This window comes from Granulicella aggregans (assembly GCF_014203275.1).
In the GTDB taxonomy this organism is placed as follows: Bacteria; Acidobacteriota; Terriglobia; order Terriglobales; family Acidobacteriaceae; genus Edaphobacter.
In genome coordinates this window covers 1-42,465 of sequence record NZ_JACHIP010000022.1, presented here as the reverse complement: position 1 = coordinate 42,465, position 42,465 = coordinate 1, and the positions used below count along the sequence as shown (strand labels likewise).

The following is a 42,465-nucleotide window of genomic DNA, read 5'->3' as shown; positions in this document are numbered from 1 at the left end:
TACGCGCTGATGGCCACGAGACAACGGTTTCCCACGAAGTCGGTGTTTGCGCCAATGTCGACCTTGATCGCCCGAGCGGCCGAACCTTCCGCAAACCCCGTTTTTGCGGGAGCGACTACGCCCGAACATATGGTTCCTCATTCAGCCGCACGGACTGCCTGCCAGAACCGGACACACGGAATGTCGCTGCTATTTTCAGGTTGAAATCCAGGGCTGTTCTCTATTGAGCAACCATGTGCCCAGGAATTTGAGAAGTCGCATTCACCTCCGAGATTGTCTTGTATGAACTTGCAGTTCACCAGTTCGCAATCGATGAATCTGCTGTCTGGAAAACTAGTACCCGCGAACGTACAGTCAACGAAGCTGCAGTTTATGAAATTGCAACCGGAAAACAGACTCCAATACCAGTCAACTTTTTTGAACGAACATGTGTGGAAGTCAGAGCCCACCAGCCCGTGTTCCGAAAATTCCTCGAAGTCGCAAAACTTGAAGTAGCTTTCGTCCCACTCAATCTCCTCGTGGTTGTGCGAGGTGATCGTTTCTGATCTCACGGACATTCCCTCGCCTACAACCTGACGCTCATTCAGTAACTTTTGGCAGAGATAGCCCACAACGTAAGGCTGGGCGGTGCTTTCGACCAAATTGTTGTTCGATACCAAATCCCTTATCGCCGACTCCACAGCTGCCCAGAGGCGCGTTTTCTCAACTTCAGTGTAAGGATGAGCCATGGCCACAGGTTAGTGCAATGCCAAACTCCTGCAAAGTCGTTGTTTGCGGCAACATCGCCACGAGACTTCCGCAAATGCCGTTTTCGAGGCTCATCGAACGCAGAGTTCGATCAGTCTGGCCGCGTCGGGATTGCCGGGAGCAAATCCGGCAAGTGGTTTAGAAGGGCGCAGCAAGAGAAGGTACCTTGTCCACCATGATCGACCGGATAACTGAACCGTGATCTGCCCCAACGAGTTGACTGTGGCCTTATCGACCTCAGCCCAACCCACGAAGACCGGCTTGCCAAAGCGCAGGTATTCCAAGCCTCCTACTGTAATCCTCGCGAACACCACGCGAGATAGACCAAACAGAGCGGCGGCCAGAGGTATGTAGACGAGCCATGACCAAAGCGATTCAGCGGCTTGCGGATGCATCAGGGCCGAGACTGCTAGAAGTAAAACCTGGATCGCACGAACAAACATGATTTTTTGGTGGGATCCGAATGTGATTTCAGGCACGATCCACGTTTCCTCGCGAAGAGATGATAACCCCCGGAAAGTCGTTGTTTGCGGAAACGTCCATCCGACGAGCTCGCTCAACGCGGCCAACAGTCAGCGAGCGAGCACGAACTTCCAGATCAGGTATAGGGCCATGCTGATCCCAAAAGCAACCCAAACCGACGTGCGGCTTCTTCTTGCAGGTTCCATGCTCCCCAGTTTAGTGCGCGATAGGTCGCTCATCAAAGACGTGCCCGGAAAGTCGGTGTTTGCGGAAACATCGAACACTGAGCCGATGGAGATCATGGATGCGCGGTAAGGGAGACCGCATCCATGATTCAGAAGCGAAAGAGCAAGAAGCGGTCTACCCGGACGGTGCTGCGCCTGCCCGACCTCGATCATTCGAAATTGTCAGTCCTGCAAAGTCTTGGCTCGGTGGCGTCGAAGCGAACCTACGCTGGCGCGATTGAGGATTTCATCACCTGGTACTGTTCCGAGCCCCGTCTGGCGTTTGGTCGGACTGTAGTCCTGAGATACCGGTATGAGCTGGAAGCTCGACGCCTCGCGCCAGCGACGATCAATCTCAGACTGGCTGCAGTTCGTCGTCTTGCCTACGAGGCGTCCGACAATGGCCTGCTCAATCCGGATATGGCTGCCGGGATTCGGCGGGTAAAGGGCGCGAAACGTCTCGGAATGAGGCTTGGGAACTGGCTTACGGCGGCTCAAGGTAAAAGCCTGCTCGCCGTTCCTTCTGGCAACTCGACGCGTGACAAGCGCGACCATGCCATCCTGGCGGTCCTCCTTGGCTGCGGGCTGCGTCGAGCGGAACTGACCGGCTTGACGCTCGGACACCTTCAGCAGCGTGACGACCACTGGGCGATCGTAAACCTTTACGGAAAGGGCGGCCACATCCGAACCGTCCCTGTCCCAATCTGGGTGAAAGAAGCCCTTGATCGGTGGCTGGATGCCGCCGCGATCACGGAAGGCACCATCTTTCGCCGCGTAAGCCGAATGGGTACCGTATGGGGTCCGAAGATTAGCGAGAAACTGGTCTGGTCGATCGTCAGGCAGAGAGCAAAGGTCGCCGGAATCGATCAACTCGCCCCACATGACTTGCGCCGGACGTGCGCACGACTCTGCCACGCAGCTGGAGGTGAGTTGGAGCAGATTCAGTTTCTTCTCGGGCATCGATCCGCTGAGACGACAGAACGCTACCTTGGTTCCCGGCAGAGGATCGTTGCCGCAGTGAACGACAAGATCGGCCTTGAGCCTGATTCCCGGGCACCCTAAACGAAGTTTCCGCAAACACCGACTTCAGAGGAATTGCCGCTCCATAGGCGGTTGGCTTTCAATATCGGGACGGTACAGGGAGAACTCTCACTTCGACACGAACATGCCGTGCCGTGTTCGGGCTTAGCAAGGAGGCAATTGAGCTGGGCCTGACCCATCGCCAAGCTGGTATTCCGATCCGGTGGCTCAGCCGAAACAATATCCACGCGCTACGTCCGACGAGCTTTCGGATTGCACCAAACCGCTCACGAGGGGTGAGCAACAAAGCATCCCAGCTACCATCCTCATCTTGGCCAAGAACGGCACCACATCGGCAATGCACTCTGCCGCGACGTAAGAAATCCGACGAATGAGTCTCCTTCAGCCATACACGGCCACACGGACAAACCATAGGACTTTCCATACGCCTCTACTCTAATCGAAGTGTTTCTTGACGGGGAGGCGACCGAGTTGGACCCTCTTTCACCGCCGGGACTCCCTAGATCGAAGGCCGCACGACGATCCCGCAAGAAAAACGGCGTTCTGGGAACTTCGCCCTCTAGCCGGTCCCGGCGCTCTCGGCAGCTTCCGGGGATCAATGTTGCCGACAACCCCGACTAATGAGATGGTCCGCCGCTTGATTTCTCAGCTTCATAGAGGGATTGTGGTGGCAGCTTGTACAAGGAGGATCCTCGTTAGCAGATACATTCGGTTGGCATAGATCTCGGCAAGACAACGTTCCATCTCGTGGCGCTGGGTGCGGCTGGCAAGGTGCTTGTGCGGAAGAAGTTCACACAGAAGCAGCTCCTGATCTTCACCGCGAACATGCAGACGTCTTTGATTGGGATGGAAGCCTGCTCGGGGGCTCACTTTCTGGGCCGGGCACTGCGGAGTCAAGGCCACGATGTGCGGCTGATCGCGGCGAAGTTCGTGAAGCCTTTTGTGAAGTCGAACAAGAACGACTTCATCGATGCCGAAGCGATCGCCGAAGCTGTCGAGCGCAAGAACATGCGCTTCGTACCGATCAAAACCGACGATCAGTTGGACCTGCAGGCGATTCATAGGGTGCGCGATCGCCTGATGTCTCGACGGACTGCCGTAATCAACCAGTTGCGAGCGTTCCTGCTTGAACGGGGGCTTGTGTTCGCGAAGACTCCTTCGAAGCTCCGTGACGCGATGCCGGAGGTCCTTGAAAACGCCGGTGCCAGTCTGACGCCGCAGATGCTTCACCTCATCGAGATATTGTGGGGCGAGTGGAAGATGGTCGAGCAACAGATCGAACAACTCGGCGATGAGTTGGAACGGATCTCCGCGGCGGACGCCGGATGCACGCGCATCCGCAAGATCCCCGGCATCGGGCCAGTGGTAGCAACGGCCATTGTGGCGGCCATCGGCAACGGTGCCGCCTTTCGCAAGGGCCGCGACTTTGCCGCCTGGCTTGGCCTCGTCCCAGGCCAGTACTCGACCGGCGGCAAGGCGAAGCTGCTGAGTATCAGCAAGCGAGGGAACGTCTACCTCCGCAAGATCCTCATCCATGGTGCGAGAGCGGCCGTACTGCGGATCAAGCGCGATCGAGCGCCGATCGGAGCCTGGTTAGACGCGCTTGACCTCAGAGCACACAAGAACGTTGTCGTGGTTGCTATGGCCAACAAGCTGGCACGCATCGCTTGGGCCGTCCTATCAAGCGGAGAAGAGTACAGGCCCTTACCGAACAAACTGCCAGCGTGAGCTGACACTTCCTTCGCATCACGAACTTGAGCGGCTTAACTTTACCCACCGAAGTCTGCACAGAGAACAGCAAGGACGAAAGAACAGTCACAACGGCGTATCTTCAACCTGATCCCGCAAATGGTCGATCGCGACCGACCGACTTTGAAGGATAGATACGCGCGCAACTCATCCTGGTCAGGAGAATCCTTCTCCACGAAGACCGAATACATTTGCGCAGACTTGTCTTCTCGACCCCAAACTTTTCCCTTGCAGTCCTGCAACGGACCATACATTTGCGGGAGCCATGCGGGTCAACGGTCGTGGCTATCGCTACAAACTTGCCATGCGTAAGTCGTTATATTTGGTTCAAGCGATTTCTCGAAGCAGGAAGTCGGGCGCAATGTCTCGTTGCAAGTGGTTCGCCAAAAATCTCGTGTTCTGCCGGCCTTATCGATATAGTGATTCACACCAGACAGCACAGTCCGCCGTCTTCCGCCGGATGCCTCTGTTAGTCCACTACACGTTGGAGCCATTCAGGATGAAGCACCCGCCGCTACTGCCAATCCTCGTTCTTGTGCTTATCTGCGGCCTCTCCACGGCCACCACCCTCGCCCAGCCTTCTGCCATTACCCATAATCCCGATGTTTCCGTCACTATCGATGCATCTCGCGTCAACGACATCATCGAGCTTACCGCCCCTTGGCGCTTTTTCCCAGAAGACAACTCCGTCTTCGCCAACCCCACGTTCGATGACTCGTCTTGGCCTCTTATCGGACCAGGCGGCGATCAACTGCTATCGAATGCTCATTCCCCGAATGAAAGAGACGGGAATGGCTGGGCGAGAATACGGATACATTTACTCAATCGAAGTTCCGCCCTCGCGCTCTTAGTGGAGCCTTCATATACGACTCAGCTTGAGGTCTTCGCGAACGGGAAAAAGATCGCTGAGACATCAGACTTCGACGCTCGCGTAAAGCGTCGAACCTATCCGCAACGGGTGACCTTACCTCCAGGCCCTGACATCCTTATCGCCATTCATATGGTCGATCCCGGGCAAAAGGTCGTGCGTTACTTCCGACTCGAGCAGGTCAGTATAGGTGGTACAGAGGCAGTCGATAACATCATTAGTCTGCGTAGATACCGCGACTTTGAGTCTTATTGGTTCTTTAAGGTTGTCGTTTGCCTCATCTTTTTGGCTTTTGTCCCCGTGAGTCTAGCCCTCCAACTAGCACAGAGGAATCGTTTTGAATACTTGTGGCTTGCAATCTTTTGCCTAACCACCGCAGTTGACACTCTGTACCTTGGCGCAAGATTCATGGCCGTTGTGCCCATGGGACCTCTATCAGACAACCTATCGAACCTTCTTGATGCTTGTGTCCCGATAACCTGCCTAGAGTTTGTCGCTACCTTTGCCGTAGTTAGGAACAAGCTAATTGTCCGAATCTACCAAGCGATCGTGCTTCTCATCCCTCTCCTGGCGGTGTTCCCCGCTCTTCACAACGTTTATTTCGCCTTTCAACCTTTTGAAAATGTTGGCTGGGTCTTGATGGCTGGTTGCCTCCTGCTCGCCGCCTACCGCCGCGGCAACAAGGAATGCGGATTGTTGCTGATCCCGCTTATGTGCGTTCCGCTGTCGACTCTGCTTGATCAGGCTGCAGGTCCATTTCCTCGATTTACCGAATTGGTCATGGGTCTACACGTTCGAGGGGTAGGAATTTCACCTTCCTATATCGCTTTACTTCTACTCCTTGGCGGCCTTCTCGCCGTAATCCTTATGCGTTTCATTCGTATAAGTAGAGATGAGGAAATCGCTGCCGCCGAACTCGAAGCAGCCCGAACCGTCCAGCAGCTTCTCATCCCCCCATCCTCTCCCGCCACTCCGGGGTTCCTCGTAGAAAGTGTCTATCTGCCCGCCCGACAGGTTGGCGGAGACTTCTTCCTTATCCTTCCAGCGCCGGACCCAACCGCCGACTTGTCCCTCCTCGCCGTCATCGGCGACGTCAGCGGCAAGGGTTTGCAAGCCGCCATGGTCGTCTCCACCATCATCGGCGGACTGCGCATGCAGATCTCACGCAGGCCCGCTGAAGTTCTCGCCCGTCTCAACCGCGCTCTCACGGGTAACGTCTCCGGCTTTGCAACTTGCTGCGCCATCCTCCTGCACTCGGATGGCCGCGCTATACTCGCCAATGCCGGCAACCCCTCGCCCTACTGCGACGGCGAAGAGGTCCCCACCTTGCCCGGCCTCCCTCTCGGTATCGCCCCAGAGATCACCTACGATGAGACCACGTTCACCCTCGCCTCGGGCTCCCGGCTTAGCTTTGTTTCGGATGGCGTTGTCGAAGCCACCAGTTTTCCCAACAAAGAGCTCTTCGGCTTCGACCGCACCCGGGCCATCAGCACCCAATCCGCTGCCGCCATTGCAGAGATGGCATGCGCGTTCGGCATCGGAGCACCCCAAGCAGATGACATCACCGTCCTGACGATCATTCGGGAGTAGCCGTTAACGTCGATCCGAGCTTACGGCTCTTCCCGGTTCGCGAAAAACGGGGTTTGCGGAAGTTTCGGCTCCGCCAAATCCTCCGGACCGACGAAGTTTCCGCAAACAACGACTTTGCGGACGTCTCCCTCACGACACCCGGAGTTGTCGTGGGTCATATTAGAGATGTCCGGGTTCCGATCAAGCCGTCTGTGGGGAAAGGCTTGCCTACGACTTCGTCATGCGCTAGGGTCTCCTAGACGATGAAAGAATTAATGCCATCAGAAGATCCGTGCGTTGAACCATCACCCTATTCCTGGTCTCGCTTTTGCTTCTTCACGTTGATATTTCTGATTTTTCTACCTGGCGGTATTTCGCTTTTCTTCTTCTTCGACAAGACCCGGATCGGCACCGAAACTGCGTCGGTGGTCTCTTACACGGCTGGTGTCATCCTCTATACATTCAGTCGCAACCGGGGGATGCAGCGTTATCTTTTCTCTTGTCCCTTTGTCCGTGGCGAACTTCCACGCCTTGCACTCCGGCACGCTGGGTTCCTCATCGCTCTCATTGCTCTACAAACCGGAGCGTTCCTAATCCAGCCACATCTTTCTCCCTTTTGGCTGAATGCTAGTGGAGAAAAGAGAAGCTTGCCTCCCTTCGTGAACGCTTTGCTTTTTGCTGGTGGCGCCCTCCTTCTTACTGAAGTGATGACCAATCGATCTCTACTCAATCGCGCTCACAAGCTTTCATAATGCCCATCATGGTCGTCGGCCTCTCGCGAGCGCGCGGTCAAAAACTATTACCATTCCCCGCAAACCGCCTTCCTTGCATCGGCGTCGGCCTGTTACTCCTGAAACGGACGATTCACCGGGGTACAGGTTGCGCCTTGAAAACGGGGATTGCGGAAGGTTCGTGTCGAAGTTTCCGCAAACACCGACTTCGTGGCAGGTATGATTTTATTTCAAGTCATAGGTTGATTTCGCTGCAGCTGAGCTGATTCAGATGGCTCTCAATCCCGCAGGTTCTGGACATAAGAATGCACATCGACATCTCGTCCAAGCCGCTTGCGATTGGAATCGGGTCTATTCTCGTGATCGCACCCTTTGCTATCTGGGCCGCGCTGTACATCGCCACTAGAAAGCGCAACATACACCCAAAATCTTTACTGCCGTGGATGCTGAGATTGCGGTGGGTGGTTTACAGCTGCGCACTCCTACTGTATGTTGGCGGCTTTATAATCGGCCATTCGCGTTGGTTGTTCTATGGGACTGCCATGCTCGCCTGTTCATCTGGCCTAGCTCTTTCCGAGACCTGGTTGAAGAAGCAAACAGCTCCTTCCCGGTCCGCCGTTTAGTACGCTTAGCTGCTCGACTGCCGAGATTCCTCATGCAAAACGGGGCATGGCTAACTTCGACCCATTCGGGGGCCGGAGAACCGAAGTTGCCGACAACGTCGACTTCCCATGGTTTCACTCCGATAAGCGTAGTTGTCGCGGTCAGAAGTATGGTTTCAGTTTTCGGATGGATGCTCGGCATGGTCGACCACAAGGACCTTTAGAGGGGCCGTAGAGGGTTCGAGCTTCAGGCCAAGCTGTTCTTGCAGAGCGTTGAAGATGAACGGGGCATTTTCATCGATTGCTGTTGTGGGAGATGTGCTCTCTGGTCTCCATCGAAGCTCAAAGTCGTAATGGCCAGTCAGACCGGTTTTGTCTATCACTGATCTACCCGTATCCCCTTGAAGTAAACCCTCCAAGGAGCCCACCACACAATCCTGTCGCTCAGTGTAGCCGTGCCGATTCTGCAGGACCTGACAAGTAATTCCGATCCCCATGTCATTTTGCGGAACCCTTGTCGGCTTGAGACGTGGACCACCTTTTCCAACGACGAGGTTGAAAACTGGGAAAGTTTTTACCGCGTAGTGGACCTCGAGCTTGAACCGGTCTGCAAGGAGCGCCTGGAGCATGTCGGCGCGCTGACGGTAGGTGAGCCCTTTTAAGTTGGCTTCTTCAGCGCTGTCTACTTTGGCTTCGAGGTCAAACCGATCAGAATTGAACCAGCCAGGTCCCCCTGAGAGGAGTTTTTCGTCATAAACTCCATATGCTTCTTGGACCAGCATCCGCAAGGAAACTCCGGTCGCAGTGTAGCCATCAGGCGTTGGCTGCAATCGCCACCCTGTTGCTTTACTGGGCTTGATAGCAGCAACAGCAAGGACAGGTAGCTGAGGGGAAGCAGGGGCAGCTTGGGCGAACACACACGATGTGTCGAAAACCGCCGCACATAGAAGCAATAGCGTTTTAAGGAAAACTGTCATTCGAGCCCTTTGTTATTCAAGAATAGGACTGCACGGCAAGCTTACGGTGAGCGGAACCAAAGCGACCGCTGGTAGGCTTACATCGTTGGAACAACCCTTCTGCCTTCTGTCAGGCTCTGTACTCTCTGAAACGACTATATTAATCGGGCGCATATCGCGCCTGCAAAACGGGGTTTGCGGAAACTACGTTCGGCTGCCGCGCATTCAGTTGACGTATTCCAAGACTTTCTCCGTGAATCCTGCCGCCCTCAACACGGCGGGATCGACATCTGACTCCAGCACGAGCATAGCGATGTTGTCTTCCAAGTCTGTGTTAAGGGCCTCGGCGATCTCGCCGGGAGGCGCGATCTCAACATAGGCAAGTTCCGTGAGACAGTGCGCTTTCGACTCGTATTCCTTGATCCAGCTGCGTGCCGGCAACTCCCGGGCGAGTACGCAGACCTTATAGCCCTCGTGACACTCTGAGATGAGAGTCGAACATCCGTACCGACAGTATAGAAAAGAGAGATGAATGTGCGAACAGGGCTCTGGTCGGCTAAAGCCTATCATCAACGCCCAGAGTCGTTATGGTGTGTTGTAGTTGTTCGCGCGCTCGCAGGTAGGAGTCAGCCAAGCTGTTGAGCAATTGCAAGTCTTTAGCGGGCAGATGTGGTGAACGTTCGGCACAGCAACTAATCTGGTCGACCAGATGTTCAAGTACCGGTAGCTGCGTCGCGAGCACGGCTAACGTGGAAGCAGGCATGGCCAAAAGTATAAGCGAGTCAATGTTTATTGTGCATGATTTTGAGTTCCATTCCCCTGCAGCGGTGGGCAGCCATCGCAGGCGTCTTGTGCCGACAGCTTCCTGGAGTTCATGAGAGAGCGTTCAATTAACGTACAGCCACAAGTGCAACGCTCCCGTAGGCCCGGAAGGCAATCTACCCCTCGAGGCCCTGGCCACTTCGTATTCGCCATGCTTGATGAGCCATGTGATCAACTCTCGCTCTTAATCAGTGAGCCTACGGCAAATAACTTCTATGTCGGGATCTCTCACATTCGAGTGAATGTCACATGCCGGAGGGCGCATGAAAAGCGACGATTGGGGAAACGGGCCTGTCTCGGTGGCCGATTGCCGATACTGACTTCAAAAGCTCAGATTTCTACGAATTCGAATGACAAGGTCTATCGCAAGCTTCATAAACACAGTGGGGACTAGTTTAGGACGACAGGGATCGCTTGTTGCAAGAACGGCGCTCTCGGCAACCAACCACCGCACTATGTCATTCTTCAGCAGGGAATTGAAAGCTAAAATGCCGTCTAGGAGGAGAGGAGCATGATCACGGCGAGTGTCATGACAACAGAGGAATGATCGGTTGGAAGTGGTCGGCAAAGGAAAAGCTCACCGCCCGCAGAGCTTTCAACCTTGCTTTGGACAGGGAATTGACAGCCGTCATCCAGGAGGTCATGCAACGGGCCGAACAAATCAACGAAGCATCGGATTTGTGGGAGATGGAAACGTGGCTTACCGAGCAGCGAGAACGGATCGACCGTACCTTCGACTTCCGATACTCGGCTCTAGCTCGAGTCTTCGCCACCCTACTGCGAGAGCATCGACTCGGTCTAAATAAGTTGCGCGGTCTTGATCAGGAGAACTTAGACTCAATCGAGCGATTAGCCCAGACCTGAAGATCACTTGCCGCAGCTTCTAAACTAAGAGCCTCTGAAGCGGAAAACTCCTTGAGGAAATCGATCATTTGCGCGAGCTTGCTCAGCGCTCTAAGGGTGAAACGGTCGCCCGCGTATCTCGGTGGTGGTGTTGCGGATACCGAAACGCTTTGCTACCTCGCGTGGCAGTTGTACCCCGAGTTTTGCGCGAGTCATGGCGACATACAGCAGTCTCGCTTCCGATGCAGTGGCCTTTGCGGCCTCTGCTGACCCGAGGCGCTTCGCTCTCAGGAAGCCAGCTTCAAAATCAGGGTCGAGATACACGTAATCCCACTCTCTTCCTTTGGATCGATGAGCAGTCGAACAGATGGCCTGCGCAGTCGACTCATCGGACTCACATTTAGAGAGGGCCCCCAAAATACGAGTCTCGTCGTGTTCCTGAACGAGATTGACCAGCGGTCGCAAGCCCTCACCTTCGGGCCGATTGCTGAAGCTCATCACGTCCTTCCATCCTTGGAACCCGATTAGTTCCGGGGATTGCCCAGGTTGATTTTGCTTCACTCGCTGCACATCTGTAAGGACACGTTCCAAGTCTTTTGTTCCGCCAACGACGGCACACCGCAAGTTGCGAGCAAGGCACCTAAGGACGTTTGACATCACCGCTGCATTGCTGCGCGCAAGGATGGCATCTGGCTTGACGCGACCAATGTGAGAGGGGACAGATGTAGAGCCACGAAGCGGCTCGCGCGAACCTAGCGTGCGAAGTACGATAGTCGCCGCCGCCGCGATCTCGGGACCAAAACGAAAGGACTGTGACAGTAAGCACCGATGGCGTGTTTGAACCTGCTCCATTGCGTTCACAGCCCCGCGCCATTCATAGATCTGCTGGTTCGCGTCGCCCACATAGACAATCTGGCACTCAGATCGATTCAGCACTTCCAGTAGGACTGGGTTGAGGTCCTGCGCCTCGTCGACCATGATGTAGTCAGCCTGAGCGCGAGGATTCGACAGCGCCCACAGTTTTAGATAGCCATCATGCCCGAGCGGCAGGCCCTTTGATCGATCGAGCATGCTCGACCAAAGATATCCAAGGTGCTCAGCGACCTGTTTCGCAAAGCTTTCGAACTGTTCAGAGCCCAGCCGCTCAAAGACCCCATAACGGGGGACATGCAACGTAGAGGGAGCCGCATCTCGGCTTTGGAGGAACAGCTTCAATCCGTCGCGGAGGACGGCAGCGTAAGACTTTTGCTCAAGCACAACCCCTGAATGGAAGGTAATTTCTTCCGGCAGGCGAAATGCCTGGAGGATCAGGTTGGGTGTCAGGCTTTCTGTGAGCTTCCACTCTGGATAGCCCAAGCTCCTGCGAACTACCCGGAACGCGATCGAGTGCGTGGTTGCACATTTCACATGCGCCGGGAAGCGCCCTCGGGCTTCGGAGGCAATCGAGCGATTGAAGGCTAAGTAGAGAGCCGGAGAGAGCTTGCTGCCAGCAAGCATCTTCAACGTAGTTGTTTTGCCCGCTCCCGCATAGGCGTCGATCCGAAGATTCCCGCCGGCAAGAAAAAGCTCGACTGCGAGGCGCTGCTCAGCAACAGGTTGAAATGAGGGTGGATCTGCATGCAGCATTCATGACTGATCCTATTCGTTCTGTGGCCAAGCGCTCTCTGATCGAAAAGGCCGCGCGACCCATGGTCGTTATGCTCCTGTCGCGAGAGGGCGGGTTGACTCTGAGCACGTTGGGAAATATCGTGTAAGTAATTGACTGCAAATCACTTACGTCTGATAACAACCGTTATTTATACCGCACGCTGTAAGCGCAAAGCATAATATTATTGCTCTTCTTGAGTTGAGGACTCTGAGGCGACAGATGGGTGGATGGCGGCGGACGACCAATCGAGGATAACCAGCATAATATTGGGAAACTCTGCGCCCGCATCTTAGGCGGGCGCCTGGAATCCACGGCGCAGGGTCTGAGATGTTGCCCTACATTATCGTCCCTGGGCGTGCCCACTTCTTGGCTGAGACGGTGACAGGCGGACGGATAAACGTCTGTCCACCTGTCAGAAGAACTTCTTCGTAGGCCAAAAGTTTACGTATGATCGGGTCGCGGCGAGAAAAATCTCTCGATCCGCAGCGCGATCTCATCTCCGTGAGTCTCCAAGGCGAAGTGTCCGGTGTCCAACAAATGGGTTTCGATGTCCGGCAGGTCCCGTTTGTAAGGAAGTGCTCCTTCTGACGGGAAGATGAAGTCGTTCTTTCCCCAGACGATCAGAGTCGGCGGCTTATATTGGCGAAAGAAGGCCTGGAATTCTGGGTACAGTGGGACGTTGGTTCGATAGTCAAAGAGCATATCCAGCTGTATGTCGCCGTTGCCCGGACGATCGAGCAACGCCTGATCTAGTGTCCATGTAGTGGGGTCAAGCAGACTCCGGTCGCTTACGCCGTTTTCGTATTGCCACTTCGTCGCCTCTGCCTTGACCAGAAACGCCAATGCGGCGCGGTTCTCTGCGGTCGCCTCTTGCCAGTACTTCTTGATCGGGTTCCAGAACTCGAGCAAGCCTTCTTCATAGGCGTTGCCGTTCTGCACGATCAGTCCAGAGACCTTTTCAGGGTGGCGAAGTGCAAGCCGGTAACCGATAGGGGCCCCGTAGTCCATGACGTAGAGCGTGTACGTGCTCAGTTCCAGCCTCTCCGTGAGCTCCTCGACGATGTTGGTCATATTTTCGAAGGTGTACGCGAATTCCTTGTGATCGGGTGCGCTGCTGAAGCCGTACCCAGGGTAGTCCGGAGCGATTACCCGGAATGACTTTGCGAGCCTGGGGATCAGGTTGCGAAACATATTCGACGAAGTGGGGAAGCCATGTAGAAGAAGCAACACGGGCGCGTCTTTCGGGCCAGCGTCGCGATAGAAGACGTCGACGTCGCGGATGTGAATCGTGTTATATCGAACTACAGGCGTGGTGGATGCGTTGGTGGTTGTGTCCTGCTCTTTCAGCTCTTCCATTAATGCAGTCATGTCCAACTCCTTTGATTAATTTGTCGATGGATTTGTGAAGTCAGTCACTTTGCTACTGAAGGCATGTAGGTTTGTTCGATTGCTCTCACCTTGTTGAGGCGACGGGCAAACCGTTCCTGGGATGTATCGAAGGTAGCGCCGAGATAAGCCTTTACTATGTCGGAGGCGAGCGCAGATCCAACAATTCTGGAGCCCATGACGAGGACATTCATATCGTCGTGCTCCACGCCTTGATGAGCGGAATAGGTATCGTGGCAGATGCCTGCCCGGATACCAGGCATCTTGTTCACCGCGATACAGACGCCGATCCCCGATCCGCAGATGAGGATGCCATGGCTCACGGCCCCTTTCATGAGTTGCGCCCCAACCAGCTCCGCGTAGTCGGAATAGTCGGAAGGCGACTCGTCGTGTGCGCCGAGATCGCGAACATAGTGTCCGAGGCCCGCGACGAATTCACGGATCTGTTCCTTCAGGGCGAAGCCAGCGTGATCAGCGGCTATAGCGATTCTCATTTCGACACCTCCATGGAAGATAGTGATAAGAATGCATGCGGGTTTTACCTATGCAGGAGATGTGCCGCGACAGCAATCACCGTACAAAGCAATAAGACTGTGAGAAGCAAGAGGAAAGCTATGTAACGCGCAGCCTGATATCGCGCTTCGTCGGAAGGATGAGTGATGCCGAAGGTGTCGATAAATAATCCGGCCAGATAGAGCAGAAATTTCATAAGCGCACTCAATTCGAACGTTACATTTGGTTGTTAGCCACGCTCCATAGCCTTGACTGTTTCATCCGTACTTAAGACCGCATGGGCGATGAACGCATAGTTGATCATTGCGGCTGTATAGCCGTTACCCCAGATGGGGTGCCGCGGTCCGGCCGTCGCATCTTTCACCACGGCAACCTCAAACCCCTGCTCCACGAACTCTCTTAGGTGCGACTCGACACACATATTTGCGAGCATGCCGCCAAGGATGATCTTGCTGATCCTGCGCTTGCGTAGTTGCAGCACAAGGTCGTTCGTCTGGGGGCCCCATACACGATGCGGTGAGACAACGACTGTCTTGCCGTCCTCGATATACGGCTTGAAGCGATCGAGCCAGTCTGCGCCAGAGTTCTTGAAGTCGGCAACGGACAGCCGGCCTTTACGGGCAAAGAGATCTGTTCTTGCCTCATCGGCTTCGAGCGGGCCGTTGAACTTCCACCCCTTGTCCTCTGGAAAGAAATAATGTGGCGAGATGAAGACCTCGAACCCATGCGCCTTCGCAGCTTTGAAGATCCGCTCCATGTTCGGGATGGTGTTGTTTTCTTTGAGGCTCTCGCGGACCGCCTCCCATGCCAGCCCGGTCTCACTCAACACATCATTCTGCGGATCGATAAAGACAACCGCAGTATCGCTTTGGCTCAGTTTGAGCGATGTCGGCGCGGTTGATGGAGGATCGGCGGACATTCCATCAGCTTCCTCCGCAACGAGCTTCTGGGCCGGGAAGAGGGCTGCAGCGGTTGAAGCACCGGCAACCGTGAGAAAGTGACGCCGTGAAGTGCTTGGGATAACGTCGGTCATTGTGCCGCTCCTGGAGACAAGTTTGTCGGTGTTCGGAGCTTCCTTTTCGGAGTAAGCTCGCATCGACAAAGCGATCCTAGTTCCCTAGGTTCGCGACCGGTATTATGTTCTTCCATTACTTGCGTCCGCCAGAGATTCATAGAAATTCATGACGGGCGCTACGGCGGCATGGATGTATCTTCATGGACGGGAGGCTTTGTATGGGTTCGCTTGTCTCAATAAATGTCGGACTTCCGCAAGATGTTATGTGGCAAGGGAAGGTCGTTCGAACCGCAGTCTGGAAGCGATCTGTGCCGGGACGAGTGATGGCGCGGCGGCTCAATCTCGATGGCGATGGACAGGGAGATCTCGCAGGCCATGGCGGAGAACACCGCGCTGTGATGGTCTACCAGATTGACTCCTATCGCCACTGGGAAGAACACCTTCAGCGACACGGCTTCGAGTACGGGCAGTTTGGAGAGAACCTCACCGTCGAGGGCCTTGCAGATGATGAGGTCTGTATCGGAGATCGCTATCGTATCGGCGCGGCCTTATTCGAAGTGACGCAGCCGAGAGTGACCTGCTACCGCGTCGGCATCCGGATGAACGAACCCCGGATGCCGTCTTTGCTGGTCTCGCATCGGAGGCCGGGATTTTATTGCCGCATTATTGAAGAAGGCGAGATCGGTGCGGGAGACAACATCGTCAAGGTTGCCGATGGGCCGGAGCATGTCACCGTAGCTGAGGTCGATGCGCTGCTGTACCTACCCAGCCATCCTCGCGATCAACTGGAGCGGGCGTTTCGAGTTCCCTCTTTGAGCGAGGGATGGAAGGGGTCTCTAAGGGCTTTGCTCGAGGCAAGCGATCAGGGTGGTAATGCCGGGCTTGTTGCCCCGACACCAGCCCCTGCGTGGAGCGGTTTTCGAACACTGCGCGTTGCTGAGGTCAGACGTGAGAGTGACCATGTACGGTCGTTCGTCCTAGAGGCAGAGGATCGCAGCCCGTTGCCGACTGCGCTAGCCGGTCAGTTCCTTGTCTTCAGGATTCAGCCCCAAGGCCATCCTTCGCCTATAGTACGGAGCTATTCGATGTCTGGCCCTCCGGGCGCGGGCACGTACCGCATCAGCGTGAAACGCGATAGCGGGCCGGGAAGCCAGTACTTCCACGACAGCGTTAAAGCTGGCGATTCACTGCAAGTTAGTGCTCCGCGAGGCAGCTTCACGCTCGCCCAGAGCGCCCGCCCTGTTGTGCTCCTCAGTGCGGGGATCGGAGCCACACCGGTGCTCTCCATGCTGCATGAACTTATGATGAGAGCGGATCCTGCGCGGGAGATCTGGTGGTGCTACGGCGCTCGCAACAGCAGGGAACATCCGTTCGCTGACGAAGTACGGGAGACCCTCGAGAACCATTCAAAGAGCCGATCGTTCGTTGTTTATAGTGCCCCGGAAGAGAGAGACAGGGTCGGCGTGGACTATGACGCAGCGGGACATCTGAGGCTCTCGTCTTTACAGGAGACTGGTGTACCTCAGGAGGCAGATTTCTATCTCTGTGGGCCGGAGGCATTTCTTGACGAGATGTCCTCAGCTCTGAAGGCCTGGGAGATTCCTAGCAGTCGCATCCACTCCGAGGCCTTTGGTGCCGGGCCCGCGATGACACCGGGGATTGCTGCTGCTCCAACGAAGACGCCGCACCCACCACCTGGAGACGCTGGGGCAGGCCCGGCGGTGTCGTTTATACGGAGCGGCCTTACGGTTCCGTGGGACCTTCGATTCGCAAGCCTGCTCGAATTTGCCGAAGCCTGCGATGTGCCAGTGCGCTGGTCCTGCCGCGTGGGCGTCTGCCACAATTGCCAGACCGGGACGATCAGTGGCAGCGTGAAGTACGATCCAGAGCCACTCGATCGGCCGGGAGAGGGTGACGTTCTCATCTGCTGCGCAACGCCGTTGTCGAAGATCGAGCTGGACCTCTGAAGGCGTTGTTCGTTAGCGAGTGGCAGCGGTCTTCAGCCCCTTCAAAGGCCTCATGCAAAGACATGATAGCGACGGGTGCGATGCCAGGGTAGTGTCTGTCTTGTATTCGGAGACAGCGTATGAAATTCACGATTGGCCTTCTCGTCAGCTTCGCCGTTGGAGTGGGTTGCCGGTACTTCGATGTGCCGGTCGGCAGTCCATCCGCGATTCCGGGCGCTCTGATCGTGCTGGCGATGACGACAGGCTACTCGTGGACAAATCAAATCCTTAGGGCACGGAATCGAGTTGCGACCACAGCCCCTCTTTGCGGCGGCCCTACGGGGCGATCCGTCAAAAGCGAAAGAAAGGTAGATCAACAATGATCAACCTTGTCTTCATTCCCTTACTTGGGACGGCGGTAAAGCTGGCCTTTTTGTGGATGTTCGCGCCAAAGCCTCGGCGGTATTCAGGGGCATGGAAATGTTAAGTGAGAGTCTTCCACTCGAGAGAGGCATAGACATCCTGTGCCAAAGGCTTGTCTTCGCGCCTCAAGCTTTCAGCACGTTTTCTCAACCACAACCCGCGATCAGGAAGTTCGCGCACAAACAAGGAGGAACGAAGATGGATACGATCACGACGAAAGATGGAACGAAGATTTACTTCAAAGACTGGGGGACGGGCGAGCCGGTCGTCTTCTCGCATGGATGGCCGCTGAGCTCGGATGCGTGGGATGCACAGATGCTCTATCTGGGGCAGCAGGGATATCGCGTGATCGCCCACGATCGCCGCGGCCATGGGAGGTCCGGGCAGTCGTGGGGAGGCAACAACCTGGACACCTACGCTGATGATCTTGCCGAACTGATCGAAGCACTCGATCTGAGAAATATCTCGCTCGTCGGGCATTCCACGGGCGGCGGCGAGGTGACACGCTATGTGGGCCGCCATGGCAACAAGCGGCTCTCGAAGCTGGTGCTGATCGGAGCGATACCGCCGGTGATGCTGCAGTCCGAAAAGAACCCGGGCGGCCTGCCACTCTCCGTCTTCGACGGGCTTCGCGCCGGTGTCGTCGCGGACCGCTCGCAGTTCATGAAGGACCTCAGCCTGCCCTTCTACGGATACAACAAGCCCGACGCGAAGGTGTCGCAGGGCGTTCGCGACTCCTTCTGGCTGCAGGCAATGCAGGCTTCCGTTGTCGGAACTTGCGAGTGCATCAAGGCCTTCTCCGAGACCGACCTGACAGAGGACCTGAAGAAGATCGAGGTGCCGACGCTGATCCTGCATGGGGATCAGGACCAGATCGTACCGATCGCGGACTCCTCGCTGCTGAGTTCTAAGATCGTCAAGAACGCCACGTTGAAGGTATACCCTGGCGCTCCGCATGGCATGAGCGTCACCCATGCCGATGAGGTCAACGCCGACCTGCTGGCGTTCCTCCAGTCGTAAGACAAAACACAACCCTGAGACGTCTGAGGAGAGTGCCATGATTGACAGTTTGCAGTATGACAATCGCTCCATGCTTCGCAAATGGACGTGGGCAGCCTTGTCCACCGCTTCCAGGCTTGACCGCGTAGCCATGGCCATATTGCGCGTCGCTTTATTTATCGTGCTGGTATGGATCGGCGGCCTTAAGTTCGTGGACTACGAGGCTGACAGCATTGTTCCGCTCGTCGCGAATAGTCCCGTGATGAGCTTTCTTTATCACCAGCCCGCCGAGTATCGAACCCACATGAACAAGGAAGGGGAGCTGAATCTTCCGCATCGCGAATGGCATAGGGTTAACGGCACCTATACGTTCTCGCACGGGCTGGGAGCCGTCATTATCAGCATCGGTATTTTGATCGCTCTCTATCCGATATGGCCTGAGGTCTCGGCGTTGGGCAGCGGCCTGCTGATCCTGATGGCGTGTACTACGTTGTCGTTTCTGGTCACTACGCCTGAGGCCTGGGTGCCTCCCCTCGGCGACGCCAATCACGGATTCCCATATCTCTCGGGCGCAGGCCGGTTGATTGTCAAGGACGTCATCATGCTTGCAGCGGCAGCGGTTACGCTCTCTGATTCGGCCAAGACCGCATTGCGCCGCCAGAGTGCAAGCGACATGTGAGATGTCCTCGATGCTTCCTGGTCTCTTACCCTGGGAAGACGTGATTGTGATGCGCTGTAAGGGTACATAGCCTTAGCTTCAGAGTTCGGGCCATCTGGCGAGGACCAGTCCTATGCAAACGCGACGCAGATTCATTACTTCATCCCTCGGAACTACGGCCGCACTCGTATTCGCTGGCAATAATGAGGCATCCGCTCAGGAAGCGAACATAACCACGGCGCAGATGCGTGCCAGTGGCAGGCTGGCGAAGCTGACGATTGAGCCTCTCCGCAACAACGTATTGCTCGTTTCCGGGTCCGGGGGAAACGTTCTCGTACTCCCAGGACCTGATGGAATGCTTGTTATCGATAGTGGTCTTGCGACATCGAAGGTGCAGATGAAGAGGGCACTTCAGTCGATCTCTTCCGCTCCCCTGCGTTATCTCATTAATACGCACTGGCACTTCGACCATACGGACGGCAACGCGTGGATGCATGACGCTGGCGCGACCATCTTCGCCCACGAAAAGACGCTAGACCGGATGCGGCACACACAGTACATCCCGGAGTTCGAAGGTGTCTATTCGCCGAGCCCATGGGGTGCGTTGCCGACAGAGACGTTTGACCACACCAAGACGTTGCAGGCCAACGGGCAGGAGATCACGCTCACGCGTTACACCCCCGCCCATACGGACACGGATATATCCGTCTTTCTTCGCGATGCGGACGTGCTGCACGCCGGCGACAGCTTCTTCAGCCGGTACTACCCCTTCATCGACTACAACACTGGCGGCAACATCGACGGCATGATCGCAGCTTGTCGCGAGACGCTGGCCCTCATCGGTCCCTCCACGATCGTCGTGGGCGGTCATGGTCCTGCCGGTGGTCGCAGCGATGTCCTTGCGTTCGAACAGATGATGGTTGAGGTGCGCGGAAGAGTCGCATCGCTAAAGAGTTCCGGGGCCTCCGCGAAGGAGGCCGTTGCTAGCAAGCCATCGGCCTCATTCGATTCGAAGTGGGGCAAGGGGTTTGTCTCCCCGGATCTCTTTACTTGGCTGGTGTTCAGGGGAGTCTAGTTTGTTTCGAATCAGATCTCTTTTGAAAGGTGTGTCATGAATACTCAAGCTCAAATCGCACTTATGGCCGGTGCGGCACTCTGTACCTTCGCCCCCGGTAGTACCAACGCTCAGAGTGCGCGTGAGATCCGCGGCGCATCTCCTCTTGTAGCCGTTGAGAATGAAGCGCAGCCCAGATTGATCGTCGATCCGCCGATGCCCGAGCCGCTGGCTGCCGGACGAGTCTTCATCCAGTACAGGACGGAGAACCTGCGAGTGATACCGGTCTTTGGCAAAGGCGCGCTCTCGGTGTCGCCGCGCATTGGACATATTCACATTACGGTGGACGATGCGCCGTGGCACTTCGTCGATGCGAGCGGGGAGACGATCATCCTCGTCGGGCTTGCTCCTGGGCCGCATAAGGTGCTGGTCGAGCTCGCTGATCCTACTCATAAGGTCATTACAAGTGAGACGGTCCGGTTCACGATTCCTTCTCTCCCTACAAAGTCCGAGCGCTAATGAGAAGAGCCACGTATCGGGACAGGTACGTATCCGACAACGAACACGAATAGGCATGACAGTTCGCTTATGAGCGTCGTAAACCAGTCTGCATCAACATGAACAAGGAGAAGAACATGGGAAAGCTAGAGGGCAAGATCGCAGTCGTCACAGGTGGCAACAGTGGCATTGGTCTGGCAACCGCAAAACGGTTTGTCGCTGAAGGCGCGAAAGTCTACATTACCGGTCGGCGCGCGAACGATCTGGATCGAGCTGTACGTGAGATCGGGGAGAATGTCACAGCATTTCAGGGCGACGTCAGTGTGCTGGCCGATCTTGACCGACTCTACAAGCTAGTCAAGGATGAGGCTGGGCGCGTTGACATTGTCTTCGCGAATGCGGGCGGAGGAGAGTTCAGTCCGCTCGGTGATATCTCGGAAGAGCACTTCGATAAGACGTTTGCAGCCAATGTAAAGGGAGTTCTCTTTACGGTGCAGAAGGCCCTACCGCTCATGGGACAGGGCGGCTCCATCATCCTTACAGGTTCGACAACGTCGATCACTGGCACACCGGCCTTCAGCGTTTACAGCGCAACCAAGGCGGCGATCCGCAACTTCGTCCGTTCCTGGATTTTGGATCTCCGCGGCAGAAAGATTCGCGTGAACGTACTAAGTCCGGGTGCCACGAAGACTCCAGGCTTGCTCGGTCTAGCTCCAGCGGGTCAAGAGCAGGAGCTGCTTGACGGCTTCGCAAAAGATATCCCTCTCGGGAGAGTGGGAGATGCAGAAGAAATCGCGAGCGTCGCCGTGTTTCTCGCTTCAGACGACAGCTCATACATCACCGGAATTGAGCTGTTTGTCGATGGCGGATCTGCTCAAATTTAATTGAATTCTGTGTCATTCCGCCTTCAGGCTAGAAGTGGGGGTCATCGCGGCTCTTGGGGATGATGACCTCTCTTCGCCCGAAGAGCCGCGCATCAACCGAGAAGGCTCCGGGGCCGACGGAGGCGATGGCTGCAGCGATCACAAGTGCCAGAATTTCGGTGGAACGAGTTTCGAACAGGCCGGACCTCGGGAAAGGAAGCCAGTAAAACATCGAGCCAATCGTTCCCAACGCCCCTACCGCCATGGCGAAGCGCGTGAGAAACCCCAGGCACAGCAGAATCCCGACAACAATCGTGACGACGATGACCGCCAGCACCATAGGCCCGAGTGCCCGCTCCTGTTGGTAGAGCGTGATGCCCTGGACGACCAGAACACTCCCGCCCGCCCCTCGTAGGAGAAAAAGCCCCACCCCAGGCCATCCGTCAGGGTATGCAGAGAACATGAAGATAAGCGACCACCCACGCCTAGCAGAAGACTAAGCGCAGGTGGAGGAGAGCGAATCCCCCGGTATCGGGGTCTTCACCTACCACTATTCAGGTATCGGATCTTTATAGTTGGATCATGCCTCTGCGAAGCCCGATAGCGACGGCCTGTGTCCTGTCTGAGGCTCCGAGTTTTTCCATGATGTGCTTGACGTGTACCTTGACTGTCTCTTCGGTGATGAAGAGCTTCTCGGCGATGTCGCGGTTGCGGTTGCCGCCTGCCAGTTGATGGAGCACCTCCACCTCGCGTGCGGTAAGCACTTCATCGGCAAAGTGCTGAGCGAGTTGCTCGGCGATCTCCGGAAGGATTCGTTTCTTGCCTCGATGGACCTGCCGGATGATTTCTACCATCTCGCTGGGATTCATACTCTTGAGGAGGTACGCGCGAGCTCCGGCCTGGAGAGCGCGCGTGATCTCGACGTCGCCATCGAAGGTGGTGAGGATGATGACGAAGGCTCCCGGGAATTGAGAGCGGATCGCGATCATGGCGTCGATGCCGCTCATGTCCGGAAGTCGCAGATCCATCAGCGTCACGTTGGGTGCCGTCTCTGCGAATCGTTGAATCGCCTCGCGGCCGCTGGAGGCTTCGGCGACGAGCAGCATGTCGGGCTGACTCCGAATGACGGCGGCGATGCCTTCACGCATCAGCGGATGATCGTCCACGCAGAAGATACGAATTGGCTCGGGCAAGGGCATCGATCCTGCTCAACGGTGGTCTGGATTTACTGTTGTTGCTGCAAAGCGCCGGAAGACTCCGCCAAACCACGCTGATGCCGAAGAGGAGTGGGACTCGAAGGCGATCTCTCCAGGCACTCGAAGTTCGACCTCGGTGCCTGCTCCAGGGCGGCTGAGAACCTTGAGTTTACCTCCGATTCGATGGGCGCGCTCGCGCATGCCGGAGAGCCCCCAATGGCCGTCGCGGCCTGACGCCTGCACCTGCGTATCGATGCCGCAGCCGTCGTCCCAGACCAGCACGCGCAGGTGGCTGGACGAGTAATCGACATCGACCCTGATATGGTTTGCGCGGGAGTGGCGGAAGGCGTTGACGAGGGCTTCTCGACTGATCGCGTAGACCTCGTCACGGATGACCGGATGCAAGGACTGGGGGCGGCCTTCGACGATGACGCGGAAGTCGGTCGCGTCCTGAAAGTTCAGCTCTTGCGGAACCCTGGAGAGCGCTCCTCCGAGCTCATGGGCCTCTATGTCCGTCGCGCGGAAGCCTCGCACGGCGTTGCGTCCTTCGTCGATCACCTGCTTGTGGAGTTGCAGAATTCGGGCAAACGCTGGTCGCGAGGGAGAATCAGCAGGCAGGCAATCCACGGCGATATGGAGCTGCATCGAGGCGCTGATTACTCCTTGTAGCAGCGTGTCGTGGAGTTCGCGGGCGATCCGGGTGCGCTCCTCGATCCGCTCTTCGAGCCGCAGGAGAATGATCCGGCGCGTGATGGCCCAGCCCAGGAAGCCGGCGATGAATAGTGTCACGATGGCGGTCGCCGGAACGATGAAGAGGATCCTGCGCTGTACCCCGTTCATCCTGACGACGGCTTGCGTCAACTCCGCGCTGACCTCCTGGTCCATGCTCTTGATCAGGACGGAGGTTTGCGTCTCGAGCGGCTTCAACTCATTCGCCAGCCGCCTGCGAACCGCCTCCCAGTCGCCCGATGTAGCCAGAGCGGAGATCGCGTCGAGCTGCGACGGAAGCGTGATCTCGATCGCCTCCAGAGTGGGGAGGAAAGCCGGATCCACCTTGATCTCCGGTGGGAAGTGGGTGACGACGTCCCGGGTGCGCTGCGTCTCAATTAGGAGGCTTGAGCGCAGAGGTGCGACCTCGACGGTAAGACGACGTGCGTCCTGTGTCTTCGCGATCTCATCGAGCTGCTGATGAAACGACCGCAGAGTATCCTGCAACCGCAGAACGGAGATGACCTGCTGACTTACGGCGTTCAGGCTATCGGTCTGCTCGCGAGCGATGTGGAACTGCCACAGCAGCAGGCCGTTGCCGCCCACGATCAATGCGATCAGCACGGCGAACGTGAGCACAAGCCGAGGACCGATGATGAAGCGGTTGAGGTCTGGTGATTTCATTCGATCTCGCTGGAACGGCGCTACGCTACTCACGACTTTGCTATTCCGTTGCTCTCGGAGGCCCGGTCTTGAAACCTGTCTTCCTGGCTAGTTCCTTCTCCAGGTCGGCGGCCGCTTCGGGCGCGCCCTTCTCTCCGGTCAGCACCGAGTGTACGGCGGAGATGTAAGCCCGGCTGACGTCCTCGTACTTGTTGCCGACGACGCTCGATGGGCGATTCACAACCCCGCTCACGTTTCGATTCGACTTGCTGGATCCGGACGGCTCACTATCCACCGGAACCTGTGGGGTGCCGACGAAGGCGCGATCTTCTGCCTGGTTCGACTGGATCTGCGCCTGAATCAAGAACCGGACGAGCTTGATTGCATCTGGAACATGGGGCGAGTGTTGGGAGACTGCCAATCCTGAGCCTCCCAGTGTGCCTGCCGACCCCGCCACTCCTCCCGGCATGATGGCATAAGCGGTCTTCGTCTCGAACGGCGAGGGCCTGCCGTGGAACTGGCGATGTTGGCCGCCGCGCGTGATGGTCGTGCCTCCCCAAACGCGGTTGAAGGCCGCCTTTCCTGAGTCGAAGGCGTTAATGGAGTCGAGCTCGCGAAACGCGACGACGCTGGGCGGCGAGATGCGTCCGATCCATCGCCTCGCACGCTGCCAGGACCGGATCGCCGCGGGATTGTTGACGCTGATCGTACGGTCGTCCTCAATGATGCGACCGCCGCCTTCAGACGCCTGCCACTCCAGGGCATTGCAGGTCAACGCTTCCGAGTCTGCTCCCTGCCAGACGTATCCCCAGAAGTCTTTATTGCCTTTGGCCCGTTCGCCGCGCTGGATCTTTTCCGCCATTTGTTCAAGTTCGTCCCAAGTCGTGGGGGGGTGGGTGTATCCATATTCGCGAAGGAGATCGGCGCGATACTCGAGTGTCCCCACTTGGACCTGATAAGGGATCGCTACCAGCTTTTTATCGACCCGATAGCTTGGCACCAGCGATGGCGCGATCGAGCCGATCTCGGATGCAGATTGAGGCTGCAGGTCGACGAGATCTTTTTCAAGTACGCCGGACCAGATCATGTCGATGTTCACCACGTCGGGGCCTGTTCCATTGCCTTCCAGGAGCCTACGCGAGAGGTCGAGCTGATCGAGAGTGTTCTCCGGAACCGGAAGATTCTTTAGGCGGATGCCGGTCTCACGGGTGAATCGCTGCGATAGAGGCTCCGCAGTCGGCAGTTCATCGGGTTGCGACCAGCCCAGGCGGAAGTAATTTAGCGTGACAGGTTCCGGCGCGGACTGTCGGCACGCGCCTAGAAGCAGCGCGACGAGAAGAGACGCTGTTGCGCATGTCGAGCGAATGAGCGAAACGCCTGAACGTCGCGTATTGGCACTCGTTGGACCTTCCACCTGAAATCTCCATGTTTGTTGGACACATCCTGTATATCTTCAGCGGGGGGAAAGAGCAATTGCTGCCTGAGCAATCAAGACGATGGCTGCCCGCTATCTACCTCGAAAGAAGTATGCGCCACTAAGGCTAGAGTGGTAACGAAAAAACACTGCATCTCGTGACGCGCTCTCTTCGGGCTTGCCGCAGAGTAGCAAGCAACGTACCGGCAGCGGGTGGGTGGTACCTACAGAGCGTCCGCCCTCTATCCTCGAATCTTTCAGATTGGCGGTCCCACCATGCACCCCATTGCTCTCCCCTCGCGTTTGCAGCCCGTTGACAGGGCGGTTGTCGCAAAGTTCACTAGTTCCAAGGAAGTGTCGTCCCGAGGCGTTCAGGAGGTGGTCTACCTGATCGACGAGGCGGTCGGCTTTCGCGAGTCGTTGATGGCGCTTCTCCGTTCCCGTGGACTCGAAGCGGTTGGCTTTTCGTCCGCTGGCGAGTACTTCAAATATCCGAGGCGAGATGGCGCCGCTTGCCTTATTGTCGACTTCCACTTGCGGGACATGTGTAGCTTTGCTTTGCTTCGCAAATTGAAGGATCAGGGCGGTCCTCCGGTCATCTTCATCAGCGGCTCACCGGACGTTCCGAATACTGTCTCCGCCATGAGCGCGGGAGCGATGGAGTTCTTTGAGAAGCCGGTAGATCTCGACTCCTTACTGGTCGCGATTCGACTGGCATTTGAACAGCACCGGAAGATACGGCAGAAGAACGCAGAACTGGCGAGACTGAAGGGGCAGTTGTCGCTGCTCACTCCACGTGAGCGGGAAGTGCTTCCCCTTGTCGTTGGTGGTGTACTTAACCAGCGGGCGGCGGCGGTGCTGGGTATCAGCAAGGTGACGCTACAGATCCACCGCAGTCAGGTCATGCGTAAGATGGGCGCGGACTCCGTGGCGGACCTGGTTCGAATGGCGGTAAAGCTTCGCATTCCGCATCGATGCGCGGGCCAGATGGCTCAGGCCCGCGCGGAAGAAGAACAACAGCGCAGGGGATCGGGACTCGTCGCATTATGAGAAGGCTGTTGCATTCGATCTTTGGCGTGCTTCTGTCGTCGCTTCCAGTTGTGCTTCTCGGGTGTCACACCGCGCAACGGGATCTCAAGCCGGCTATCCAGATCACACGCGTGCCGACCGCGAGCCTGGGTGGGCCAAGGGTGATGGACTACATGGGAGGCAAGGTAACCGGCGCGAAGGCTGGAGACCAGGTAGTGCTCTATGCCCTCAGTGAGGTCTGGTGGATACAGCCATTCAAGAATGCTGGCCTTACCAACATTCAACCCGATTCCACCTGGAGGAATTCAACCCATCTGGGCACGGACTACGCGGCACTGTTGGTGGAGCCTGGATATCGGCCTGCGCTCAAGCTTGGCTCGATCCCGCCCCTTGGTAATGGCGTGCTGGCAACCTCGATCGTAAAGGGCAGCGGCCCCGCGATCGTGCAGAAAACGATCCATTTCAGCGGGTACGACTGGATCGCGCAGGGCGCGGACAACGACACGGCCGGCGAGACACAGTCTTACGATCCCAACAACGCCTGGGTGGACGAGAAGGGATACCTGCATCTGCGTATGAACGAGCGAGACGGACATTGGTACTGCGCCGAGATTCACACGACGCGAAGCCTGGGCTATGGCACCTATCAATTTGTAGTGCAGGACACCGGGCACCTCGACCCTTCCGGCACCTTCCGGATCTTCGCCTATGACCTCCTGCTTGCTAACGAGCGCCGCAACGATGAGTTGGACATCGAGCTAAGCCGCTGGGACGACCTTAAAGGAAAGAATGCGCGTTATGTCCTTCAGCCGTACTATGTTCCGAAGCATGTCGCAAAGTTTGAAGCGCCTGCGGGAGAGCTGACTCACACGTTTCGCTGGGAGCCTGGGGAGGTCTCGTTCAGGACGCTGCAAGGTACTGTGAATACTCTGGGGCCGAAGATCGTCAGCGAAAAGGTCTTCACGGAAGATGTTCCCACTCCGGCGAACCACAAGATCTACATCGATTTACTGGACTTCCTGCATTCGCGGCATACGGCCAAGCTCCCGACCGAGGTGGTGATTGAAAAGTTCGATTACCAGCCGTGATCGTCATAGCTCTCGTGAAAACTCGTGGAGGTGGCTTCACGTCCTGCTGATCGTGTTCTTCACAGCAGGCAATGCTCACGCCCTGGACGAAAGCAAGACCATGACGCAATACGTCCACGATCGGTGGGCCGCCGACCGTGGATTTCTTGGCGGCCATGTCTATGCGATCGGCGAATCGAACGATGGCTACCTCTGGCTTGGAACCGAGCGTGGACTACTTCGTTACGATGGGGCCAGCCTGGTGTTAATTCAACGGCCCATTGCAAACTCCGGCTCTCTCGGCCCGGTTCGCGATCTGGTCTCGGACGCCGAAGGAAGTCTTTGGATCAGGGCCGATGGCCCTCGACTACTGCGCTATCGAGATGGAAGATTCGAGGACATGGCGAGCCGCCTCTCTCTCAAAGCGCTCACGCTCTCCGCCATGGCAGCCGAACATGGCGGTGGGGTTCTATTCTCCGCGACGGTAGGGGGTATCTTCCTCTACCGCGATGGCAAGGTGGAGAGTCTTTTGCGTGCTGAGAAGGTGCCGGGTGCCGTGATCTCTCTGGCTTCCACTCTCGATGGCGCGATCTGGATCGCTACTGAGGAGGGCGGCCTGTATCGCACGAACGGGGGAATCGTTTCCGATGTCTCCAAAGTAGTGGCTGGCAGAAAAATTACCGAGCTGTTGCCGTCGAATAATGGCTGGTTGTGGGCGGTTACCGAGAGTGGCATTCTTCAGCTCGAGTCTGACGGAGCCCTGAAGAATGATTTTTCCGTCCAGACCGCAGGATTGCGAGCCCTGGCACTCACGGTAGATCAACAAGGCAATACCTGGATAGGGACGAACCGAGGTCTTCTCAGGGTCTCTCCCTCCAGGGCAGTATCTTCCGAGTTCGTCGACCGGCAGCAGGAGAACGCCGTCACGGCCGTTTACTTGGATCACGAAGGGGTTCTTTGGTACGGAGGTTCGCGCGGCATGGAACGATTGCGCGATGGGATCTTCACGACTTACACCAGTGCCGAGGGGCTTCCGCCAACAGGCACGGGGCCTGTCTACGTCGATGGCGATGGCCGCACCTGGTTTGCCCCGCTTACGGGAGGTCTGTACTGGATGAAGCAGGGCCACGTTGTCCGGGTGACAGCAGGAGGGTTGGGGGAGGATGTCGTCAACTCCATTACCGGCTGCAATGGGGAGATCTGGGTTGGGCGGCAGAGCGGCGGGCTTACGGCTCTAAAGATGAACGGAACGGCTTACGCTACTCGCAGCCTGACATCGCGAGATGGATTGGCTGAGGGCAGTATCTTTTCGGTGCACTGCAACCGCGATGGAACGATCTGGGCGGGCACAGTCAACCAAGGCGTCAGCAAAGTAAAGGGCTCGCAAATCAGGAATTTCTCGACCGCTGACGGACTGTCGTCCAACCAGGTGAACTCGATCGTCGAAGGGCAGGATGGAACGATGTGGTTCGCTACGACGCGCGGCCTCGATTCTTTGGTGGAAGGCCATTGGATGTCCTGGACCGCACGAGACGGACTGCCTTCCTCGGAGGTAGATACCCTCTTCGAGGATTCGAGAAAGACGCTTTGGATTGCGACCTCTGAAGGTCTAGCCTACATCTCCTCCGAAAGTCTTCACCGGCCCCCGGTCGTGCCCGAGGCGCTTCGCGAACAGATCCTCGGTATCACGGAAGACAGTCACGGATCGCTGTGGTTCGCAACCCCGGACCACGTCGTCCAAGTAAATCGCGATGGGTTGGCCTCCGGTTCCATTGGAAGATCGGACTCGCAACTCTACGACGCGACTGACGGGCTTCTGGGAATCAGTGAAGTGCGCCGCGACCGTGCGATTGCCCCCGACTCCTCCGGCCACATATGGCTTGCGCTAAGCTCCGGACTGGCGGTGGCGGACCCGGAGTCGTTTCTCTCTCGCTTCACTCCCGTCGGTGTTCGGATCTCAGAGATGTCGGTGAACGGCATCCAGGAAGACATGCACGCGCTGCGGAGCCTAACTCCTGGGCCTCGCAGTATTACTCTCAAATATGATGCCGCCGACATATCCGCTCCGCAAGGGTTGGAGTTTCGCTATAAGCTCGACGGCTACGACCAGGGGTGGAGCGATATCGTCACCTCGCGGCAGGTCATCTATCGAAATCTTGGCCCCGGCAGCTATCGTTTCCATGTCACGGCCTCGAGTGGCCAGGGCCTGTGGAATGGCACCGAGGATAGTTATCTATTCACGGTTGAGGCTGCTTTCTGGCAGACCTGGTGGTTCCGGATAGCGTGCTTTGCGGCCATCGTATTGGGGTCGCTGTTGCTCTATCGCCTGCATATGAACCGCTTGACGCGTCAGCTCAACCTCAGCTTTCAGGAGCGACTTGCCGAACGGACGCGCATCGCCCGGGAACTGCACGACACGCTGTTGCAAAGCTTCCAGGGCTTGATGCTTCGCTTCTATGCGGTGGACCGGATGCTGCCCGCCCGTCCGCTTGATGCAAAGGCGGCTCTTGGCGGCGCTCTTGACCGGGCAGATGAGGCACTGGTTGAGAGCCGCAACGCGATCCGAAGCCTTCGCTCTTCCACCCAGGAGACGCGTGACCTTGCGCAGGCCCTCAACCAGATCATGGCCGATCTGAACGAAGAATGCCGCCATGAGGACGCAAGCACTGTGGCATGGTCCCTGATTGTCGAAGGGGAACCGAGAGAGATTTCCAGTCTGATCAGCGAAGAGATCTGCCGCATCGGACGTGAGGCCCTGAGGAACTCGCTACTTCACGCCCAGCCTCATCGGATCGAAACAGAGATCAGCTATAGCGACTCTCATCTTCGTCTTCGATTTCGTGACGACGGAATCGGTATAGATGCGCACATTCTCAAGAGCGGCGGTCGGCCCGGGCACTGGGGCATTCCAGGGATGCAGGAGCGTGCACGGCAGATGCAGGCGCAGCTGAAAGTCTGGAGCAAAAAGGCCGCAGGAACCGAGATTGAGGTGACGCTGCCGGCAAGGTTGGTCTATGAACAATCGCCAGTTCGTGACCGGTTTCACTTCATTCGGAACGGAAGCTCCAAACTATAGGAGGCGCTTGCTACCTCTGCTGGATGAAGCTCTCGGGAGTTCCATCTTCGGGGTTCACAAAGATGATGTCTGTGGGGTCGCGTCTCGGGGTATCAACCGAAAAGAAGACGACTGGCCCTTCGAGAATCTCAGGCAGAGCATGGACAGTTCCGCGTCTGAAGAAGAGCAGATCGCCCGACGCGAACTCGGTCTGGTTGGCGGGGTCCTGCATCCAGAAGGTGCCACGACCAGAGAGGACGTAGAGGTATTCGTCCGAGCCTGCGTGATAGTGAGGCGGCGTCCCGCGATAGACGCGGAAGACCCGGGCGCTTGCGGCCTCTTCGTTCGTAAGATAGGTGTCGAGCAGCAGCGTCTCTGCACTCTCTGGAAACGCTTGCGCAACTTCGTTCAGGTTGAATCGACCAAAGGCCTGGCTGGGATTCATCGGCTTCTCCATCTAGAAATTAGATCAGAAGCCTTGGGACGCACTAATTTTCGCGCCAGTGCGGGACTCGGAGCTTCAGCGCCATCCTGACGAGGTCTGCCAAGGACTCTGCCGCCATCTTCTTCATGACCTGGCTGCGATGAATTTGTAGCGTGACCTCGGAGATATCCAGGAGCGAAGCAGATTGCTTGTTGAGCAGTCCACCGACGACGAGCGGGAGGACTTCGCGTTCTCGGGGAGTTAGCAGCGACAGGCGTCGTTGAAGTCTCTCCAACTCTGCCTTCTTCGGCCGCGTCCGGTAGTCCTGATCGAAGGCCGTCCTGATCGCGGCCTGCAAAGCTCGAGCATCGACCGGCCGGGTGAGGAAGTCGATCGCACCGCACTTCATAGCGGAGACGGTCGTTCGTGTATCGCTGGGTTCGCTCACGAAGATGACGGGAGGATGTAAGCCCGTCAGCAGCCGACGTTGAACCTCCAGACCCGAGTTGCCGCAGAGCTGCATGTCGAGGATCAGGCAAGCCGCTGCATCGTTGCGCGGCATGGAAAGATACTCCTCTTCCGAGAAGGCGCTGACTACTTCTATCCCGAGGTCTTCCAAAGCCTCTGCCGTCTCGCGGTGGACTTGCTCCTCTTCGCTGACCAGATAGACCGTCTCTTCCGCCTGTTTGCTGAGCGTGAATATGTCCTCTACGAGGCGGCTGGCGATCTGGACGCGATAGGGGATTGGGGAGGTTGAAGGTTCAACATACGCAGTTTGCATGACGATCACCTTGAGGTTCGAGGATCCTTGCCGTTGTCCTGAGTCTCTGACAACCTACTCCCAATGGACAGCCCCATCCGGGCCGATCTCCTGCACCCATTTCGATTGCTTTGCGGATACCACCATTGGAAATGGTGATGACTGTAGCGGCGCGATATTCCAGCTCAACCGGAGATAAGATCGATGCTTATTCGCGCGAAGACACAGTCAGCACGCGCCGTCCGAAGAGCCGGGCGTCGAAGGAATAGGCTCCGGGACCTAACAAGGCAAGAACCACGCATGTGAGGATCGCGCAGCTGAGATGGAACGCATCGCTGTTCGGGCTTAGAACAAGCACGCCGGCCAAAATCAGAAGACCTAATGATGCAACGTATGGGGTTAGCAATCCCGCGCACAAGAGTGCCGCCGGAAGTACAAAGACTGCGCCGATCCAGAATGAAGTGATAAGGGCCCAGTGCGCGCTTCCATCCACAAGGACCAGGATGGCTACCAGCACACGCAGGAGAAGCAGCGCGGTGCCCGCCGTCCCTGAAGGAAAGATGGAAAACAGTCTTTGCACAGCGGGAATGCTAGCTATCAGATCGCCCCGGGGCAACCTCGAAAGTAGTACATTGGCCCCCTTCTTTCGAAGGGAATTGATTTCGCGGGCTAGGGTATTCTCTTCGTATCTCAGCGCAAGGAGCAGCGCGCTTCAATGAATCCTATAAAGGTCCTGGCGGTCGACGACCATCAACTCCTTCGCGAGGGCATTGCCTCGGTCCTTGAGGGCGAGCCGGACATGGTCCTCGTCGCCGAGGCTTCGAGCGGCATGGATGCGATCGAACAGTATCGTGTGCATCGGCCGGATGTGACGCTCATGGACTTACAGATGCCCGGCATGAACGGCATCGAGGCCATCTTAGCGATACGTAGCGAGTATCCCGCCTCGCGCTTCATCATCCTGACGACATACCAGGGTGATGTGCAGGCATTGCGGGCGCTGAAGGCAGGTGCTTCCGGATATCTCTTGAAGAGTATGCTGCGGAAGGATCTGCTGGATACGATCCGGGCGGTTCACGGGGGACGAAGGTACATTCCCCCGGAGATTGCGGCGGATCTTGCCGACCATGTGACCGACGATGCCTTGACCGAGAGGGAGATCGAGGTCCTGAAAAGCGTAGCGAGAGGAAACTCGAACAAGATCATCGCAGATGGTCTGAACGTCTCAGAAGCGACAATCAAAGGCCATATGAAGAACATTCTCTCCAAGCTCGACGCAAGCGACCGAACTCACGCGGTAATTATCGCGATGAAAAGGGGTTATATCGATGGCTAGTAGCTTTCGGTCTCGAAAAGTTGGTGCAATGTTTACCTGTTCGCTAGGGACAATCCAAAAGTCCATGGACCCTGAACAAATGAGCGATCCTTTGACTCTTATCAATCAGCAGTGCATTAGGTAAACTGTTGATTGCAAGAGACTTACGTCCGATAACGCTATTTGTGTATAGTGAATCTATTAGCGCCGGATAGAAATGTCCTACCCTCGCCCGATAGAAATGTCCCAAGTACTCTCCTAGGTCTGGCCTGGGAGACGGATGTTTATGGGATGGGTGCTGATGAGCGAACGGGACGTACGGCGCATCGAGGTTTTGACGGAAGTGCTTTCTGGCCGGCGGAGGATAGCTTCGGCCGCGGTCGTGCTGGCGATCACCGCGCGGCAGGTCAACCGGCTGCTGATCCGGTTTCGGGAGGACGGTGGCGGCGGGCTGATCCATAAGGGTCGAGGCCAGTCTTCGAACCACAGCGTGAGCGCTGGCGTTCGGGAGTATGTGCTCGAACTGGTTAGATCGAAGTACGCTGACTTCGGGCCGACGTTGGCGACCGAAGTTCTGCTCGCGAAGCATGACCTTCAGGTTGGCCGCGAGACTTTGCGATCATGGATGTTAGAGGAAGGTCTCTGGCAGTCACGCAAGCAACGCAGAAGCTTCCACCAGCCCCGTCTGCGACGCGAGAGCTATGGCGAGTTGATCCAGATCGACGGCAGTGACCACAGGTGGTTCGAGCAGCGTGGGGAGCCATGCACGTTGCTGGTCTTCATCGACGATGCCACGAGCAAGCTGATGCAACTGCGCTTCGTGCCCAGCGAGAGCACAGACTCGTACTTCGCCGCGCTCAAGGGATACGTGAACGATCATGGCTGCCCTGTTGCGTTTTACTCCGACAAGCACACTGTCTTCCGCGTCAACAAGCCGGATGCGAAGGGCGGCTCAGGGATGACGCAGTTCGGGCGCGCCCTGGCAGAGCTCAACATCGAAATCCTCTGTGCGAACACAAGCCAGGCCAAGGGTCGCGTGGAACGCGCGAACCGTACGCTGCAGGATCGTCTTGTGAAGGAACTTCGGCTTGAGAACGTCTGCGACATGGACGCTGGCAACGCCTTCCTGCCCGAGTTCATGAAGCACTATAACGAGAGGTTTTCGTTGTCCGCTGTGAAGGTTGAGGATCTGCATCGCAAGCTGAATGTGCAGGCTCCTCGCCTGGCTGACATCCTGTGCCATCGTGAACAGCGCCACGTCGGTCAGCAGCTCAGTCTGGCCTACGATCGCAGGCAGATCATCCTGGAGCGCAGTGATATAGCGGATGGCCTAGCAGGTCAGTATGTCGAGATTTATGACTTCGCAGATCGGCCGCTTGAAGTGCGATGGAAGGGTCAACTACTTCCCTACCGCATCTTCAGCAAAGACCAACGTGTCAGTCACACAGCGATCGTCGAGAACAAGAGGTTGCGGCATGCACTCGCTACGGTGAAGGCGCAGCAGGACACGAAGCACCTGCCTCAGATCCTGACCAACAGTGCCAAGAACGGCTATAAGAAGAACCCACGTCGGGTCTATGGGCCGGATTACGTCCCAAAGTCCGACGGCGCCCCCGCGGTGGAAATGACGGCCTGATGGAAAGCGAGGAAAACATAAAGCCGTTTCCCTCTCTTCCCACAGTCCTTGGAAATCGCAAGTGCAGCGATTTCACACATTCCCACCGCACCGACTACTACGAGTTATTCAAAGGTCCTATACTGACATTCTCTCAGCAACCCAAACAGCTGATCCTCCGCCGACGCAGCAGACCGGCCTCTGCCACCCGATAGCTCTACTTCTCAGGTGCGATCAGGTTTTCACAAGTACCCCCTCAGCATGGGTAGCTCAGGTAGTAGACTTCATCGCGTTTCGTGCGCTCTTAAAGCTCTTGAGCACTGCCTCAGCAGGCGCGACAATGGGAACCTCTTTCGATGTTCCATAGAGCATTCTCGTGGTGAGGCCACCATCGACGACGCTCAGTAAGGCCGCAGCCACCGTTCTCTTGTCGAAGGCAAATGTCTTCAGCAAATTCATGAGATAGGCACGAAACTTGTCTTCGTGTTCGACCGCTATGCGATGAAAAGGGTGGTTGAAATCCGGGTACTCGGATGCGATCCGTAGGAACGGGCATCCGATGATATCGACTCGATTCACAACGCGTTCGATCCTGGCTAACGCCTCATGAATGTCTGCGGCCGGCGCAGGACTATCGAGATACTCAAAAAATGATCGGTCGCGATATTCAAGATATGCGATCATGAGGTCATCTTTGCTTGGAAAGTGCCGGTAGAAGGTCGCCTTTGCGACCCTGAGTGTCCACGAAAGTGCCTGCGCCGTAGGCAAAGCGGCGCAGGAACCCATCGACCGGTTGAGACCGCCACGACTTTTGGGAGTAACCGAACAGAGCAGTGCTCCGTTCAGTAATTCGTTCGCTAGATGAGCACTCCGTCGTCACCAGTACGGGTACACGTATTTGTTCATAAGTTGGTCAATCTCTTTTTTGTGCGCCCGGACAAGAGCGATGTTCGCTTGGTTCACGTGCGCCTTAGTCACCGTATCTTCTCGGGCAGAGAGATATGCATAGAAGGCGACGGTGTACGTGCGCGGTGTGAAGCCATACTTACCCAGGACAGCAACGATCTGGGGACGCTTAGCGAGCCCAGCGGTTTGCTGGTCGAGCGACTGCTCGGCTTTGCTGTCGTCGGCGTTATCTTTCCGATCATCGGCATCGGGCTTCAACAGAAACAACTCTTGGGCAGCCTGCAGCATGCGTGTAATGGTGCCCATGGTGAGTGTGCACGCTTGAATCTCGGCTTCATCCTTCGACGCCTGCACATTCGGCGAGGGTCTTTGTTCTGGGGACGGGGTCAATGCGGGTATGAGAGCGAAGGTCGCGGCGGCGATTCGGGGTTGAACGGATTGGCAGTGTGCAGCAGGAATTAACAAAACCAAAGAAGACATGGTCGAGGCGTAGATTCGTTTGAGCACGAGAGATTTTCTCACCTCATATTTAGACTCACGAAAAACGGCATTTGCGGAAGTTTCGGCTCCCCAAAATCGTCCGGACCTGCGAAGTTTCCGCAAACACCGGCGGTCTCAACTGGTCGATGCAACACTGGCGTGAAGTCTACTCGCTGGAGTTTCAAAGTCCAAGGTCTTTCGTGGGCGCTGATTGAGCTGCTTCGCTACTTTGTCGAGATCTGCCTGAGAGTAGCCAGAGAGGTCTGTCTTCCTTGGGAAGTACTGTCTTAGAAGTCCGTTGGTGTTCTCGTTTGTACCGCGCTGCCATGGGCTCTGCGGATCGCAGAAGTAGACGTCTACCTTCGTCGCGACGGTGAAGGTCTTATGCTTCGCCATCTCAAGCCCGCGATCCCACGTCAACGAGCGCCTAAGAGATGCGGGTAGTCTACGAACCTGCCGAGTCAGCGCCTCGACGACGGCGGCTGTTTCCTTGCTGGGAACCTTCACCAGGATGGTGAAGCGCGAGTGCCGTTCCACCAGAGTCGCGATGTGACTGTTGCCGGAGCCGCTGAGCAGGTCTCCCTCCCAGTGACCAGGGATGGCGCGATCTTCGATCTCTGCAGGCCGTTCACTGATGGAGATGGCATCGACGATCTGACCTCGGGACTGTCCGGCAGCCTTAGCATGGATCGAGCGGCGAATCTGCCGCCTGGATCGCAGATGCTGTACCAACTCTTTCTTCAGCGCTCCTCGCGCCTGGATGAACAAGCTGCGATAGATAGTCTCGTGTGACACGCGCATGCTCTCGTTGCGGTGATATCGTCTCTTCAACCAGCCGGAGATCTGTTCGGGCGACCAGTTCTCCATCAGTTTACTGGCCACGATCAAGCGCAGCCGCCTGTGCCTGGCAAGCCAGTATAGTTTAGGCCGCAGAGCTGACTTCCAGGCGCGGTCGTCAGCTTCGCTGGCTCGATACACCGTCCTGCCGCCGTGACGTGTCACCTCCCGGCTTACCGTCGACGCAGCTCGTCGTAGTCCTCTGGCGATCTCGCGGACCGACGAGCCGGAGACGATGCCTCGGGAGATCTCTTCCCGCTCAGCCAGCGTAAGAGCTCGGTCCGAGCGTCGACGGATCGCCGGAGCGATCCCACCGTATTTCGATAGTAGGAACTGAATCGAACCATGATCCTTGTCGAAGGCACGACCAATCTCATGCAACGACTCCCCCAACTTCCAACGCCGCCAGATATCAGCCTTCTGCTCAACAGATAGACCATGCCGTCTGCCTTGTCTCATCAACACCACCTCCAAATCAGATAGTGTTGCATCGACCAGTTGAGACCGCCGGTGATTGCGGAAAGTTCGACCCGTCCGGGGGCTGGGACTGCGTTCTTTCCCAAAACACCGACTTCGCGGAAAGAACTGGAAGACGGCTTGGTGTGAAGGATTGATCCTGGGCCAAACTCAAGACTATGAAGACTCTCCGTTACATAGAGCTTAAGAGCGGTCATTCGGATAACGGTCCGGCTTGGATCGGCTACGGTAGTACATCAAAAACTGGCCGAACCGTGTACTTCGACGGGCGAGGTTTGATGAAGTTGAAGGGCCAGCGACGCGGTGAGTCGGGGGGCAATTACACAGATATGGAGACCGGCGAGTCCTTTTAGGTCTCTGGCATAAAGAAGAACGGTCAAGATCGCCACTGGGCTGGATAGGGTAAGGTCTTGGTGGAGGCAGCTGCATTGTCTGAATACTTGCGGACAATCGAAGCTATGGCGTTAGACAGGACGCGGTTTTAGGTTACCGATTCAATCCGTCAGACCGATATCACCAGACTCTCGAAGTTGGCGAATGCAGCTGGAAAGGGATGGGGTGAGAATCCAACCCCTTACTCCTTCATCCGAAACGTGACCGTTTCCGCGCCTAAAGAGTAGGACTGCCAGCGATCCAGGCACGAGCGTGAGATTGCTATGATGGCCTCCCGCAAAACGGCATTTGCGGAAGTTTCGGCCTCGCCAAATCCTCCGGACCGGCGAAGTTTCCGCAAACACCGACTTTGCGGGCGTTTGGCTCTTCTAAGCCGCCTATTAGTATTTGAGGATGGGATCAAAGCCGCAAGAGGGCCGGGAACAGCTCAGGAACAAGCTGATAAACCTCGTCGGCCTTTCACTGCTTTTCGCCACCGGGTGCCGGTACACACCCACTTCCAAAATGGAATCTATCGATTCTTCAACGATCAACCAGGATGGGAGCTCTCGCGTCACGGTCCTTCGCGAAAGCACCAACGCGGCCCTGACAAGCCCATGGATCTTCGTTTATCTCACCAAGGGATCGGCAGCTTTCAACAAAAAGCCAGGAGATCGAATCGTAACGGATCAAATAGCTTTCGAGATCTCTGGTGCTTGGCCTGTGAGGGCCACTTGGCTCGATAACACCCGTTTGCAAATCTTGTGCGATGGGTGTGGTGCTCCGTTGACATGGGCCAGCAAGAAGAGAGATCGAGTGGGTAACGTAGAAGTGACGTATGCAGAGTTCCCCCCCGTGCCCCATGAACTGCAAGAAAATTATCAAGACAATCCTGGCGGAAACCTCAGGGCTGAGCAGTTTTACTACACACTTCCCGATACCCCGATCTCTGATTCGACCACGGTGCGCATAGAGCCTCTGCCTCGCCGATGCGGTAGCCGACAGAATTTGAAAGACTCTTGTCAAGAGGGCGAGTTCAGTTCAGGTAAGGAGATGAGAAAGGTGCGTCGATCATCTCATCGACACTTGCGTAGGCCAGCATGATCCGATTCTGTGAATGTCGAATTGCCTGCCGTATCTCTGATTGCATAGTCCGAGGGACGAACGGAGGGTAAATCTTGCTCCGTTTGTATTCAAGGAGCATTTTCTGTTGAGCGGGCGTTACGGTGCGTGACATGTTGAGCAGGACATTGAAATAAATCGCCCATACGGAAGGCATGTCTGTCTGAAGTTGATCAGAAGCTAGATTCAGAGCGAGCTGGTCTAATACGTGCTCACGCGTCGGGCCGTCGGGAAGCAGATCGAATGCATCCAGAAGTATTTTGTTCGAACGATAGCGGCTGCATGTGCGGCAGGAGGAAATATCGTCTCCAATTTTCATGCTGAGCGCAAGCAGTTGATCGCCGAAGAAATTCATACGCTCTGGGCCGGATTCGGCGTGCAGCGGCTGCGAACCGCCTGAATCCTGTCCGGTCGACAGACGATAGAGTTGACCCAATATTGAATCAGCGTCGCTACTAGGCATGGGCGTCTTGGGGGCGCTGCCCTCGAATACGACCTGATCTGCAATTGGCTTTGAGAGAGGTATGACGGACTTTTGGCTGCCCGCTACCGCACTATATAGCTCTTGAAGTTGAGCCGCCGCCGCACCGGGGCGGGTTAAGCTGTCGGAACTTCCGACTGGAAAGAAGAAAGCCTAACTCACGGTCCGTTGCAATGATTCGCGTCAGTGCCTCTTCATAGGCCGTAAGCAGAAAGTCCGCGTCTCGCTGCGTCATTTGCGCTCTACTCAGAACCAGAGCCGTCCCGGGAAGTCTTCGGAGTGTGGCTACAGGCAAGGGACTCGGCAACACTTCTGCCATGGACCGAGAGATCTGGAGCACTTTGGGTGACTCTCCGGAACGCGTTCAAGACTCTTGAGACGCCTTAAAAAAGGCTTCAGACCCAAGGTTTTGCTTCCCAGTCCACGATGCCAGGGCACTTAGGGCTTCAATTAACTGATTTTGGAGCTTAAAAGCGACCCCGTCCGGATTGCGAAACGTCTCTCGCCGGGCAGCTTCTGCGTGATAGGGAAGTGCTCGCAATGTTGAGGATAGCCTTTGAACACGCGGGTCCTTCTTCGACGGGACAGCTTCACCAGTCTCCAAATAGAGAGCTAGGGCAAGGATCGTTTCATCCCTTGTCCAATCGGGGTTGCCATGTCCATGCGTGCGAGCCACTAAGATCTCCTCTTTGATCGTCAGATACTGGCTGGGTTTTGGAGCAACCAGATCTGAAGCTCGGCTGGTTGTATATCGCTGAACAATCCTATGTGACGGCCATAGCACTGGACCTTATGTGCCCCCAGAGCTCATTAGCGACATCTCAAATTCCCATTCGCTCTATTTCATCTAACGAAACCTCATCGCTCCTTCGGTCGTAAACCCCCGTCGTTCGAGCCGATTCGTGGGCTGCCATTTGCTGAGCGATCTCCAACCTGCCGCCATTCTTGAGGTAAGCCGTGATGCCCGTCGCCCGGAACGTGTGGCAACCGATCTCGGTCTTGATTCCGGTCGCCAGCGCCCGTCGACGGATCATGCGCCATACGTCGGACTGTAGCAGGGGATTGGTGGTCAGCTCTCCTGAGCGGCCCCTGGTCGTGCGAAACATCGGCTCTTTGCGGTCCTCGCCGATGCCGGCAGCCGCGATGTATTCCTCCAGATAGCGGTCCAGATTATGGTGGGTCGGCATCTCGTGTTCCTTGCCCCCCTTCTCATGGAGGCGGACCCAACCGCGGCGTCCCTGCACAAAGAAGTCCTCAACACGCATCGAGATGGCCGCGCCTACGCGGGCGAAGGTGTAGACCATCAGGCCGATCAGGGCGTGGGCGCGCAGACCGGGCAGGGAAGTGGTGCTCGATCGCGTCGATCAGGGTGCGGGCTTCGTCCGCCTGCAGCACCGGCGTCTTGCCGCGCCGTTGCGAGTGCTTTGGCCCACGGACTGCGTGGGCTGGGTTCATGGGGATAGCCTGGCCCACGACCATCCAGTCGAAGAGCATCCGCAACGCCGCCAGCCGGAGTTTCACCGTGGGTTCGGATTGAGTCTTGAGCTGCGTCTCGACGAAGGCGGCAACGTGGACCGGTTCGACCTGGGCGAGATCCACGATGCGATGCTCGGCACAAAACTCTGAGAACTGCCGTACCGCTTCGCGGTAGGCACGTCGGGTGTTGGGATTGCGGATGTGCGAGCTGAAGAAATCACGCATCCGGGTGCGAGCTTCTGGCCGCACTGTGAATATCGAGGGCAGGGAAGTCAGCGGAGCAAGAACTAATGGAGAGTTCAAGACGGCTCCTTCCTTGCGACAACTATCGGCTGGTAAAACGAAGTCGCTTGAGGTTCCAACCATTCGACTCCGGTAAACCCGGCTCTCTCCAACGAAGCCGAGATCTCAGCTCGCAAGAGCGCACGGTACCGGGAGATGTAGTGTTTGTAAACCCAACCTACTGCCGTTTCAAAGGAGATGTAGAGATGTAGGTCATACTCCGTTCCATCCCAATCCCACACTTGGTGAACGATCCGGCGCTGCCCAGCGGCTCCAAAGAAGGCGGGCGGTTGCATGGCCGGACGGGTTTGGATCAGTTGGTCATAGTCCCGGACGGTTGCGGCGAGAGTACCGCCGCGCCTCAGCTTGCTCCCCATCTGCTCGAATGCTCGACTCAGGTCTACTTCGGACAGCAGGTGGGGCAATGCATTATCTGCAGCCAATACAACATCGAATCCTTCCGCCGGGACCGAATTCAACTCACGCATATCCGCCACATGGAACTGCACCTCGACTCCTAGCCGTCTCGCCTCTCGCTGGGCGCGTGCAACGGAGGCGCGGCTGAGATCAGAGGCGACAACCGTATGACCTCTCTGGGCAAGCCCGAGGGCCTGCGTTCCTATTCCGCAGGAGCAATCCAATAGTCTGAGAGCCGAAAGACCGGTGTACCTCTCTAGGAGCGGCCCAAGAATTCCTGCCTGTCTTTCAATGCTCCGGCTCCAGTCCTCGAAGATGAGGTGGTAATGTTCCGCGAGATCATCATAAAAGCCTTGAGTCGTCGTCATATTCCGATCATCTTTCCGCGCATGATAATGCGCATTATCATGCGTGAAAAAGCATTGAAGCTCTGGCTCAGATGCGCTAGCGGCGATGTTGCCGAAAACAACGACTTTCAAGCAGTCTGATCCGCTGTGCTTGATCAGGTTTTCTTTATCGAAAGAATCGTCCGACCGAGCAATCAGTCCGTGAGACCCGAAAATCCTTTGGCCTTGGCGGTTGAGTAACGAAGCCATGAAGTGACCCTCACTCTTCTGGCGTGTTTCGAACTGCCTGAGACGGTGACGCTACGCAAAGGGCTTACTTCTAGCCATAAACCTTGTCCAGAGAGGCAAGCGAGCTGTTCGCCGCGTCGGTGGATGTCGCTCCGAGCAACGTGTTCACGATGTTGG

The 42,465-nt window shown here is 56.6% G+C and carries 39 protein-coding genes and 1 pseudogene; 17 read left to right on the top strand and 23 right to left on the bottom strand.

Annotation, left to right across the window (positions count from 1 at the left end):
- Positions 1–137 precede the first annotated feature (137 nt).
- Both HDF16_RS32245 and HDF16_RS26975 read right to left on the bottom strand, forming a co-directional pair.
- The gene (locus HDF16_RS32245; protein ID WP_432432296.1) at positions 138–557 is read right to left on the bottom strand and encodes a pentapeptide repeat-containing protein; all 420 of its coding nucleotides are present in this window, start codon (positions 555–557) and stop codon (positions 138–140) included.
- A 261-nt stretch (positions 558–818) separates the two neighbouring features.
- A complete protein-coding gene (locus tag HDF16_RS26975) occupies positions 819–1,226 on the bottom strand; it encodes a hypothetical protein (protein ID WP_184223525.1) in 408 nt (135 codons plus the stop codon).
- Positions 1,227–1,538: 312 nt separating this feature from the next.
- Between HDF16_RS26975 and HDF16_RS26970 the strand changes: the two genes are divergently transcribed.
- The 4 genes from HDF16_RS26970 (at position 1,539) to HDF16_RS26955 (ending at position 7,412) form a co-directional block, all read left to right on the top strand.
- Positions 1,539–2,495, top strand: coding sequence for a tyrosine-type recombinase/integrase (locus HDF16_RS26970; protein WP_184223523.1), 957 nt, complete (start codon positions 1,539–1,541; stop codon positions 2,493–2,495).
- 681 nt (positions 2,496–3,176) lie between these two features.
- Positions 3,177–4,202 carry an IS110 family transposase gene (locus HDF16_RS26965; RefSeq protein ID WP_184223539.1) on the top strand — a complete coding sequence of 342 codons (1,026 nt, stop codon included), beginning with the start codon at positions 3,177–3,179 and terminating at the stop codon, positions 4,200–4,202.
- A gap of 1,528 nt (positions 4,203–5,730) precedes the next feature.
- Entirely contained in the window at positions 5,731–6,681 is a 951-nt protein-coding gene (locus HDF16_RS26960) for a PP2C family protein-serine/threonine phosphatase (protein WP_221313252.1), read from the top strand.
- A 242-nt stretch (positions 6,682–6,923) separates the two neighbouring features.
- Complete coding sequence (locus HDF16_RS26955) at positions 6,924–7,412, top strand: hypothetical protein (RefSeq protein WP_184223519.1); 489 nt, start codon at positions 6,924–6,926, stop codon at positions 7,410–7,412.
- Between the two features lie 757 nt (positions 7,413–8,169).
- On the opposite strand, the gene HDF16_RS26950 is transcribed toward HDF16_RS26955, so the two are convergent.
- Complete coding sequence (locus HDF16_RS26950) at positions 8,170–8,970, bottom strand: TIGR03435 family protein (protein ID WP_184223516.1); 801 nt, start codon at positions 8,968–8,970, stop codon at positions 8,170–8,172.
- Between the two features lie 204 nt (positions 8,971–9,174).
- A complete protein-coding gene (locus HDF16_RS26945) occupies positions 9,175–9,390 on the bottom strand; it encodes a hypothetical protein (RefSeq protein ID WP_184223514.1) in 216 nt (71 codons plus the stop codon).
- A gap of 924 nt (positions 9,391–10,314) precedes the next feature.
- On the opposite strand from HDF16_RS26945, the gene HDF16_RS26940 reads away from it, so the two are divergent.
- Positions 10,315–10,635: a hypothetical protein gene (locus HDF16_RS26940; protein WP_184223512.1), complete on the top strand. Its 321-nt coding sequence runs from the start codon at positions 10,315–10,317 to the stop codon at positions 10,633–10,635.
- A gap of 90 nt (positions 10,636–10,725) precedes the next feature.
- On the opposite strand, the gene HDF16_RS26935 is transcribed toward HDF16_RS26940, so the two are convergent.
- From HDF16_RS26935 to HDF16_RS26915, 5 genes are all read right to left on the bottom strand, one after another.
- A complete protein-coding gene (locus HDF16_RS26935) occupies positions 10,726–12,240 on the bottom strand; it encodes a UvrD-helicase domain-containing protein (protein ID WP_184223510.1) in 1,515 nt (504 codons plus the stop codon).
- A 463-nt stretch (positions 12,241–12,703) separates the two neighbouring features.
- Positions 12,704–13,630 carry an alpha/beta fold hydrolase gene (locus HDF16_RS26930; RefSeq protein WP_184223508.1) on the bottom strand — a complete coding sequence of 309 codons (927 nt, stop codon included), beginning with the start codon at positions 13,628–13,630 and terminating at the stop codon, positions 12,704–12,706.
- Between the two features lie 44 nt (positions 13,631–13,674).
- Positions 13,675–14,142 carry a ribose 5-phosphate isomerase B gene (rpiB, locus tag HDF16_RS26925; RefSeq protein ID WP_184223506.1) on the bottom strand — a complete coding sequence of 156 codons (468 nt, stop codon included), beginning with the start codon at positions 14,140–14,142 and terminating at the stop codon, positions 13,675–13,677.
- Between the two features lie 44 nt (positions 14,143–14,186).
- A complete protein-coding gene (locus HDF16_RS26920; protein WP_184223504.1) occupies positions 14,187–14,357 on the bottom strand; it encodes a hypothetical protein in 171 nt (56 codons plus the stop codon).
- A gap of 33 nt (positions 14,358–14,390) precedes the next feature.
- On the bottom strand, positions 14,391–15,194 hold the full coding sequence (locus tag HDF16_RS26915; RefSeq protein WP_221313250.1) for an isochorismatase family protein: 804 nt from the start codon (positions 15,192–15,194) through the stop codon (positions 14,391–14,393).
- A gap of 290 nt (positions 15,195–15,484) precedes the next feature.
- On the opposite strand from HDF16_RS26915, the gene HDF16_RS26910 reads away from it, so the two are divergent.
- The 7 genes from HDF16_RS26910 (at position 15,485) to HDF16_RS26880 (ending at position 21,638) form a co-directional block, all read left to right on the top strand.
- Positions 15,485–17,143: an MOSC and FAD-binding oxidoreductase domain-containing protein gene (locus HDF16_RS26910; protein ID WP_348641446.1), complete on the top strand. Its 1,659-nt coding sequence runs from the start codon at positions 15,485–15,487 to the stop codon at positions 17,141–17,143.
- Positions 17,144–17,262: 119 nt separating this feature from the next.
- Entirely contained in the window at positions 17,263–17,505 is a 243-nt protein-coding gene (locus tag HDF16_RS26905) for a DUF1427 family protein (RefSeq protein ID WP_184223500.1), read from the top strand.
- A 238-nt stretch (positions 17,506–17,743) separates the two neighbouring features.
- Complete coding sequence (locus HDF16_RS26900; protein WP_184223498.1) at positions 17,744–18,565, top strand: alpha/beta fold hydrolase; 822 nt, start codon at positions 17,744–17,746, stop codon at positions 18,563–18,565.
- Positions 18,566–18,602: 37 nt separating this feature from the next.
- Positions 18,603–19,223 (top strand): DUF417 family protein, encoded by a 621-nt coding sequence (locus HDF16_RS26895; protein ID WP_246410259.1) that lies wholly within the window; start codon positions 18,603–18,605, stop codon positions 19,221–19,223.
- A gap of 112 nt (positions 19,224–19,335) precedes the next feature.
- A complete protein-coding gene (locus HDF16_RS26890; RefSeq protein WP_184223496.1) occupies positions 19,336–20,277 on the top strand; it encodes an MBL fold metallo-hydrolase in 942 nt (313 codons plus the stop codon).
- A 36-nt stretch (positions 20,278–20,313) separates the two neighbouring features.
- Positions 20,314–20,775, top strand: coding sequence for a DUF6130 family protein (locus HDF16_RS26885; RefSeq protein ID WP_221313248.1), 462 nt, complete (start codon positions 20,314–20,316; stop codon positions 20,773–20,775).
- 116 nt (positions 20,776–20,891) lie between these two features.
- Positions 20,892–21,638, top strand: coding sequence for an SDR family NAD(P)-dependent oxidoreductase (locus tag HDF16_RS26880; protein WP_184223494.1), 747 nt, complete (start codon positions 20,892–20,894; stop codon positions 21,636–21,638).
- Positions 21,639–21,666: 28 nt separating this feature from the next.
- Here HDF16_RS26880 and HDF16_RS26875 read toward each other — a convergent pair whose 3' ends face one another.
- From HDF16_RS26875 to HDF16_RS26860, 4 genes are all read right to left on the bottom strand, one after another.
- Entirely contained in the window at positions 21,667–22,047 is a 381-nt protein-coding gene (locus HDF16_RS26875) for a TQO small subunit DoxD (protein WP_184223492.1), read from the bottom strand.
- Between the two features lie 139 nt (positions 22,048–22,186).
- Complete coding sequence (locus HDF16_RS26870) at positions 22,187–22,816, bottom strand: response regulator (RefSeq protein WP_184223490.1); 630 nt, start codon at positions 22,814–22,816, stop codon at positions 22,187–22,189.
- Between the two features lie 9 nt (positions 22,817–22,825).
- A complete protein-coding gene (locus tag HDF16_RS26865; RefSeq protein WP_184223488.1) occupies positions 22,826–24,205 on the bottom strand; it encodes a sensor histidine kinase in 1,380 nt (459 codons plus the stop codon).
- 40 nt (positions 24,206–24,245) lie between these two features.
- Positions 24,246–25,598 carry an extracellular solute-binding protein gene (locus HDF16_RS26860; protein ID WP_184223486.1) on the bottom strand — a complete coding sequence of 451 codons (1,353 nt, stop codon included), beginning with the start codon at positions 25,596–25,598 and terminating at the stop codon, positions 24,246–24,248.
- Between the two features lie 276 nt (positions 25,599–25,874).
- Here HDF16_RS26860 and HDF16_RS26855 point away from each other — a divergent pair, with 276 nt between their 5' ends.
- From HDF16_RS26855 to HDF16_RS26845, 3 genes are read left to right on the top strand one after another with little or no spacing between them, the layout of a single operon-like run.
- Complete coding sequence (locus HDF16_RS26855) at positions 25,875–26,648, top strand: response regulator transcription factor (RefSeq protein WP_184223484.1); 774 nt, start codon at positions 25,875–25,877, stop codon at positions 26,646–26,648.
- Positions 26,649–26,656: 8 nt separating this feature from the next.
- Positions 26,657–27,715, top strand: a complete 1,059-nt coding sequence (locus HDF16_RS26850; protein ID WP_246410257.1) for a hypothetical protein — start codon at positions 26,657–26,659, stop codon at positions 27,713–27,715.
- Positions 27,690–30,770 (top strand): sensor histidine kinase, encoded by a 3,081-nt coding sequence (locus HDF16_RS26845; protein WP_184223482.1) that lies wholly within the window; start codon positions 27,690–27,692, stop codon positions 30,768–30,770. Before HDF16_RS26850 ends, HDF16_RS26845 begins: the two co-directional genes overlap by 26 nt.
- Positions 30,771–30,780: 10 nt before the next feature.
- On the opposite strand, the gene HDF16_RS26840 is transcribed toward HDF16_RS26845, so the two are convergent.
- The 3 genes from HDF16_RS26840 to HDF16_RS26830 form a co-directional block, all read right to left on the bottom strand.
- The gene (locus tag HDF16_RS26840) at positions 30,781–31,194 is read right to left on the bottom strand and encodes a cupin domain-containing protein (protein WP_184223529.1); all 414 of its coding nucleotides are present in this window, start codon (positions 31,192–31,194) and stop codon (positions 30,781–30,783) included.
- A 43-nt stretch (positions 31,195–31,237) separates the two neighbouring features.
- Positions 31,238–31,954 (bottom strand): response regulator transcription factor, encoded by a 717-nt coding sequence (locus tag HDF16_RS26835; RefSeq protein ID WP_184223480.1) that lies wholly within the window; start codon positions 31,952–31,954, stop codon positions 31,238–31,240.
- A 187-nt stretch (positions 31,955–32,141) separates the two neighbouring features.
- Entirely contained in the window at positions 32,142–32,513 is a 372-nt protein-coding gene (locus HDF16_RS26830) for a hypothetical protein (protein WP_184223478.1), read from the bottom strand.
- Positions 32,514–32,648: 135 nt separating this feature from the next.
- Between HDF16_RS26830 and HDF16_RS26825 the strand changes: the two genes are divergently transcribed.
- The gene (locus HDF16_RS26825) at positions 32,649–33,269 is read left to right on the top strand and encodes a response regulator (protein ID WP_184223476.1); all 621 of its coding nucleotides are present in this window, start codon (positions 32,649–32,651) and stop codon (positions 33,267–33,269) included.
- 265 nt (positions 33,270–33,534) lie between these two features.
- Positions 33,535–34,821, top strand: a pseudogene (locus tag HDF16_RS26820) (ISNCY family transposase); the annotation flags it as partial.
- A gap of 312 nt (positions 34,822–35,133) precedes the next feature.
- On the opposite strand, the gene HDF16_RS26815 reads toward HDF16_RS26820, so the two are convergent.
- The 7 genes from HDF16_RS26815 to HDF16_RS26790 form a co-directional block, all read right to left on the bottom strand.
- Positions 35,134–35,649: a TetR/AcrR family transcriptional regulator gene (locus HDF16_RS26815; RefSeq protein WP_184223472.1), complete on the bottom strand. Its 516-nt coding sequence runs from the start codon at positions 35,647–35,649 to the stop codon at positions 35,134–35,136.
- Between the two features lie 90 nt (positions 35,650–35,739).
- Positions 35,740–36,276 (bottom strand): hypothetical protein, encoded by a 537-nt coding sequence (locus tag HDF16_RS26810; protein WP_184223470.1) that lies wholly within the window; start codon positions 36,274–36,276, stop codon positions 35,740–35,742.
- A gap of 108 nt (positions 36,277–36,384) precedes the next feature.
- Positions 36,385–37,545: an IS30 family transposase gene (locus tag HDF16_RS26805; protein ID WP_184223467.1), complete on the bottom strand. Its 1,161-nt coding sequence runs from the start codon at positions 37,543–37,545 to the stop codon at positions 36,385–36,387.
- Positions 37,546–38,971: 1,426 nt separating this feature from the next.
- Positions 38,972–39,520: a hypothetical protein gene (locus tag HDF16_RS26800; protein ID WP_184223466.1), complete on the bottom strand. Its 549-nt coding sequence runs from the start codon at positions 39,518–39,520 to the stop codon at positions 38,972–38,974.
- Positions 39,521–40,359: 839 nt separating this feature from the next.
- Positions 40,360–40,842 carry a tyrosine-type recombinase/integrase gene (locus HDF16_RS30400; RefSeq protein WP_221313246.1) on the bottom strand — a complete coding sequence of 161 codons (483 nt, stop codon included), beginning with the start codon at positions 40,840–40,842 and terminating at the stop codon, positions 40,360–40,362.
- Positions 40,793–41,317: a site-specific integrase gene (locus HDF16_RS30395; RefSeq protein WP_221313244.1), complete on the bottom strand. Its 525-nt coding sequence runs from the start codon at positions 41,315–41,317 to the stop codon at positions 40,793–40,795. The genes HDF16_RS30400 and HDF16_RS30395 overlap by 50 nt, the downstream gene beginning before the upstream one ends.
- Entirely contained in the window at positions 41,314–42,081 is a 768-nt protein-coding gene (locus HDF16_RS26790; RefSeq protein WP_184223464.1) for a class I SAM-dependent methyltransferase, read from the bottom strand. The genes HDF16_RS30395 and HDF16_RS26790 overlap by 4 nt, the downstream gene beginning before the upstream one ends.
- Positions 42,082–42,465: the final 384 nt, after the last annotated feature.

Excerpts from the sequence above, each read along its gene's own strand:
- HDF16_RS26930 (WP_184223508.1), bottom strand. The coding sequence starts at position 13,630 with ATGACTGCATTAATGGAAGAGCTGAAAGAGCAGGACACAACCACCAAC.
- rpiB (WP_184223506.1), bottom strand. The coding sequence starts at position 14,142 with ATGAGAATCGCTATAGCCGCTGATCACGCTGGCTTCGCCCTGAAGGAA.
- HDF16_RS26865 (WP_184223488.1), bottom strand. The coding sequence starts at position 24,205 with ATGAAATCACCAGACCTCAACCGCTTCATCATCGGTCCTCGGCTTGTG.
- HDF16_RS26855 (WP_184223484.1), top strand. The coding sequence starts at position 25,875 with ATGCACCCCATTGCTCTCCCCTCGCGTTTGCAGCCCGTTGACAGGGCG.
- HDF16_RS26800 (WP_184223466.1), bottom strand. The coding sequence starts at position 39,520 with ATGCCTAGTAGCGACGCTGATTCAATATTGGGTCAACTCTATCGTCTG.
- HDF16_RS26960 (WP_221313252.1), top strand. The coding sequence starts at position 5,731 with ATGGCTGGTTGCCTCCTGCTCGCCGCCTACCGCCGCGGCAACAAGGAA.
- HDF16_RS26890 (WP_184223496.1), top strand. The coding sequence starts at position 19,336 with ATGCAAACGCGACGCAGATTCATTACTTCATCCCTCGGAACTACGGCC.
- HDF16_RS26840 (WP_184223529.1), bottom strand. The coding sequence starts at position 31,194 with ATGAATCCCAGCCAGGCCTTTGGTCGATTCAACCTGAACGAAGTTGCG.
- HDF16_RS26815 (WP_184223472.1), bottom strand. The coding sequence starts at position 35,649 with ATGGGTTCCTGCGCCGCTTTGCCTACGGCGCAGGCACTTTCGTGGACA.
- HDF16_RS26885 (WP_221313248.1), top strand. The coding sequence starts at position 20,314 with ATGAATACTCAAGCTCAAATCGCACTTATGGCCGGTGCGGCACTCTGT.
- HDF16_RS26915 (WP_221313250.1), bottom strand. The coding sequence starts at position 15,194 with ATGACCGACGTTATCCCAAGCACTTCACGGCGTCACTTTCTCACGGTT.
- HDF16_RS26905 (WP_184223500.1), top strand. The coding sequence starts at position 17,263 with ATGAAATTCACGATTGGCCTTCTCGTCAGCTTCGCCGTTGGAGTGGGT.
- HDF16_RS32245 (WP_432432296.1), bottom strand. The coding sequence starts at position 557 with ATGTCCGTGAGATCAGAAACGATCACCTCGCACAACCACGAGGAGATT.
- HDF16_RS30400 (WP_221313246.1), bottom strand. The coding sequence starts at position 40,842 with ATGGTCTACACCTTCGCCCGCGTAGGCGCGGCCATCTCGATGCGTGTT.
- HDF16_RS26880 (WP_184223494.1), top strand. The coding sequence starts at position 20,892 with ATGGGAAAGCTAGAGGGCAAGATCGCAGTCGTCACAGGTGGCAACAGT.
- HDF16_RS26935 (WP_184223510.1), bottom strand. The coding sequence starts at position 12,240 with ATGCTGCATGCAGATCCACCCTCATTTCAACCTGTTGCTGAGCAGCGC.
- HDF16_RS26825 (WP_184223476.1), top strand. The coding sequence starts at position 32,649 with ATGAATCCTATAAAGGTCCTGGCGGTCGACGACCATCAACTCCTTCGC.
- HDF16_RS26805 (WP_184223467.1), bottom strand. The coding sequence starts at position 37,545 with ATGAGACAAGGCAGACGGCATGGTCTATCTGTTGAGCAGAAGGCTGAT.
- HDF16_RS26790 (WP_184223464.1), bottom strand. The coding sequence starts at position 42,081 with ATGACGACGACTCAAGGCTTTTATGATGATCTCGCGGAACATTACCAC.
- HDF16_RS26970 (WP_184223523.1), top strand. The coding sequence starts at position 1,539 with ATGATTCAGAAGCGAAAGAGCAAGAAGCGGTCTACCCGGACGGTGCTG.
- HDF16_RS26900 (WP_184223498.1), top strand. The coding sequence starts at position 17,744 with ATGGATACGATCACGACGAAAGATGGAACGAAGATTTACTTCAAAGAC.
- HDF16_RS26895 (WP_246410259.1), top strand. The coding sequence starts at position 18,603 with ATGATTGACAGTTTGCAGTATGACAATCGCTCCATGCTTCGCAAATGG.
- HDF16_RS26920 (WP_184223504.1), bottom strand. The coding sequence starts at position 14,357 with ATGAAATTTCTGCTCTATCTGGCCGGATTATTTATCGACACCTTCGGC.
- HDF16_RS26835 (WP_184223480.1), bottom strand. The coding sequence starts at position 31,954 with ATGCAAACTGCGTATGTTGAACCTTCAACCTCCCCAATCCCCTATCGC.
- HDF16_RS26950 (WP_184223516.1), bottom strand. The coding sequence starts at position 8,970 with ATGACAGTTTTCCTTAAAACGCTATTGCTTCTATGTGCGGCGGTTTTC.
- HDF16_RS26870 (WP_184223490.1), bottom strand. The coding sequence starts at position 22,816 with ATGCCCTTGCCCGAGCCAATTCGTATCTTCTGCGTGGACGATCATCCG.
- HDF16_RS26955 (WP_184223519.1), top strand. The coding sequence starts at position 6,924 with ATGAAAGAATTAATGCCATCAGAAGATCCGTGCGTTGAACCATCACCC.
- HDF16_RS26940 (WP_184223512.1), top strand. The coding sequence starts at position 10,315 with ATGATCGGTTGGAAGTGGTCGGCAAAGGAAAAGCTCACCGCCCGCAGA.